We start from the raw sequence: 57,671 nt of genomic DNA on the forward strand, positions 1-57,671 counted from the left end.
TCCATAAATGATGAGCTTGCTTGCTCGTTCAAAAAACTAGCTTGTATATCTTGCTTGACATACTGGTTGTTTTGTTCAGTTTTCAAAGATCAAAAGCCGCCTTAGCGACAGTAATTAAATTCTAACATCATATACACACGATGTCAATTCCAATTTTTAGGTTTTTTACTGCTTGCTTCAATGCGACAGCAATAAACATATTACTACGTATAGAAGAACAAATCAAGAGAAATTTTGATATTTTTATGGTGTTTTAGGATGGTAGGGAGTTAGATATATTACTTTACCCGACTCCCCATCCTTTAAAACATTAAATAATCAATTCTCCATCCCATTTCATCATTCCACCTACAAGGTTACGGACTACGAATCCCTCTTCTTGCATAAATATGGCGGCATTCATACTTCTCATCCCTGAATGGCAAATCAACACATATTCCATTTGCTTGTCTAGAGATTCAACTGCTTCAGGAATCTCCTGTAGAGGAATATGCACAGCACCTTCGATCATCCCGTTGGCTACTTCTTCTTCCTCTCTAACATCTATTAAAGAAATATTTTCACCTTGTTCCAACATTTCTTGCAGTTCAGCCGAAGTTATTTCTTTTATGGAATCCATTATCCTGACTCTCCTTTTATTTAGAACCAAATAGATATAATACATTGACTAAAACACATCTTTATTATAAGAGGATTCTCGTCTGTAAACAACAAAAGCCTCCTATTACTAGGAGGCTTTCCTGTTAGTTAGCGACGATATTAACCAGTTTACCTGGAACAGCAATGACTTTGCGGACTGTTTTGCCCTCAAGCCAGTCTTGGATACTCTCCAATTCCAACGCCTGCTTTTCCAGTTCATCCTTTGAAGCGTCCTTAGAAACCATCATCTTGGCACGGACTTTGCCCATTACCTGTATAGCGACCTCTACTTCATCTTCTACAAGCTTCGCTTCGTCAAAAGCCGGCCAACTTTGGTAAGCAAGTGTTTCACTGTGTCCAAAGCTCTCCCAGATTTCTTCCGCCAGGTGTGGTGCCACAGGGGAAAGAAGCTTTACAAATCCTTCTGCGAAAAGCTGTGGGATTTCTTTTGCTTTATAAGCTTCATTGATAAACACCATCATTTGAGAGATCCCTGTATTGAAACGTAAAGCCTCAAAGTTTTCTGTCACCTTTTTGACCGTTTCGTGATATGCCTTTTCAAGCGACGTATCGCTCGAGTCCGCGACAACTTTTCCAGACATCTTTCCATCCTCTGTCACAAACAAACGCCAAACCCGATCCAAGAAGCGTCTTGCTCCATCCAATCCATTAGTACTCCAAGCTACAGCTGCATCCAATGGTCCCATAAACATTTCATAAAGTCTAAGTGTATCTGCTCCATGAGAAGCAACAATTTCATCAGGATTTACTACATTGCCCTTGGATTTACTCATTTTTTCATTGTTTTCTCCAAGGATCATTCCCTGGTTATATAGCTTCTGGAACGGCTCTTTCGTTGGAACGACTCCGATATCATACAGGAACTTATGCCAGAAACGAGCATAAAGCAAATGGAGAACAGCATGTTCTGCTCCACCAATATACGTATCTGCTGGAAGCCATTTTTCCAATCTCTCGTAATCCGCCAATGCATCTGGATTCTGAGGATCGATATAGCGCAAGAAGTACCAACAGCTTCCCGCCCATTGCGGCATCGTATTCGTTTCTCGCCGACCTTTTTTACCAGTCTCTGGATCAACTACGGAGACCCAGTCTTCTATATTAGCCAGTGGAGACTCGCCGGTTCCGGATGGTTTTATTTCATTTGTTTTTGGAAGTTCAAGCGGTAGGTCCTCTTCCCTTACTGCAGACATTGTTCCATCTTCCCAATGGATAATCGGAATCGGTTCTCCCCAGTAACGCTGACGACTGAACAACCAGTCGCGCAGACGGTAGGTCACCTTGCGTTCCCCTTTTCCATGGGCTTCCAGCCAATCAATTGCTTTTACAATTGCTTCTTGTGTATCCAGTCCGTCAAGAAACGCGGAATTAATATGAGGACCACTTCCGGTAAATGCTTCTTTCTCGGTATTGCCGCCTTCAACCACCGGGATAATCGGAAGCTCGAATTTGACAGCGAACTCATAATCTCTTTCGTCATGAGCCGGAACTGCCATGATGGCACCGGAGCCATAGCTCATTAATACATAGTCAGCAACCCATATCGGCAACTTTTCTCGATTAATCGGGTTAACCGCATAAGCCCCCGTGAAAACACCAGACTTTTCTTTCGCAAGATCGGTACGTTCCAAATCACTTTTCGCCTGCACATCCTTAATATAATCAGCAACTTTCTGTTGTTGTTCTGTGGAGACAATTTTATCAATCAAAGGATGTTCCGGCGCCATGACTGTATAAGTGGCACCAAACAATGTATCCGGACGGGTTGTGAACACCGTGAAGGTATCTTCCAAACCGTCGATGCCGAAATGTACCTCTGCCCCTTCCGAACGGCCGATCCAGTTTCGCTGCATATCCTTGATGCTTTCGGGCCAGTCAAGCTCCTCCAAGTCCTCCAACAGGCGGTCGGCATAGGCAGTTATTTTCAGCATCCATTGTTTCATGGGTCTACGCTCGACCGGATGACCGCCACGCTCACTCTTTCCATCGATCACCTCTTCATTAGCCAAAACAGTGCCAAGAGCGGGGCACCAATTAACAGGTACTTCGTCGATATATGCAAGCCCTTTTTCATATAGCTTAAGAAATATCCATTGCGTCCATTTATAGTAATTTGGATCAGTCGTGTTGATTTCCCTGTCCCAATCATAAGAAAAGCCAAGTTCCTGGATTTGCCTGCGGAAGGTTTCAATGTTTTGTCGAGTGAACTCTTCCGGATCATTCCCTGTATCTAATGCATATTGCTCAGCCGGAAGTCCGAAGGCATCCCACCCCATGGGATGTAATACTTCATAGCCTTGCATGCGTTTCATCCTTGCAATGATGTCGGTTGCTGTATAACCTTCCGGATGACCAACGTGCAAACCTGCACCGGATGGATAAGGAAACATGTCGAGGACATAATACTTATCCTTGTTTGTATCACTGTCTGATTTAAATGTCTTGTTGTCCAACCAATAATTCCGCCATTTTTCTTCTATTCTTTGATGATCAAATGACATTGGCCATTCCTCCTTCAATTGATTCGACCTGCCCTCTACGTCGCAAAAAAAACTGCAAAAAAGCTATAAAAAAATCCCTGCATCCCATAATGGGACGAGAGATTAATCCCGCGGTACCACCCAACTTAGCGCAAAAAGCGCCCGCTTGAAAGCCTTAACGCGGCCGACGGCAAAAGCTACTGGCAGATTCACTTCTGCGACATCAAAGGCGAGTTCATAATGCCCAGGAACAGCTTTCACCGGCCGCTGTCTCTCTGACACCTGTAAGCATTATTACTACTCCTTATCCAAGTCGTTCATTTGTTAATGTAACCGTATTGTAAAGAAACCCCAGGTATTTGTCAAGGTTTGTAACAAGACGGGATTACACGCCTGCTTAACGTTGAAATGTTCCGACCGTTTCGTTCAATTCATCTGTCAGCTTCCTTAACTTGGAAACTTGTTCTACCATATGATTGAAAGCTGTCAATTGTTCCTGTGTAGAAGCGGAAATTTGTTCATTTCCGGCAGCTGATTGTTCCACAACTGCACTGATACTTTCCACGTTTTCCAGTACTTTTTGCCCGGTTCCCTTTGAACGTTGAATCCCTTCTAGCAAAATGGATAATTCCTTACTGAACCCTTCCACTTTCTGTTCAATATTGGCGAAAGCTGCAGTTGTTTTATCCATTGAAGCCTGTTCCTCTTTTACGATGCCTGCACCTCTTTCCACAGATACAGTAATGTCACTGATTCCATTTTCGATTAACTTCACCATTTCAAAAATATGCCCCGTTGCAGTCGAGGAGTCTTCCGCGAGCTTGCGCACCTCTTCTGCAACGACTGCGAAGCCCTTCCCTGCTTCTCCAGCACGTGCCGCCTCTATCGCAGCATTCAGTGCAAGCAAATTTGTCTGTTCAGCTATTTCGGCAACTGATTTTGCCATGTTATTAATTTCCCCGGTATAGTTAGCAAAAGTTTCGGCAGCCTCTTTTATTTCTTGTGATGTCCGCGCATTTTCATCAACCAAATACTGTTGAGAACGAATCGCTTTTTGTCCGGAAACGACTGCATCTCCTGCATCATTACCAAAGGTTACGGCTTGCTTGGTATGTTCCACATTATTTGAAAAATCACGATCCATTTGTTCAATTAAAGTTACGGCGTCCTGCAAGTCTTCCGAAATGGATTGTGTACCAGCGGATAATTCATCTGTGGAGACAGCAACTTGTTTACTCACTTCGGTTAGAGACTTATTCTCTTCATCGATAACAGCTGCAAAACTTTCCACATCTTTACTCACCCCGTCAATCGAGGAAATTAAGTCACGAAGTTGTTCTGCCATCTTACTAAATGAATTATTCAGAGCACCCAATTCGTCCGGCTTGTTGTAATCCAGAGGATTGACTGCCAAATTGCCGGTTGCTATCTCTCTGGCATTATCAGCCAGCTTACGAAGAGTAGTCGAAATAGAATTCGTTACTTTCAAAGTAGAAATTGAAGCTATTACCAGCAATACGATACAGCCGACTATGGAAGAAACGATCGTGAATCGGATTTGGTTTTTCAACTGCTGTTGTATGTCCTGGTAATTCTTTTCAGCTGATTGACTAAGCATGTAAATATCATTCAATATGCCATCTGTTCGGATCGATTGGCGCTTCGCTTCGCCTAAGTCCTTTTCATCAAGGGATGCAGCAACTTTCTTCCTCCATTCGTCAAATTTCGTTTCTGCCTTCTTTAGATAGTCAAGGCTGTTTTGGTCTCTTACTGTCGCCTTTAATTCTTCAAGCAATGCCTGACTGTTTTCCATTTGTCTAGTCGATTCCTGCTTTAGAGCATCCGTTCCTGAAAAGGAAAAATTGCTCAAACTTTGCTTTGTACCATTCATTTCTGATTGAACCTTTTCTATATTCATTAAAATAGAAACTTGGTCAGATGATGAAGACTGAATTTGTAACATATTATAAATAATAAATCCTACGATTAAACAAGCAAGCAATAAAATTCCGAGAGAGTTGAATAAAAGTTTTTTCTTAATCGTCATAATATCCTCCTAGCGTTATTGCAATAACTGCTGCTTTGCATCTTCCAACAACTCATTTTCTTTCTGTGTCAGGTTAACGATCCGCACAGGAGCCAAGCCTACCCCGTTGTCGTCTATCCCGAGGTCCAACTGCCCCTGCTTTATTTCATGGTTTTCCACCAGTTGTGAAGCGAGTTCATAAACCGCGGAATCAATATTCTTCATGACAGACGTAATCACAGCTTTTTCAGCATGGAAATATTGATCCGAGTCTACACCAATCGCATATATCCCAAGATTCTGTGCTTCCTTTAATGCGCCTGTTCCAGTAAATCCGGCAGCAGCAAAAATGACATCTGCTTTTTTGTCTGCCATTTTCCCTGCAAGTTTTGCTCCCAGCTGATCATCACCAAAGTCACCGGCATACTCTACCAATACATTGATATCGCTGGAAACCGACCTGGCTCCTTCCCTGTAGGCGTTCATAAACTGGTTGATCGTATCATTGTTTTCCCCACCAATGAACCCAATTGTATTACTGTCGGAAGCCAAGGCGGCCAGTACCCCTGCCAGATAGCTCCCCTGGTCAGCTTTAAAGGTTACCGATGTTATATTCTCTAAACCTGATACGGCATCGATTAATACAAATTGCTGGTCGGGGTTTTCTTCTGCGACCTTTTCCAGTTCCTCCTGTACCATATATCCAAGTCCGATAATAATATCATTATCCTCTGCGACCAGCTCCTTCAAGCCTGGTTCATAACTCCCCGATTCATCTAACTCCCTGTAGTCGAACACGATACCGAGTTCATCCCTGGCCTTCATCAGTCCGGAGAATGCTGAGTCACTGAACGATTGGTCGCCAAGACCGACATCTGAAAGCATTATCCCAATTTTTATTGGATCTTCCTCTCCTTCGGCAGCTTCCTGTTGACTACAGCCAGCTATAAAAAGAACTGCTATTATCGTAATTAAGACAACTTGAATGATCTTTTTCATATAATATTAAACTCCCCTTTAAAAATAGTCCCAAAGATAATATCGGGAATTGAGTGAAAATTTGAAGGAAACCTCTCCCGATTTCATTTTTAAAAATAAATTTGAAATATTCTTTCGATTTATCGCATACTAAAAAACCGCCCAGTATCAAACTGTGGCGGTTTTCTTTCATTATTCACCTGCTAAATCGTTGTGATCCAGAATCATATCATTCAAACATTGGCTTGCCAACAAGTGCAGTCGATGTAGTTGTTCACGTTGCTGAGCGTTGGAGCTATCCATTAATTTGGCGATCTCCGCCTCCATTTGAGTCAACTTTGCTTGTGCTTCGGAGTAGTCGGCATCAACGGAATAGCCATTTCGATTAGTAATATCGAGTTGTTCCTCTGCTTCAGATATACAGGCAGTTGTTCTGGCAATAAGGTCATCTATCGATTGTCTGGTAGCCATTTTTTCATCACCCCTTTATAAGGTGTGCAATCCTGTTTATATTCATACACAACGGTATTTTCCTAAATAGGAGGTTCATGATAAAATGTAGCTGCTTCATTCACTACGAGGAAGGGAAAGAGAAAATTGTTGAAAAAGGTCATCCCTTACGCTCACGAATTATTACGAGAAACCATACAACCTGGAGAAGTGGCGGTTGACGCAACTTGCGGTAATGGTCATGATACCACTGTATTAAGCAAACTTGTTGGCGACGATGGTATCGTTTATGCATTTGATATCCAACAGCAGGCAATTGATCGGACAATGCTGCTGCTTGAGGAACAAGGAATCGACAATGTTCATCTACTTTTGGCTGACCATCAATATGCGCAAGCATACATACCCAAGGCAGATCATGGGCGGATTGGCGGGGCAATATTCAATTTAGGCTACCTCCCAGGGAGTGACAAGCAGACGATCACTACACCAGAGAGTACGGTAGAGGCGATTCGGGCAATATCTGCTATCTTGAAACCAGGTGGTCTTATTGTTATCGTCGTCTATCATGGTCATCATGGTGGAGAACAGGAGAAACAGGAGCTCCTCGATTATCTTACCAGCTTGGATCAAAAGGAATTTTCCGTATTGCAATATGCGTTTATCAACCAGCAGAACAATCCGCCATTCTTGCTCGCCCTTCAAAAAAGTGTATAAAAAAGCACAAGGCCAATGATTCCGCCTTGTGCTTTTTCTTATCGTTTGAGCCGATTATATACTTTCACATTCAAATGGAAAAAAGTTGAACGGATACCGCCTGCCCGCAGTAAGGTCTTTGTTACCTCCTTTCCTCCTGACAGTTTTGCAACTTTAGGATCTGCCAAATAAAGCCCGACAAGCCCGTTATGAACCATTTCATGAAATTGACGATTTGGCAGCCGTTGTACATTTTTGTTTGTCTGTTCAATGAAAAAAAGCAGCCGCTGCTTCATTTCCTCCGATGTCGTATAATAGTTGCAAAAATTCAAGTCCCCTTCTTCCAAGTCCTCCTGCTGATCGATATAATAGTCCAACAAGATATGCAAACCCTGCATAAAAGGAAAATAGCTTTCAAACAGTTCGTCAGCAAGTGGTTGAGACATTCTGCCCCCCAACGCATAGGAGACAAGACAAAAAATACCGAGCGTGGAACCACTGCATGCTGAAAATTCATACCAGCTTAAGTATGGCCATTTTTTTCTGTATTCTTCGAACCATCCTTCCAGTCGTGGAATACGTTCGTCTTCCTTTACATGCTTATGTACCTGCAAGTCGGCATAAAGCCCCTCCAGTTGTTGAATATGAGCACTTATCAACGAATAACCGTCCAGATTGCGTAAGCAATTTTGACAGGTCCTTACCAAGTCAGATAAATACTCCCCATCGTTCTGTTCATCTCGGTAATAATAGTAAGATTTAATGGATTCAGCTGGTGTAAGCGCGTCCTCCATTGATTGATGAAGCATCCTGAAATCTCGCGGATCAAGCGACGTGCTTCGATCACATAAATTATCAAGGTAATCACTGATCGTTTGATAAGCAACGATGAACCGGACGGCTTCATGCCAACGGGGACCGGCCAAAACACTATAAACAGCCCCGCCTTGACAGTGAAATTTTTTATCTCGTATACTGTCTAACGCTTGTTTACGCAATTCGGGATTCGGGATCGTATGTGCTCTGTTTTTCCAATAAGCCAACTCACGATCAACCTGCGGGAATATTCTCGTGTATACATTTTTCATTAAAATCGGCGAAGTACGCGGGATGCTGTATGGCAAAGTTTCTCCCTCTTTCTGTTTCTAAAACGTTATTGTCAGCTATTAATTGGTCTAAATGTCCGCTTGCATTTATGATACTATTATCTATATCACCATAATTTACAGGGGGATTCAAATGATTTACGAATATAAAGGTAAAAAACCTGTCATCCATGATTCCGCTTATGTTGCCGAAGATGCTGTCATCACTGGAGACGTAACCATTGATGAATCGGCAAGTATCTGGTTTAAAACAGTTATCAGAGGCGATGTCGCTCCAGTCCATATCGGGAAAAGGACAAACATTCAGGATCTCAGTCTCTTACATCAAAGTCCCGGTCTTCCACTTGTCATCGAAAACAATGTTACGATCGGCCATCAGGTTACCCTGCATTCGGCAAAAATCAGGGAAGGCGCATTGATTGGAATGGGTTCCATCATACTCGATGATGCAGAAGTAGGAGAACATGCCTTCATCGGAGCTGGAAGCCTCGTTCCTCCTGGCAAAGTTATCCCGCCAAACACCCTGGCATTCGGGCGTCCTGCCAAAGTAATCCGCAAACTGACCGAAGATGATTTTAAAGAAATGGACAGAATCAGACACTCATATGTGGAAAAAGGACAATACTATAAAAACCAACAGGAAAAATAACGTCAATTTGTCAATATTGTCTCCTGTTTATTTTGTCGAAATGCGTTATTCTATAAACAGGAGGTGCAGTGTATCGTGTTATTATTTATCGGGGCTTTTACATTCCTGATGACACTCCTGCTCACTTATTTTCATCAAAAAGCAGCCAAACAAACCTGGCAGCTTTTTTACAAGTCAAATGCATTGCTGTTTGCCCTATGTACCATTACTGTGTCACTAATCCTTCTCTATAATAATCGGCACACATGGGTACCGGCAGCATCCGAATGGTTAAAAGAACAGGCAAATCCAGTACGAGCAGATGAATTACCCACCGTTGAACTAGAGCCTGTTTTTCCTTTAATAGAACAATTACAGCTTCCTGAGTCGGTTCATTTGGAGGCGCCCCGAATTATGCAGTATCCGGAACTGCCACGTGGATGTGAAGTTACCAGTCTGGCCATGCTTCTCCAATACAACGGTGTAGAGGTATCTAAATTAAAACTGGCTGAACAGGTCGAAAAAGATACGACTCCTTTTCAACAAAACGAAAACGGAATCTACTTTGGCAATCCTTCCAATGGCTTTGTCGGTGACATGTATTCCCTGGATAAGCCCGGCTTCGGGGTTTATCACCAGCCTATTGCAAGACTTGCAGAAAGATATCTGGGTGACCGGGTTCACGATTTCAGCGGAGGACATTTTTACGAGATCTTCAAATACCTCCATAACCAACAGCCAGTTTGGATCATCACCAATACAACCTTTAAAAAACTGCCTGAAAAAGAATTTCAAACATGGAATACTGAACAGGGAACTATCAATGTTACCATGAAGGAGCATTCGGTCTTAGTAACCGGGTATGATGAATCGTACATTTACTTCAACGATCCACTTGCTAAACAACAAAGAAAAGCACCCATCAACGCCTTCAGAGAAGCGTGGGTGCAAATGGGAAAGCAAGCAATTACGGTTACACCGTAAGCTTGCTTTTTGTTTGGTCTTCTTCTTGCAATTCCTCGAAAGAATACTTTCTTTCTACGTAAGTTTGATGCCATAACATAAACATCAGTACCGTCCAAATCTTTCTGCTGTAATCACCTTTGCCTTGGCAGTGATCCTCCAAAAGATTTTCAATATAGTCTTTATGAAGTAAATGATCTGTCTCACTTTCAGCAATCAGATTTTTTGCCCAATCATAAAGTTCATCCTTCAACCAGTGACGAATCGGCACCGGGAAACCAAGTTTTTTTCGATCGAGTACATGATCAGGTACGATTCCACGAGAGGCCTCGCGCAAAATGCTTTTAGTGGTTCCATTAGCGATTTTCAAATCGACTGGAATTTCACTTGCTACACGGAACACTTCTTTATCAAGGAAGGGCACACGCAATTCAAGAGAGTGAGCCATGGTCATTTTATCTGCTTTTAGCAAAATATCCCCTCGCAGCCATGTATGAATGTCGATATATTGCATTTGATTTACCGGATGTTCACCAGCCACGTTGGCATAAAGCGGTTTTGTGATTTGCTGATAATACAAATCAGGGTGATAAGCTTTCAGCAGCTGCTTTTTCTCCTCATCTTCGAACATTTTCGCGTTACCGATATACCGATCCTTCAACGGTGTTGTTCCTCGCTCCAAAAAGCTTTTGCCTCTGACACCTTCCGGCAAAACAGATGCAACTCTGGAAAGCAATCCTTTGGCAGGTGACGGAATCGACTCGAACACCTTTAAAGATTCCGGCTCACGGTAAATATTGTAGCCGCCAAACAGTTCATCAGAGCCTTCACCGGAAAGTACGACAGTTACATGCTTGCTGGCTTCTCTGCCGACAAAATAAAGCGGTACACATGCCGGATCAGCTAACGGATCATCCATGTGCCACATGATTTTCGGTAACTTTTGCACATATTCTTCAGGTGTTATCGTGTAAGAAATGTTTTCAACATTTAGTTTTTCTGCTGTTTCTTTTGCTACATCCACTTCGGAATAACCATCTCTTTCAAAACCAACCGAGAAGGTTTTGAGGTTAGGATTGAATTCTTTGGCAATTGCTACAATCAAAGAAGAATCAATACCGCCGGAAAGAAAAGAACCAACCGGGACATCACTGCGCATATGAACATTGACAGAATCATACATAACATCCTGAATCCGTTTGATCCATTCGTTTTTCTCCATTAAAACCGGCTGGAAACAAGCATGCCAATAGCGTGTGAACTCAATCGATTCCCCAGGCTTTTTGACAAAGAAATGGCCCGGTTCTACTTTTTTAATGCCCTCGGTCAATGTCATCGGCTCTGGAGCGAATTGAAAACTTAGGTAATGCTGCAGTGCTGCGGTGTCAACTTGTTCACTTTCCCTCATCATCGTGATGCTTTTTTTCTCAGATGCGAAGTATGTACCTTCGTTCATTTCACTGTAAAAAAGCGGCTTGATTCCGAAAGGATCTCTGACTCCGTATAGTATTTGCGTCTGCTTATCCCAAATCAATACAGAAAACATGCCTCTTAGTTGTTCAAAAGCAGCTGTCCCATGCTCCTTGAACATAGCAATGATAACCTCCGTATCGGATTCGGTCGTGAAAGTGTACCCTTTTTCAGTCAACCGGTCACGCAGTTCGATATAATTGTATATCTCTCCATTGAAAATCATCCAATAGTGGTCGTCATCATAATTGAATGGCTGCTGACCACTTTCTATATCGATTATGCTTAATCTTCTGAAACCAAGTGAAATATATTCATCATAGAAGTAACCTTCATCATCTGGTCCTCTATGGGTAATAACATTATTTTGCTTTTCAAAGGTATTTTTATTGTTTTGATCTGGTGCTTGAGGTTGGTTGCGGATCATTCCGATAAAACCACACATAATCTTGCCTCTCTTTCTATATGTTGACATCTTGTTAATTATAGCACAATCCAATTTTCAATACTAACTGAAAAAATAAGCAGAAAGTGCAATCAACAAAAAGCCTGCCAAAAGACCCGACAAGCTTCCAATATATCATTCGGAAACCTGAACGAGTTTTCGGCAGTTTCTCCAACACTTTTACCAAAAAATAAAAGGAAGCAAGGTAAGTGCCGCTATAGAAGCGAATGCTATACCGTAGGCAGCTCCGTATCCCCATCCCCATCCAGGTCCATACAAAAACAACCCTGGGCCGCCGGGACCCGGATCTCCAACTCTGTCTTCAATCGGGCGGATGAATACTCGGTCCCTGTGCACTCTATCAATGATTCCCCGGTGAACAGTGCCATCATGGCAGGTAATTTTGACTGCTTCCCCAATATTTCTGTTGCATGTTTCAAAATGGCTCAAAGAATAACCTCCTTTGCCTGGCATCTAGAACATTTAAAAGTTCTTCATACGCCGGTTACAGCCATTGTATGAAATCATCCCCCTGCCCAATCGGGCGGATGAAACAGAATGACAGCGGAAATTGAATTTCAGAGCAGAGACCCATCCTATCTTTTCGTTTCCTGTTTACTCGACCTTTAATATTCGTTTCCAATATGCTGTTTTAGTTTATTGGTTGTTGTTTCTATCGTATCTTGTTTAATCTTGATATAGTAAATACCATTCAAATGAGTTTCTTCTACACCATTTTCCAAGTCAATCACCTCTATTGGGTCCGTATTACTCTCTTCGATTTTGAAATGGGTGAGAACATCGCTCGGAATATTTGTTTCGCTTTCTTCTACAATCTTTTTTAGTTGCGAAAAAGTTAACTGTTCATCCAGTAATTCTCCCAGCTGTATATGATTTATCCTTTTTTCAGGATCCCTTATTCCCAATCCTCCATATATTTCTTCTTCTGAAAAGATGGAATAGTAATCAACAGATATATCGAACAGATTTGAGACTGTGGCTGAGACAGCTTCAGGGGACGAGTAAAAAGCATATGCGTGCATTAATTTATCCTCATGTTTTTTTTCCCCTTCAGCATCATATATTTCCACATAAGTATCTCTAGGAATTGGTACTAACTTTATGGTTTTCTCCGTACTGTTGTATGTTAATAAAATATGAACCGTCGTTCTCACATTATCATTCTCAGTTGAATCCTTCCCCATGAGTAAGGCGGAAAATGAACTGCTTTCTTGCTCTTGCTCAGAGGCATGATTTGAAAGTGGCTGTTTTACCCCGTCATTTTGATAAAATTTTGGTAAAATAATCCCCATCAATAAAAGTACTGCAATGAAAGTACCTAATATTGGACCGACAAAACGTTTGCCAAAGTAGAACAAAGAACCCCTTCGATTATCTTTGTTTTTCCTATGGATTCTTCTAAATGTTTCTATTCTGTCTTCTCTCGTGAACGATAAATCATGATCATCTTCATATCTAGAAATTCGCCTAGTAAATTTCCCCATACACCTCAGCCTCCTCTAGTAATCTTTTCATCCTTTGCTTTCCTCTCCTAAGCCTTGTCTTAACGGTGTTAGGATTCAAGTTAGTTACTTCGGCTATTTCTGGAATGGACAAATCCTTGTAATAATATAAATAAATAACTTCTCTGTAGCTTTCTGGCAAAGAGAACATAAGACTTTTCATCTCTTCAGATTCTGACTTCTTTATAACCTCATTTTCTGTTAGGGATGAAATAGATTTGAGTGCATGCACAAATACGCTTTTGGTTTTGACTTTTCGATAATGCCAACTTCTTAAATAATCCTTGCACTGATTGACAGTGATCCGGTATAACCATGTTTTGATGGTTGAATCATAACGGAATTCATCCAAGTTTTCATAACACTTAATGAAAGAATTTTGCACCATATCTTTAGCAGTTTCTTTATCTTTCACATAATTGAATGCTAATCTTACCAAATCATCCCCATGTTTTAACATTATTTCTTCTAATAAATCCTCTTTTGCTCCTTTTTCCATAACTCCCCTCTTTTCCACCTTTCTTTGCTAACTCCACCTATAGACGATAGCCGAAATCGATTAGTTTCGGAATTAACCATAAATTTCTGCCACTCCTCACCGGCGGAAAGGAGCGGGGGATCAAAAAGCAATAACAACATACCCCCAATAAAAAAACTTGCCGATTGGCAAGCCTTCAAATGATGACACCGGTATACCAAAACGGAAGCCCTGCCCATGGAAAGCAAAGCATCTTACCTGACCGGAATGTTTACCACCTTTGATTTAAAAAAGAAATTGGTCGACAGATTAAAATAAATATTAAAAAAACCGAACGATTCGAATCATCGTTCGGTTTTTACCCTTTTCAACTATGCTATTGACCCTGTTACACTTACTGGTCTAGAAATTTATTCAAACTGTCTACCTTATCGGTCTTTTCCCAAGGAAATTCAATATCAGTTCTGCCGAAGTGGCCGTATGCAGCTGTGTTTTGATAAATAGGGCGTTTCAAATCAAGCATCTTGATAATACCTGCTGGGCGAAGGTCAAATAATTCCCTCACAGCTTTTACTAATTCATTTTCCGTTACTTTCCCTGTACCGAAGGTGTTAATCGATATGGATACTGGTTCTGCCACACCGATGGCGTAAGCAAGCTGGACTTCACAGGACTCGGCTAGTTCCGCCGCCACAATGTTTTTCGCAACATATCGGGCCGCATATGCAGCCGAGCGGTCCACTTTGGTGGCGTCCTTTCCGCTGAATGCACCGCCTCCGTGACGGGCATATCCCCCGTAAGTATCTACAATGATTTTTCTTCCTGTCAAGCCGGCGTCCCCTTGTGGACCACCGATTACAAACCTGCCTGTTGGATTGATGAAGTACTTTGTTTTCTCATCCAGAAACGCTTCCGGCACAATTGGCTTAATGACAAATTCTTTAATGTCCTGTTGAATTTGTTTGAGCTCGATTTCCGGATGATGCTGGGTGGAAATGACGATGGTATCCACCCTTACTGGTTTGTCATTTTCATCATATTCTACCGTCACCTGGGTTTTTCCATCGGGACGGAGGTAAGGCAGGATGTTTTCCTTTCTCACATCTGACAGGCGCTTACTTATTTTATGGGCTAGTGAAATAGGCAGCGGCATTAGCTCTGGCGTTTCATTATTTGCATACCCGAACATTAGACCCTGGTCACCTGCACCGATTGCTTGGATTTCTTCATCGTAGCTTGTATCTTCGCGTGCTTCCAAAGCCTGATCCACGCCCCCTGCTATATCAGGGGACTGTTCATCGATCGCGGTTAGGACAGCGCAAGTCTCCGCATCAAAGCCATACTTCGCTCTCGTGTACCCAATATTTTTCACTGTCTTACGAACAATGCTTGGAATATCAACATAAGTAGTGGTAGTGATTTCCCCCGATACTAAAACCAGACCGGTAGTAACAGTTGTCTCGCATGCCACGCGAGCATCTGGATCACTTGCTAAAATTTCATCTAAAATGGCGTCAGAAATCTGATCACAAATTTTATCAGGGTGTCCTTCTGTAACTGATTCTGAGGTGAATAATCGACGATTTGCAGTCATTCTGCTAAATCCTCCTTCATTTCTTCAATAATACGGAACCGCTCTTTCCTAGGTATGTTATTACAATTTCATTCAGCTGGTGAATTTCCATTCCCGTTAAACTGTTTTTTGTCATCTATACGAATAAAATCATGAGCGCATGGTATTTTACCTCTAATCAAACAAAAAACCTTTCCTTAATAAGGAGAAGGAAAGGAAAAATGGCCTTTCTCATCTTATCGTCCAAGGTAAAACCTTGCATCAGGTTGGCACCTTTTCATCTACATGATGGTTGCCGGGTTTCTTCGGGCCTGTCCCTCCGCCGTCTCTGGATAAGAGAGTATCCGTTCGCACTTTATCGTAACGAAACAAACCGGCAATGTCAATAAATTACCACCTTTTTGGTTGGAATTAAATATAGTTATTGAGGCAGTTTGCAAACACCGTTGGTGCACTTGTTTTTGAAAATGCGATAACGGTTTTTAGCTATCAATCGGTATAGAGGGTCTCCTATCACTTCAGCATATGGCAGGTACATAAGGATTCCCAGCGGAGCAGTTAAAGGGCAACGGGCAAGCATAAATCGAACGGCTTGATAACCTGTACTTATTTTCCCATCAGGCTTCACGAGATGGATTTCTCCCCTTATCGCTTCCCGTTGTTTACTCGTAACGCTTTGCCTTTTTTCATATTCCTGCAGTGATAGCCACCGAAAAGAGCCAAACCAGTCAAGCAGCTTAATTGTTTGTTTTGTCTGCCGGCACAGGTAGCAATCTCCATCGTAAAGTACAATTGATTTACGTTCCATCTTATCCCGCCTTTTTGAACTTTTTGCTGATCCCTTTCCCCTTATTCTAACGAAAATAAAGCAATAGCGGAAATTTTAACTATCACCTTTCATTTTGCAAATCAGTATGTTATATATAAAACATTATGTTATACTTTTCGTTATCAAGGTATCAATTTACACAAAGGAAGTGAGCAAGTGAACCCAACAAATGAAAGCGCTTCTAAAATGGACAAAACAATCCTGCAGAACTGCCAAGTCAATCTTTCAACAGAAGCATTGGTGGAAATCATCGAGAAACGCGGCGAAGGAACCATTACTGCCAATGGGGCAGTCAGTGTCACTACCGGAAAATATACCGGGCGCTCCCCGAAAGACAAGTTCATTGTAAACGAAGGGGAAGCAGCTGAACAAGTTGACTGGGGTTCTATCAACAAGCCGATGGATAAAAATAGCTTTATCGCCTTGTATGAACGCGTCCTCGAGCACCTTCGCGCTCAGGACACGCTATTCCGCTTTACCGGCTGGGCAGGAGCTGATACAGACTACAGGCTTCCGATTGAAGTCATCACCGAATTCGCCTGGCATAATTTGTTTGCCCGACAGCTTTTTATTCGGGAAGATAATGAAACTGCCGGTAAACATAATGCGTTCACTGTCATTTCCGCTCCCACCTTTAAAGCAAATCCCAAAAGGGATAACACAAATTCAGAGGCTTTTATTATTATTTCTTTTGAAGAAAGAATCATTCTGATTGGCGGTACCGAATATGCGGGAGAAATTAAAAAAGCAGTTTTCTCCGTTATGAATTACTTATTACCACAACAAGAAGTGCTCCCTATGCATTGTTCCGCCAATACCGGTGCTTCAGGAGATACCGCCCTGTTTTTCGGATTATCTGGTACAGGAAAAACGACGTTGTCAGCAAATCCTGATCGCCGTCTGATCGGGGATGACGAACATGGGTGGTCACCTAATGGCATTTTCAACATCGAAGGGGGATGTTATGCCAAGTGTGTCGGACTAAGCGAGGAGAAAGAACCTCAGATATACCATGCAATCAAACATGGAGCCGTTCTGGAGAACGTTTTTTGTCATAACGGAATGCCCGATTACTCCAATACGGAACGAACAGAAAACACAAGGGCTGCTTACCCGCTGGCCCATATTGACAATAGTATTTTTCCAAGCAAGGGACCACATCCCAAATCGATTATATTCCTGACTGCTGACGCATTTGGTGTACTACCGCCAATCAGCAAATTGACAAAGGAACAAGCGATGTATCATTTTCTAAGCGGTTATACCAGTAAACTGGCTGGTACGGAGCGGGGGATCACTGCACCGGAAGCGACTTTTTCCGCCTGCTTCGGTTCACCATTCCTGCCGCTTGCCCCGGCGGTATATGCCGATATGCTCGGCGAGAAGATAGATCAATATGATGCAGACGTTTACCTAATCAATACCGGCTGGATAAAGGGACCTTTCGGCATCGGGGAAAGAATTCCGCTTGTTTATACAAGAGCGATGGTGAATACAGTGCTTGAGCAGAGTTTAGAGGGAGTAGACACGGTACCAGATGATTATTTTGGTCTTCATATTCCGGAATCCATTCCTGGTGTGCCAAGCCAATTGCTGAAGCCCTGGGAATCCTGGGAATCATATTCCTCTTATCAAGTAAAAGCAGCACAACTTGCGGCTAAGTTCCATGAAAATTTCCGTACTTTTACAAAAGTAAGCGAGAAAATCAAAAATGCCGGCCCTGTGTACCAGGGATAAATAGTAGTTGTGTCTCCAAGAGTAAGCGCTCGAGCGTTACATTCAAATCCTGTAGAGAATCTTTTTGTTTCTCTACAGGATTTTTCTATCCTCTTCCCATTAAGTCTTCCACACTTCCACAAAGATGATTGCTTCGTTAGATCATGTGTTAGATCGGTTGATTTGTTTTTCGTTTTGATAACAGGCATTTTGCCTGGGTATTTTTGCTTCCACTTAACTAGGCATTTCACACACTTTGGGCTTGCGCATACAATAATCCAACCGAATATATTTTTACGAAAGGTTGACCGACATGAAAAGAAACCAATGGCTTAGCTTATTTACACTTGTATGTGTTCTTGCATTAACAGCATGTAGTTCGGAGGGAGGAAAAACATCGGTAAAAATCGCCGAGGTTACCCGTAGTATTTTTTATGCTCCTCAATATGTCGCATTGGAACAAGGATATTTTGCAGATGAAGGACTGGAAGTCGAGCTGCAGACGACCTGGGGAGGAGATAAAACCATGACAGCGTTGTTATCAGACGATGCAGATGTGGCATTAGTCGGATCCGAAACATCAATTTACGTAGCTGCGCGCGGTGCCAACGATCCGGTTATCAACTTTGCCCAATTGACCCAGACTGACGGCACCTTCCTGGTAGCAAAACAGCCAAATGATAACTTCAAATGGGAAGACCTAATTGGTAGTGATTTTCTTGGACAACGAAAAGGCGGGATGCCGCAAATGGTCGGTGAGTATGTATTGAAACAGCATGGAATCGATCCGCATGAAGATTTGAACTTAATCCAGAATATTGACTTTGCCAATATTCCGGGAGCATTTACTTCTGGTACCGGAGAGTACGTCCAGTTGTTCGAGCCGCAGGCAAGTAAATTTGAGGCAGAAGGAAATGGTTATATCGTTGCTTCCTTCGGCGAAGAGTCCGGCCATGTCCCATATACTGTGTTTATGGCGAAACAAAGCTTTCTCAAAGACAATGAAGATACAGCGAAAAGATTCACAAGTGCCATTTACAAAGCGCAAACATATATACAGGAACAGCCACCCGAAAAAATAGCTGAAATCGTCGCACCATATTTTGAAGATGTAGATAAAGAGCTTCTCAGTTCCTCCATCGAACGTTATAAAAGTCAAGGATCGTTTGCAGAAAATCCGATTTTGGATGAGGAAGAATGGAAAAATCTTAAAGCAATCATGGAGGAAGCCGGGGAACTGCCGGAGGATATTCCATATGAGGAGCTTGTAAACACTACCATAGCCGAAGATGTGATGGCTGAATAGGAGGAGATAACAATGTCTTTCTTGACTCTCAATCACATTTCTCATCAGTATTTCACAGAAAAAAGCTACACAAAGGCATTGGATAATATATCCATGACGGTGGAAGAAGGTTCGTTTATCTCCATCTTGGGCCCGAGTGGCTGTGGTAAGACGACATTGCTTTCTATCATTTCCGGACTGATCAAGCCAACCCGGGGAGAAGTGACACTGGCAGGTGTGAAAGCAGAAGATGCGGAAGCAGAGATTGGCTATATGCTGCAGCAGGATTATTTATTTCCTTGGAAAACGATACTCGATAATGTCCTGGTCGGACCGAAAGTCCAGCGAAAACAGACGGCAGAAGTACAAGAAGAAGGAATAAATTTTTTAAAGGAAATTGGTTTGGGAAATGTCATCAATGCCTATCCTGCCGAACTTTCCGGCGGTATGCGGCAGCGTGCAGCATTGATCCGGACGCTTATCACTGATCCGAAGCTGTTATTGCTGGATGAACCTTTTTCTGCTCTCGACTATCAAACCAAGCTGAAGCTGGAAGATTTAGTCTCCCATCTATTAAAGGAATACCATAAAACCTCTATCCTCGTTACCCACGACATTGGCGAAGCAATTGCAATGAGTGATCAAATCTATTTGATGAAAGCCAATCCAGGAGAAATAGCGGAGATCTTTGAAGTGCCGATAGAACTAAGGGACCTGCCTCCTTTTCAGGCAAGGAAACATTTAAAATATCAATTGTTATTCGATCGTATATGGGAGGAGTTGAATTCCCTTGAAAACAAACACCAAGTCTGACGATCAACTCTTTGAACAATACCGAAAACACCGGAAATCCGAGCGGAAAAGTGTTATGTTTTGGCAGTTCATTATTTTCGTTGTATTCTTTGCCTTTTGGGAGTTGGCGAGCAGACAGGAATGGATTGATCCGTTGATCTTCAGTTCGCCTTCTCAAGTCGGGTTGCTGTTCACAGAAAAACTGCTGGATGGGTCTCTCTGGTTTCATCTCCAAGTGACGCTTATTGAAACGATTATCGGCTTTGCGCTCGGTACAATATTTGGAATTATTCTTGCTGCCATCCTTTGGTGGTCCGAAAAACTTTCCAAGATATTAGATCCTTACTTAGTCGTATTAAATGCCATGCCAAAGGTTGCTTTAGGGCCGATTATCATTGTCGCCCTCGGCCCAGGCTATTTTTCGATCATAGCAATGGGAGCGATCATATGTGTGATCATTACAACTTTAGTGGTCTATTCTGCCTTCCGGGAAGTGGATGAAAACTATGTAAAGGTTTTGAAAAGCTTCGGGGCAAATAGGAGACAATGCTTCACAGCAGCCATCCTTCCTGCTTCTTTTCCGGCAATGATTTCTACGTTGAAAGTGAATGTTGGCCTTTCCTGGGTCGGAGTTATTGTAGGAGAATTCCTTGTTTCTGCCAAAGGGCTTGGATATTTGATTGTTTATGGCTTCCAGGTCTTCGATTTTACACTTGTTCTTTACAGCCTACTGGTTATTGCAATTCTGGCCGCGATTATGTACCAACTCGTTGAAAAACTAGAGAAATGGCTGATAAAAAATACAGAACAATAATTATTTCCCAACGCAAGTATTGTTGCCAAAGAACATACTGCGGCAAACGGATGAAAAGGCTGGCCACAATGGCCAGCCTTTTATCATGTTAGAAATGTTGAATTAGTTTTTCGACAACCGGAAAATCATTTTAAATCAACCGGTCAATGAAACTGAGCCAGCAAATATACACGCTTCAAACTTAGCGGAAGAACCTGGTCCTTCATCATAAAACTATAATCCGGATTGATTTTCATATGCTTTGGAAATTCATCAAGCCATACAGGACCTTCGGTTTCATAGTAAGTGGTTTGTTTGATTACTTGTTCGATTGTAGCAAAATAAACATTTTTTATAATTGTTCCGCCTTTTCCGGCCACGTGGTACTGACCGACATAGACCAAATCTTTGACAATTCCCCCGGTTTCCTCATGTACTTCCCGGACAGCCGCCTCTTCAGCTGTTTCTCCCTCTTCCACTTTTCCCCCCGGAAATTCAATCCCCCGTTCTTTATGCCTGGTCAACAGCCAACGGTTGTCCGACCGGCAAATCACCCAAACATGCTTTGGATTTTTGGAAAAAGGATGGTCATCGAATGAAAGCTTTACTTCGTTATTGTAGTAATCGGTGAATGTAATCATTATTGGTTCAACTGCCTTTTAGAACTTGAATGTCAAGAATGCTTCGTATCAGTGATCTTCCAGCTGTCGTCAAAAGTTAATTCAAGCTCTAACGTATAGCTCCCGTGCAAATCAGTCTGGTTGTCCTGAACGACTTTAACTGTTCCATCTCCTGATTCTATCATCTCATATTCAGCCCCACTTTGAAACCATGGCGGTGTTTCGGCCGGTAAAAGATATAATCCATCCTCTTTTTCCTCATAATAATAATCAATATATTTTTTTGCGACACTTGGTTTGGCTATCTTGGTAAATGTGTCTGTTAATTCATTGATGGAGCTGTATGCCATCACCCGGTAGTTTTCATCGGTCTCTTGTACAAGCAAATCCATAAATTTCTCCGTTAGGGAAACAAGTTGTGCGTGAGAAAGCCTGCTTGCCGCTTCATTCGTGTCAGAAGTCACATTTTCCTGACTGACTTGTTCAGAGTTATCCGCTGTAGCAATCTCTCCATGCCCAGTCTGCCCGGATAAAATAAGTACTGGTATAATCAAAATAAGTACACACATCGCCAGGAGTGCAACTGCTTTGTTTTTCATGTGGTCCTCCCCCCCTTTATGTTCAACATGCTCGATAGTGTTTTATACCTTTATTCCCCTTTTTTTAAACCATTACAGAAATTGAATTTTAGTTGAAACCTTTTGTTTCTCCTAAACGTATGGTAAGTGAACCGATTTAATCACCTGTTGCACACTGTTTTACGTGGAACGGGCCATTATTTTTAAAGACTGTTTTCTAAAGGTTGTTTGTTTTAGGTTCAAGTTATAAACTGTAAACTAACTTAGCAGGAAGTTCATTTACCTGTTTCAAAAGAGAGTTAATCAACGCTTCGATAACACATTCGCTTTCTGCAGGGCTGGACTACACCTTTCCAGCCAAGGACAAAAGAGAGCCTCATGCGCAGTTTATACCCACTGTAAGGACTATTTAGCCAACAACCGATACGAAAAGAGTCTCAAAGAGGAGAGATATTTTTGAAAAAAACCTTTTTTCCTATGTGCAGCTTGCTTTTCTTAGTACTTTTAATGACTGCCTGTAGTGCGGATGAAAAAGCAGAACTCGAAGATATTTACCAGCAGACACTCGCAGCTTCCGAAGAGTTGGAAAATTTTGAAATGGAAGCAAAAGTTAATCAGCAAATGGAAGGTGGAGGAATAGAAATACCACCGATTTCGACCACTATTAACGCTAAAATCCAGTTAGAACCGCTTGCATTTTACCAAACCATGGATGTAATCGGTCAGGAAGTGGAAATGTACTATACCGAAGAAGGAATGTTTTTCAAAGACCCACAACAAGGGCAATGGATGAAAGGACCGAAAGAGCTGATGGATCAATTGAACTTGGCGACAGTTCAGCAACAACAAAACCCATCCGGTCAATTAAAACAATTGGAAAAGTATGCAGAGGATTTCAGCATAGAGGAGACAGACAACCGTTACATCCTCTCATTAAGCGCATCTGGAGAAGGATTTGATCAGCTGCTGAAAGAGCAATTGAACAGCCTGCCGGAAGGTGAGATTACAGCGGAAGTATTCGATAACATGAAAATTAACAAACTGGATTACACCATTACAGTCAGCAAGGATACGTATTATCCGGAAGCGATGACGGTGGATATGGACCTCGATATAGAAGAGAACGGAACAACAACCAATCTCTCTCAGAAAATGGAATCCACCTACCGTAATTTTAATGAATTGGATAAGATTGAAATTCCTAAGGAGGTAACCGACACCGCGGTCGAAATGGAAAATCCCATGTAAGCTGTTAGACCTTGCCCCGCCAACGGGCAAGGTCTTATTTTTCGGATTATCAAATCGATGAAAGCAAGGGTTCCCGCATGAAAAGATAACCCCCCACTTCGACACGGTGGAACTGAATCGGTGCGTTTGAACTGCGTATCCATGGACGCTCAGGCCATTTCTACACGCTTATATGCACAAAAATCTATTCAGGAAGGATGTGCATGCTATTGATATGGCTTTTTGTTTTTTCATCGCCTAAATCATGAAGCATTTGAAAAGCTGACACAATACCTGTGTCATACCGGTCATTGGCCGAATCTTTATGGTAAGGTATTGGCAAATGGGTGCGAAAAAAGGCAGTAATATCGGAATTGTACATCTCATCGAAAATTTCTCTTAACTGGAAAACTTCTTCATCCGTGGCGATAATCGTGAAATCATTGTTATTCCCTGACTGTACCTGCGAAATTTCCAAAGTACCTATGTTGACAAAGTATCTTTTCTTTTCCATCTTTCACCCTCCTACCCTTTAATTTTCGCTATTTGCAGGAATTTATGAACAACTTTTTCATCTTTCTGCATAAGGTAAGTTACAAACAAGCTTAGAAAGGAAAGGTTCACATGAAATTCGCAGACAACCTTTTTGAATTATATTTACGACACTTCGAGGAAAAGGAATTTTTAGAAGTATTTATACACTCTGTCTTGGAACAAATGGATCACGATGATCTACTGGAAGTTTTTGAAGGCTGTCCCAAAGATGAATTGGATGAAATCTTAGGCAGTTATTTAAACAGCAAACTGGAAACAAAAATAACCTCAGTACCCGACGAGACAAATTTTTCATAAAAAAAACCCACTGATAAAATCAGTGAGCCAGTCATTTATACAAGCGATTCTGCTTTACGGGCCTGTCTTGCTTCTTCCACAGCACTTTTAATCAAACAGCGGCCTCTTCCATGCGGAATGCACATAGGCGTTCCGAACATCGGATCATAGGTCACATCACACTTCATATTGAACACGTCATGTACCATGTTGCAGCTGATGATTTCTTCAGGTCTCCCCTGCGCATACACTTGTTTATCTTTGATAGCGACAATATGATGTGCGTAACGGCAAGCCAAGTTCAAATCATGCAATACCATTACGACAGTGCGTCCATCCCGCTCATTCAATTCAAACAATAAATCAAGAATCTCGATTTGATGAGTCATATCCAAATAAGTAGTTGGTTCATCCAATAATATGGTATCTGTCTTTTGGGCTAGCGTCATGGCAATCCAAGCTCTTTGCCTTTGACCGCCGGATAAAGAGTCGACAGATCGATCCTGCAGTTCTTTCATGTTGGTCGCCTGTAACGCTTCCTCAACAGCCTGGTCATCATCTTTTGACCATTTCTTAAACATACCCTTGTATGGATGTCTTCCTTGCTTTACCAGGTCCAGAACCGACAAGCCTTCCGGACTGACAGGGCTTTGCGGTAAGATTGCCAGCTTTCTGGCAACCTCTTTTGTCGGCATCTTGGCAATTTCCTCGCCATGAAGAATAACGCCGCCTTCTTTCGGCTTCAACAACCTTGCCATCGAGCGCAATAGTGTCGATTTTCCGCAGCCATTTCCACCAATAAAGACTGTAATTTCCCCTTTAGGAATGGTTATATTTAAATCATCAATGATTATTTCCTCTCCGTATCCGAGAGTCAAATCCTTTGCTGTCAATGTTTCCATTTCGCAATCTCTCCCTTACGAGCGATGGCTTAAAAGCTATTCAAACGAAAATAGGCGTTCCCTAATCGTTTTTACTCTATTACCAGTTTATTTGCTTTAGGGGCCGGCGTCAATGATTTTGATAATTGTTCTCATTTATTTTTGTGCCAATACCTCAAACAAGAAGATGTAGAAGGTGTTTTTGGATTCTTTTATTAAGGCATAATGTTTAAAATCTATTCCATAAAGATAATTAAATACTTTCGGACGGGCAAGCCTTCAATAAAGACCAAACCGCCATGCGATTTGGTCCAGTTATTGTCCTGCTCTTTTTCTTTCTCCAACCTCACTTAACCGATAATGACCCGTTCTTTCGGATAGTGATAAATATCTTTTGTCACGCGACCTCTCAGTAAGAACAGGAAGGAGAATATTCCTATTCTTCCGATGAACATAAGGAAAATGATGATAATCTTTCCCCCCGTCGATAAATCGGGAGTAATTCCCATCGACAAACCGGTTGTACCAAATGCCGAACACACTTCAAAGGCTATCGAAATTAACGGAAACGGCTCCAGGTATGTCAGTATGATAATGGCGCTTAAGCAAAGCATTGCCGCTGTTGTAATGACAATGAAAGACCGCATTACATCTTCCTGATCAAGTTCTCTTCCGAACACTTTTATACTGGTGTTCCCTTTTCCATAATTGTAAATTGCCAACAGCATGATCGCAAAAGTTGTTGTCCGGATCCCCCCGCCGACACTACTCGGGGAAGCGCCAATGAACATCAGAACACAAATCACTACCAGAGTCGGTGACGTGAAGTCTGCTACATCCATGGTAGCCAGCCCTCCATTTCTCGTAGTGACTGATTGGAAGAGACTGTAGAAAATTTTTTCATGCCAGATCTTATCCGCCAGAAAAGCGTTTCGCTCCAGTACAAAGATCAATAGCCACCCCGCCAAAACCAATGCGAAAAATGTCAACGTCGTCAGCTTGGAAAACAGGGAAAATGTATACTTTTGATTTATCTCCGACTGGTGTCCTCTTATTAATTCTTGTACTTCAATCAATACAGGAAAGCCGATTGCACCCAAAATCAGCAAGACGATATTGACAAACTGAACAAAATAATCATCCGCAAAAGGAATCAGGGATGCTCCGGTAATATCGAATCCTGCATTGGTCGTGGCACTCACCGATGCAAAAAAACCTTGCAGTAACGCTTCCTGCCATGTATCAAAATAGGATAGAAAATAAGTGCTTAATATAATGGTACCAATAACTTCGATGGTCACAATGATTTTCAATATCTTGAGCATTAATTTTACCAAACCGGATAATGTGGTTCTGTTTTGATCAATCTGAATCAGTTGTCTGCCCCGCAGGCCGATTTTTTTCCCCAACAAAATCCAGATAAATGTCCCCAAAGTCATAATCCCGATGCCGCCGAACTGAAGCACCACCGTCAATGCAAGTTTACCTGCAGCATTAAATGTTTCCGCAGTGGAAACAACGGTAAGACCAGTTACACTTACCGCACTTACTGCTGTAAACACTAAATCAATAAAGGATATGCTGAAGCCACCCTGATGAAAAAACGGCATGCCTAACAAAAGGGTCGATATAAGGACAGTCATTAAATAAAATAAAACAATCAAACGGATTGTCGATAGGTGACTTGCTTTAAATAATCGCGAAAATATGTTCATCTTGATTCTCCTTGCCTTTCAATTGCAGCAATGTAAGTTTACCAAAAAATACGGTTTGTTTATATAGTTTTTTCTGTTTACCTGCTTCTTTTATCGTCTCGCTGTGCTAATTGAAAAGGGATTTTCATACCTTCGCCTTTTTCAGCATTGTTCGCACTCTGCCTGTCTTCTATACAAAGACAGACATACTTGAAGCGGTCTGGAATAAATTAACGCTGTTTAAATCCTTTTAGCTGGGTTATATTATACACAAAACGAACGTACGTTCTTTAAAGGGGGGATTACATGCTGCCGACAAACTTAAAGCTTCCTAGAAATAATGTGCTTTGTATCGATATGCGGTCTTTTTATGCCAGCGTAGAATGTATGAAACGCAATTTGGATCCCATGCAGGATATGCTGGCAGTCGTAGGCGACAAAAAGCGATCGGGGAGTATCATCCTCGCAGCCTCCCCTTCCTTGAAGAAAAAACACGGAATTAAAAATGTCAGCCGCTATTTCGAGCTTCCAGATGACCCGGATATCCATGTCGTAGAAGCGAAGATGGGCGATTATTTGCAAGTCTCCATGGAGATCACCAAGCTGGTCAATCAATACGTCCCGAAAGAAGCAATCCATCAATATTCCGTTGATGAACTATGGGTGACAGTGAACGGTCTGGAAAAATTATATGGAGACTGCTGGCAAGTCGCCCGGATGATCAAAACAGAATTGCAGGAGACAATGGGATTGACCTGTTCAATTGGCATTGGAGATAATAAATTTTTGGCGAAGGTTGTCATGGATTTATACGCCAAGGAGGAAGGAATTGCCGAGTGTCGGTATGAAGATGTAGAAAAAAAGCTATGGCCGATACCGATTGAAAAAATTTGGGGGATCGGAAAGCGGATGATGCGTAATTTAAATCGAATGGGCATTGTCACACTTGGTCAACTGGCAGATTTCCCTCTGGAGCGGCTTAAGAAACGATTTGGCATTATGGGAGAGCAATTATATTGGCACGCCTGGGGAGTGGATTTAAGCCCTGTCACCGGCGATTTTCAAAAGCAGGAGCAAAAGGGATTCGGCCACGGAATTACATTGCTGCGAGATTACCGGGGGGACGAAGTTTTCGCCTGCATTCTTGATTTGTGTGAGGAAGTGTGCCGAAGAGCAAGGACTGCAGGCCAGGCCGGCAGAACAGTCCACCTCGGCATCGGTTATTCCCAGGAAAGCGGCGGGGGATTCAGCAGATCCCGCTCTGTTGCACTTCCGACGAACATCACCATAGAAATATACAAAGTATGCATGCAGTTATTCCGTGAATTTTATGATGGTGTCAGCAAAATCCGCCGAGTGTTCGTCACCCTGGATAACTTAGCAAATGATGAGGAAACCCAGCTGGATTTGTTCATGGACAAATCCAAACAAAAAGACCTTGGTTATGTCATGGATCACATCCGGAAAAAATACGGATCCGCTTCCCTGCTGCGGGCCACGAGCTTCACAGATCTAGGTGTGACCCTTGACCGTACACATAAAATCGGCGGTCACAAAGCCTGAGGAGTTTGAGCATATTCAGTGGAAAATCGGATTGGATTCCCATTCCTCCCGAAGCATGCCCATTCGGATAGAATCATAAAACTTTCCATTATAATACCGGCACTTCCTTAGCTTTGCTTCCATTGTCATGCCGAGCTTTTCCCCGACTTTTACCATCCGCTGATTTCCAGACCAGGTAGTATAACCGACACGGACCAGCGGCATGGTTTGAAACAAATGATTGATCCACAGCCGCAGGGCTTCCGTCCCATATCCACCGCTCCAATACTGCGGCTGATAGATGACAATCCCCATTTCCAGCCAAAGCGAGGGCTTATGCTCCCAATAATAGCTGACCATACCGATCAACTTATCATCTACGGTTATAATCCAGCGTTCATCCTGGCTAATCAATTGATCCTTTTTATCCAAGTACTCATCCAGGGAAGTCTGTCGATGGGCAAAATAGGGAGCATCCCACTTTTTCCATTCGGGAGACTTCTCGCTGTACGCTAATTTCCACAACGTTTCCAGGTCTCTTTCCTCAATCTGTCGTATTGAAATACTTTCCTGTCCCATATCCCAACCCCTTCTTAAGATTCATATTCTCCCAACAAATCAACAAGCTTATGCCTGACAAGCTTATTTGATGCATTGCGTGGCAGTTCAGCGATAAAGTAAACATGTTTCGGCACCTTGAATTTTGCCAGGCGTTCCCTACAATAGTCGAAAACTTTCTCCTTGGTTAAATCCGTATGGGATGCAACAATGAAAACAACGGGTACCTGCCCCCATTGATCATCCTCTCTGCCGATGACACCTGCTTCCTTCACCCCGTCCATCCCAGCGAGAACGCTCTCGATTTCAGCTGGGTAAATGTTTTCGCCACCAGAAATAATCAAATCCTTCCGTCTGTCCATCACATAAAGAAAACCATCTTCATCCAATTTCCCCAGGTCACCGGTGGCCAGCCACCCATCATGGAATGATTTATCGTTGGCTGAGTCATTTTTATAATAACCTTTCGTCACCATCGGTCCTTTGACAACTATTTCTCCGACCGTTCCATCAGGAGCGGGATTTCCCTCCAGCATGATTTTCAATTGTGCAGGAACCAGCGGTTTTCCGGCTGAACCGAGCTTGGATAAGGCATAGTCTGGGCTAAGGGTGACAATTTGCGAAGAAGTTTCTGTCATGCCATACGTTTGAAAAACTGGTATCTCATGTAACCTTGCCTTTTCCAACAGTGGCTCCGGTGCCGGACCACCTCCTAAAAGCATACAGCGGAAGGAATCCGGATAGCGACCGCCAGCCAACTTGTTGATTAGCCGTTCAAGCATCACTGCTACCACGGATACAATGGTGACATTTTCTGAAATGATCGCTCGATGAGCAAGGTCGATATCAAATTTTTTCATCAAATAAACGGGCATGCCATACACGACGCTTTTCACTAACAGCGATAGACCTCCGACATGAAACAGCGGCAGGGAAGCCAGCCATTTATCGTTTTTGCTCAATCCGAGATTGAGTGCCGAAGATACCGCACTCCACCAATGATTACCGTAAGTATGCTCCACGCCCTTTGGAAAACCAGTAGTTCCAGAAGTATAAATAATCGTAAACAGCTTATTCAACACTAATTCTTCTTGCAAAGCAACAGTTGTTTCCGTTTGTTCGATGATTTCTCGAAAACTGCGGAAGTCGGGACAATCAGCTTGGTCGACAGCAGAAAGGGCAAGCTCAGTATGGCCATCATCATATAGCAGGCACGAAACCTCTGCATCGTTTAATTGATAAGCCAGTTCCGCAGCAGAAAGACGGACGTTCAATAAAACAGCGACTGCTCCAAGATAGGACAAAGCATGAATGGCAGCCGCCATATCCGAAGAATTCGCAGCCAATAAAGCGACATGATTTCCTTCCTGGACACCGGAAGCAGCCATTTTCTTCGCCAAGGACCTGCTTTTATCACGCAGCTGTTGAAACGTCAGCTCTTCTCCATCCGATGTTTCAATTGCTGTTTTATCTGGTGACAAATCGGCTTGTTTATCGAGCCAATGAGGTATAACTTCTGTCATGATGTTCGAATCCTTTCTTTAAAAACCTGATAACTAGTATGTCACAATTTTATCGAACAACGAAAAAAAAGAAAAGCATGGTCATTCAAAAGTTCGTTGAGCCTCAGACAATAAAGTAATAATTTCAATACGTGCTATTTACCGCCTTATGTTAAAATAAATAGATATTAAACCGGTGGAGAGTAAATGAAATGGTATAACCTACTATTTACTCTCCACTTTCTCATGCTTCTTGATTTTGCCAATTATACACACAGGGGTGGATTTATCTATGAACAAAAAAGATGTCGCTGCTATCCGCAAACAATTTAAAGTAGACAATGATTTACTGAAAGTATCAGATATATTCAATGTTTATATTATGAAGGAATCAAGTGAAATTTATCATCATCAAAGCCAGCCTTTTGAAATGCTGGAACAGGACCAGCAGGAATTATTCATGAACAATTTCAAAAAATTACTTACTGGTCAACTGGACGAAAAACTATTCGAGCTTAAATTCGAACGTGATATAGAAAACAGCAGCCAGCTTATTTTGCATCAGGGCTTGCTAAGCAGCGAAGTAGAAAATTGGAAACAACAAATGCTGCTTATCGTTGAGAAAATGCTGAACAATAAACAATACGAAATGGACATCGTCATTACTTTTATCAAAGCAGAATATTTAAAACCGATGAAGCGCCAGAACGAGGAGTCGGAAGAAAGTGAACGGGATACCGTTTTTTCCAATCCGTTTATTCTTTGCAGCATCAACAGAACCCAGGATCCAAAGAAAGAGCTACTTTTTGATTATGTCGAAAAGGAATTCAAATACAATGTCGTCGTCGATCCGATCATCAACCTGAACGCTCCGATGGCAGGATTCTTGTTTCCTTGTATCACGGATAATGCTGCAGATGTCAACCACATTCTTTATTCAGCAGGCAAAGTGAATGAACCAGACCCTAGCTTTGTAGAAGAAGTGTTGAATGCGCAAGAAACCATCACTGCCAAAGAGGACAAAACCGTCTTCGAGGAAATTGTAAAGGACGTAACGGGTGATCAGCTGAATACGTCCACACTTGCCAATGTCTATGAGGAAATTAACCGCGTAATGGAAGACAATGAAGAAGAAGAAACACCAACGCTAGACTATCGGGATGTTGAACGGGTATTAAAAATGAGCGGAGTCGACGATGTGAATACAGAAAAGGTTGAAGCTGCTTTTCATCATGTTATCGATGATGAGAAATACGAACTGAAAGCGAGTAGTATCCTGCCAAAATATAAATCGAAATCGATAAAAATCAATACGAAAGTGGCAAACATTTCAATCAGCCCGGAAGATTTGCGATACGTTAGACAAGTAAATTTCAATGGCAAGCGCTGTATCATGATCGAAGTAGAAGAAGATACCGTGATTGAAGGATTTAAAATGATACCCGAAGCTTTTTAACATGTTGCCTGCTGCGATAATTGTCGAACTTGATAGAAACCACAACATAATTGGAATCCGTCTTTCTAACTTCCTACGTTTATTGAGTGGGAGTTCGGCGCTGCGGAAATACCCTGCGCTTTCCGCGGGCGGCTGGTGAGCCTCCTCAAGCTAACGCTCTCCGAGGCCTATCCTCCCGCTGGAGTTTTCGGATTTTCCCTTCACTAGGAACAGCTTCCCGTTTATAAACCGAGGGTACTAGACATTTTTAGCCACTTGGTGCTCTATGGACCGTCTTATCAAAAGACATAGCTGGGAAAACAAGCAGAAAGTCCAAGAGAACGTGAAAAGACGGAGTCCCAACTGGCTTTGTATGAAAAGAAGCATACATATCCTGACAACCGTTTTCAAGCTAGCTTGTTGAGTCTAAAAGATAAAGTTTCTAAGTTTACGATTTTCAGCATGTTGCTTAGCGCAGGGAGCATATGCAGACTCCAGTGGGAAAAGCGCGAGCTGAAGATCCACTTGGGAAAGCGGTTTTCTTTACCAAGTTAGCTGAAGCCGTGCCCGCGGAAAGCGAAGTTTGCTGCCGAAGCGTTGGTTAACACGCTTTTTGAATAGGCAATGGAATTTCCCATTACAGTTACTGTGTAGTTTATATTTTTTGTGCATACAAGATTAGTTAAAAAGGGCTGCAACCGCAGCCCTTTTCTCATGGTTAGATTGAAGCAGACTGGCAGCTGCAGCTGCACGCTATAAGGAGCTGATTGCTTCCTTAATCGGAGTAGTACCAGTCACTACTTGAAATTCTTTCCCGATTGTCGAGTCATTCTCCAAGCTGGCAGCGATAACGCTTGCCACGTCCTCTCGTGGAACTTCTCCTCTTTCCACTTCGGTTGCTGCTTTCACATTCCCTGTTCCTTGATCGTTTGTCAATGCACCAGGATGAATAATGGTGTAATCCAGGTCTGTGCGCTTTAACCACTCGTCTGCGTAATGTTTTGCTGCAACATAGGGGGCAAACGAGGAAGGAGCCGCCTGTATAGCCTCTCGCCTAGTATCAAACGAGCTGATCATAATAAATCGTTTCACGCCAGCAGATTTGGCTGCTTCAATGGTTTTAACCGCTCCATCCAAGTCCACCATAATCGTTTTATCTTTTCCAGTGTGTGGTCCTGAACCCGCAGTAAAGACGATAGCATCGATTCCTTCCGCAGCCTTGGCAATCGTCTCTATATCCTGTTCTAAATCCACCACTTCTGTTTCAGCATTAAGGTTTTCAAAGAATGCTGCCTGTTCCTGTTTTCGGATCATGGCCTTTGCTTCCAGGCTCGAGTTATTCTGCATAATCGTAATAAGATGTTTTCCGATTTGTCCGTTTGCTCCGACAACTAGAACTCTCAATTTCTTCATCCTTTCTAAGTAACTGGATTAGACCATCTTTCTTTTGATTCATTTAGATTATGGTCCTTATCCATTATCCTAAAGTGAAAAGAAGTAAAATGTCCAGAAGCAACTATTAGCCGTTAGCTGCAGCCGTGTCCATGGAAAGCGAAGTATCTGCCGGATTGTCGAATTCCATTATTCTTGGAAAAAAGTTAAGTTATCATAATATTAAAAAACCGAACGAGTTCGAATATTTTTTTCGATTCACCGTTCGGTTTTGTCATTATGCGTTTGTCCCAGTTCTAATTAAGGGAAACGCGGAAATTGTTTGAAGTCCGGTTTACGCTTTTCCTTAAAGGCGTCTCTTCCTTCCTTCGCCTCATCTGTTGTGTAATACAGCAATGTCGCATCGCCGCCCATTTGTTGCAATCCAGCCAAGCCATCTGTATCAGCGTTGAAAGAAGCTTTTAAGAAACGCAGAGCAGTCGGTGATTTTTCCAGCATTTCCTGGCACCATTGTACGGTTTCCTCTTCGAGCTTATCCAATGGCACTACAGTGTTGACCAAGCCCATGTCCTCGGCCTCTTTTGCACTGTACTGACGGCACAAGTACCAGATTTCCCTTGCCTTTTTGTGACCGACAATTCTAGCCAGAAGACCAGCGCCATAACCGGCATCGAAACTTCCAACCTTAGGACCTGTTTGTCCGAACACCGCATTATCGGCAGCAATCGTCAAATCACACACAACATGTAGGACATGGCCGCCCCCGATTGCATAACCGGAAACCATTGCTACTACCGGTTTTGGAATAACACGGATCAGGCGCTGTAAATCCAGCACATTCAGGCGGGGAATTTGATCCTCACCAACGTAACCGCCGTGACCGCGGACTTTCTGGTCTCCTCCTGCACAAAAAGCTTCATCACCTGCACCAGCAAGGACAATAACACCAATATTGGAGTTGTCACGTGCCCGGGTAAACGCGTCTATCAATTCATTTGTTGTTTCCGGACGGAATGCATTGCGCACTTCTGGACGGTTAATCGTAATTTTTGCAATTCCATTATAAGATTCGTAAAGAATATCTTCGTATTCCCTTTCTGTAACCCACTCAATTGCCATAGGGATACCCTCCATTCAAAATTGTTTTAGTTCTTGCTGTCGGGAAGCTAAGAGCTCTTCGGGGAGTCTTCATAGAAGCACCATAAAAATAATTCTCGAATTCACCTGACTCATCAGCTTCCTTTAGACATTATTCAACAAGAATTCATGTACTATTGTATCAAATTTTTGTGGTTGCTCCACATGAATTGCATGCCCAGATAACGGAATTATTTTTAACTCGCTGGACAGTATGCTCTGGTGCATCTCTTCCGCAATGTCGACGAACTTCTGATCTATTTCTCCCGCAAGAAGTAAAACCGGCAAGCGAATGTCACCCAGTTCTCCCCACCAGGATGGCTGCGCACCCGTCCCCATCCCGATTAGCGAATCGGCAAGGCCTCGCTGTGTATGACTTAATCTTTCCTGACGGATCCGATTTTTGATTGAATCTGGAAGTTTATTTTGCGACTCAAATAGAGGAAGGTTCTCCCAATAGTCCACAAACCGAGGCACACCTTCTCCCAGGATTCTTTCGGCCAGTGCCTCGTCTTTTGTCTTCCTTGCAAGTTGTTCGTCAGGCGAACCGAGACCAGGAGATGCACTTTCCAGGATCAGTGACTGAACTCGCTCAGGTTTCAATACCGCAAAAGACAATGCCGCCCTTCCACCTAGTGAGTAACCAAGTAAATTAACCTTTGAAATAGAAAGCTGGTTCAGGAGTTGTTCCAAGTCCTCACAGAAATCCTCCATCCGGATAGGGCCTTGTGTTTTCGTCTTTCCGTGCCCAGGCAAATCGAGCAGCAATACCCGAAACCCATCCTTCCACTTTTCAGCAAAATCCTGCCAGCTTTCACTGCTTCCGGTAAAACCGTGCAGCAGTAGCAAAGGGGGACCGCTGCCAACTTCTTCTAACCAATATTGTTTACTGCCGATTGTATAATGCATCTTTATCACCCGCCAAGATAATCTAGCAAACGATGTTCGATTTCCTTCCACTTTTCTCGATGCCATTCCACATTTTCCTGCCGATTCGTTTGTACTTCAATAATAGACAATCCCTCATAGCGGTAACTATCAGTCAAGGCCTGCCGCAAGTCGCTCCAGGTTTCCGGCTTGGTGTACTTCCCTTCATACAGCGAGCTTGCGTGTTTAAAATCAATGTCTAACGGGGTGCCGAAAATGGTCTCGAAGTGGCTGGTCTGCCCTGCCTGTGGCAAGAACGAAAAAATCCCTCCACCGTTGTTGTTGATTAATACCACTGTTAAATTGAGATGATATTGCTTGGCCGCCATCAACCCGTTGAGATCATGGAAAAAGGTTACATCACCTAATAAGAGCGTCACTTTTTCCCCTCGGGACGCTGCACCAAGTGCTGAGGAAGTGGTGCCATCAATACCGTTTGCTCCTCTATTGCCTAGTACCCGGATTGATTTCGGCGTAGACATAAAAAATGTATCCATATCACGGATGGGCATACTGTTGCCTACATAAATCGTACTTTGCTCCGGGGCAGCATCTGCCAGCTGCTTCACCGTATGTCCCTCGGTCAAAGAGAATTGTTCTCTTTTTTCCTCAAGAAGCTGTGCTTTGGCCATTTTGTTCATTTCCCTCCAGGTTTCAAGCCATTGTTGATTGTAGGAGGGGGCTGTTCCATGAAGCGATAAATCCTGACAGAGGTGGATTGGATCGGCATATATGAATTGTGCAGGAGTGCCAGCAGGCTCACGGTAACCTTGATGCGGTTCTACCACAAAATGTTCGATATCCGGGTGTTCTTTGACAAACAGCAAATACGGCTTGGAAACAGGCATGGCACCAAAACGGATAATAAAGTCCGGTTCTATTCGATCCCTGACTTGCTTGCTTTTCAGTATGGCATCATAGCTTTCCATTACATTCACTTTGTCATGCTGACCGGCTCTCAACTGGGACAACGGATCGGCGAGCACGGGAAGCTTCCACTTTTCTGCTAAATCGCAAACAGCTTCCGCCAAATCCGGATCGAATTGAGGACCGCAGACAAGCAAACCCTTTTGGTGCATAGCCAGACGTTCTACCAGCTTGTCAAGTTGGTGTGGCTCCAATCTTTTCTCCCCGGAAAATGTCGGATGATGGGATTTTCCATTGCTGCCCCTCCATAGATTATTCAACGAAAAATCAGGCATTAAAGGTTCACGGAATGGAAAATTCAGATGTACTGGACCGGGATTCCCCTCTGAGGCTGTATGAAAAGCTCTGGCCGCTTTGCTTCGTGCATATTGCAGCATGCCAGGTGCCTCCTCTGGAAGTGCCATTTCCTGAAACCATTTGGCGTATTTTCCAAACATCTCGATTTGCTCAATTGCCTGCGGTGCCCCTACATCCCGAAGTTCGTGTGGACGATCCGCCGTCAGTACGAGCAGGGGAACACGACTGTAGTACGCTTCTACAATCGCAGGAAAATAATTGGCCGCTGCTGTCCCGGATGTACAAACCATAGCAACGGGTTTATTTTGCTGCTTGGCCATACCGAGAGCAAAGTAGGCCGCCGAGCGCTCATCCATGTTCACCCAATGTTTGATATGTGGGTGTTCAGCGAAAGTGACAGCGAGGGGCGTGGAGCGAGATCCGGGTGAAACAACTACATCTCTCAGTCCGCTATGATAAAGTTCATCAACAAAGTTAGCAGTATATCTGGTCAATGCCTCGGTATAACTCATGATTGCCCTCCTAAAACAGACAGGATCGGTGTGAATTTTATATTTGTTTCCTGATATTCCTCTTCAGGGTTTGAATCTTTGACAACACCGCATCCGGCAAATAGAGAAGCATGATCACCCTGAATCAGCGCCGAGCGAATAGCAACGGCGAATTCCCCGTTTTGGAAGGCATCAAGCCAGCCAATCGGTGCACCGTACCAGCCGCGATCCAGATGTTCGTGTTCACGGATGAATGCTACCGACTCTTCGCTTGGCAACCCGCCCAACGCAGGCGTCGGATGGAGCTGTTTCACAATATCGAGTATGGTATAGCCGTCATGGAGAACCGCCTCTACAGGTGTATAGAGATGCTGCAAATTTTTCAACGGATATAAAACTGGCTCATCGGGAACCCGGACCTGTTCACAACATGCGGATACGGCTTTCTTGATCATTTCCACCACAAACTGATGTTCACTGCGGTTTTTTTTATCGGTCAGTAGCTGTTGGCCGATCCGATTATCTTCTGCTTCCGTTATTCCCCGGGGCGCAGTGCCGGCTAGACACGTAGACAGTAACTTTTTATCCTCTATCTTCACCAAGCGTTCCGGTGTAGCACCTAAAAAACAATCGTCGCCGTTTTCAAAGGCAAAAATGTAACTATTCGTCTGGGAGTCTGTTAATGCATTTAAAACCGGCGCCACATTTGCCTTGTCCGAAAATTGAACGCGAAGCTCACGGGCAAGCACGATTTTTTCGGTTCCCCCTTGCTTGATCGTTTCCGTCGCCTGACGTACGAGCTGCTTCCATGCTAAGGGTTCTACTTCACTCTTTGATGAAACAAAAGGACCATCAGGCAATGTAGTAGCAGACAAAAGCAAGCGTCTCTCTTTCTCCAAGCGCTGTTCAATATCAGCTGACCTGTCGTCCTGATTAACAACGATATTGCTCGTTAAATAATGTTTTCCGTTTACCACTGTCAGCAAGTAAGCGGGTATTCGAAGCTTGCTGTCGGGAAAAGACTTCCACAAGGAAGTGACAGGTTTCGCAGGATCAAAAGAGAATCCACCAAAGGCAATTGGCCCTGTCCCCGGTTTACGTTGGGGATTATGGATGATCGCTTCCTGGATTATTTTCTTCCACTTACTTTCCATTTGTTCAAATCGATTATTTCCGGAAGCAGTTAAGGCGCAGGCCTCCCCTGCCCCTGCCAGCATGAGACTACCCGCAGCATTCCCCCAAAAAATACGTCCGCCATCAAAAGAAAAACCGTTGGCAAAAAAAGAAATCGGATCGATTGCAGGCACCGGCTCGGTAAAACTTAATAATTGGGAATCCTGTTTTGACCTGGCGGCAGTCACTGCTTCCTCAACAGCAAGTCCCAATTCTTTCAATTCTGTTTGGATCATGTATGATACCCTCCAATACAATAGGGAGAAAGTATATGATTATTTCTTCCAATAAAAAGATTGATAAGAACAGGAGTGACCACCTGTCCCTCGACAGGATAGTCGTCTCCGGTATCTAGTCGCCCATTACTTAGGCGCACATTAATAAAAAATATAACTTTTAAGCTATAAAAGCAAGTATTCAAGCCTGTAATACAGACTTGCGAACCACTATCTATTTTATTCCCTTTTTGTTCGTTTCTCAACAATTGCCACTAATTCCTATTAAATTATTATAATAGATAATTGACACCGTCCCGTCGTTTCCCTAAACTTAATATGATATACAACGATTTGAAGGCATACGTAAGGAGAGAACCATATGCAATCCCTTGATAAAAACGCAGTCAGCAGTGCGCTCAATGAAAAAGCAGGGTTTCAAGTCTGGTGGCGTCTGTTACGGCCACATACCCTTACCGCTTCGTTTGTACCTGTTTTTGTCGGTACAATGGCAGCACTGCTGGATGCTTCTGTTAATTTTTGGTTATTTGCAGCAATGCTGCTGGCTTCCATGCTTATCCAGGCGGCAACCAATATGTTCAATGAATACTATGATTTTGTCAGAGGGTTGGACAACGAAAAATCCGTCGGAATCGGCGGCACGATTGTTCGGGACGGAGTCGCTCCTCAGACAGTGCTACGCTTGGCGTTAAGTTTCTTCGCCGTAGCCATCCTGCTCGGTGTCTATATTTGCCTGGAATCCAGCTGGTGGATTGCCGCAATCGGAATCCTTTCCATGCTGTGCGGTTATTTATACACAGGCGGACCTTATCCCATCGCATACACCCCTTTTGGGGAATTGATTGCCGGTTTTTTCATGGGTACAGTCATTATCGGTATTAGTTACTTTATTCAAACGATGGAAGTAACCGGCTCCGTTGTATGGATTTCCATTCCTGTAGCCATCTTTATCGGCACGATCATGCTTTCTAATAACATCAGGGATTTGGAAGGTGACAAGGAAAACGGCAGAAAAACAATCGCTATTTTAATCGGCAGAAAAAATGCGGTGATACTGCTTGCTTCCTTATTTATTATCAGTTATTTGTTGATGGCAGTTTATGTATTTACAGGAATTCTGCCTATTTGGTCCTTCATCACCCTGCTTGGAACAAAAAAAGCGGTAAGTGCAGTCAAAGGCTTTAAAGGAAAAACCGTTAATTTGGAAATGATGCCGGCTATGAAGGCAACAGCGCAGACAAACACCTTTTTCGGGTTGCTGCTGGGACTGTCGTTGCTGATTGAATATTTCATTCCATTTCATTTTTAAGCACACCGAAGTAAACGACAAGCTGCCGACTTGTCGTTTTTTTATTCCATAATACGTAATGCCGGGATAGCCAGGAAGAAAATGGACGTTTCAACCTATCGGCCCGGGGAAATATGATAGAAAGGATGTTCTATATGAATCTTGAAAACACTTTAATGGAAGCACTTGGAATGCAGGTAATCACACAGGAGAAGAATTTAGTGGAAATAACCATGCCGGTAAACAAACAAACGCACCAGCCAATGGGTTATTTACATGGAGGGGCCAGCGTTGCATTGGCAGAATCAGCAGCAAGTATCGCTTCTTTTTTGAATATAGATGCAGACAAACAACAGATTTTCGGTATAGAAATCAATGCCAACCATATAAAAAGCAAACGTACCGGAATGGTTACCGGAAGGGCTACCCCCTTTCACCTCGGCAAGACGACCATGGTTTGGGATATTAAGATTGTGGACGAACAAGAGCGGCTAATATCTGTTTCCCGCTGTACTGTGGGAGTCGTACCCTTGAAAAATGAAGAAAAGTGAAGTGTCTGTTTAAAGGAGTACAGGCTAATCCGACACATCTTGGTGCAACTCCTGATTTACATCGTGCGTGCCACCGACATGCTTAACCCAAATTCTCGATGAAGTGGTGTCTTTCTAAGACAGAAAGGTACAACAGAGGAGCACTTATCCTGTCTGAACCTGTAAGAAAGGAGCAGAGTATATGGATCAAGAAAAACTTGCACACTATAAACAATTATTGGAAACGATGAAAAAAGAGGCACAAGAAGAACTCGGCCAAAATGCCGACAGCTATAATCTGGATAAAGAATATCCGGACGACTCGATTGGAGAGTTCACCAACTATGACAATCACCCGGCTGACTTGGGAACAGAGATGTTCGAGCGGGAAAAGGCGGCCACCCTCAACTCACAAGCACGACAACGATTGAGCGAAGTCGAACATGCGCTGGATAAAATCGACAAAGGCACTTACGGATTCAGTGAATCATCAGGAAAACCGATACCGGAAGAGCGTCTTGAGATAGAACCAACTGCACGTTATCTCGTCGAGGAGGTCGAGGGAAACGATTAAAAAGTCAAAAAGAGCATCTGCTTTCTGCAGATGCTCTTTTTTGTGGATGTTAAGACACGGCCAACCTCTTTTTCTCCAACCATGGCTTCAACTTTATAAACAGGGGCACGAAAAGGACTCCGATTACGATTCCTTTGATCACGTTGAAGGGAAGGATACCTCCTGTTACGGTCACCAATTTCACCTGGTCACTCATCGATTCCCAACCCATAAACAAACTATAAGCCGGCAGAAGGACAAAATAATTCAATACCCCCATCCCTACTGCCATAACGATCGTGCCTGTTACTAGTCCGGAAACGAGACTCTTTACCCCTTTGAACTTATGATAGAGCATGGATACGGGAACTATAAACAGGACACCGGCGAGGAAATTAGAAGCAATGCCGATTGGATCACCTGCACCCGTATAAATCAAATAAAGCATATTTTTGACCGCTTCCACTATAATTCCTGCTCCAGGTGAAAAAATCAGAGCGGCAATCAATGCCGGTACTTCACTGAAATCAACCTTCAAATATTGCGGGAGCATCGGAAGAGGAAAATTCAAAAACATCAACATCATCGAAATAGTACCCATTAGTGCCAAAATAATCAATTTTAATAAATGTGAAGATTGCTTGGTTGTTGTAGCCAATATCTTCTCCTCCTTCATCTTTTGCATCGAATCCTATCTGGCGATGAAGGTGAAACAGAATCCCTATGAATCAAGAAAACCATTAAAAAACCCTAAAGCTATTGAAGCTTCAGGGTTTATGTTCAGAGGGAATAAAGGCAGTATTAAACATGCCTTATCTGTTCCGTATCTTCTCCCATCCAGACTGTAACTGTCGGTCCTGGAATTGCACCAGGTCAGCCATCCGGCGTATGCCGAACAGGTCACGGACTTAGAGCATAAGCAAGCTCTTCACCGTCGGTCGGGAATTTCACCCTGCCCCGAAGATAGAATCGATATTTATTTAGTACTCTTATTATACTACCTATCCCCATATTTGCAAATAGAAACGTTCCATTAGTCTTCCAGCGGATTTAAGCTTTCATTGCCGGTCATCTCGGCAATCATCTTGACCAGTAAGTCAATTTCTTCATCCATATCCTTAATGCTGACTGTTTCTACCGGTGAGTGCATGTACCTTAGCGGAAGAGAAACGAGTCCAACTGGAACACCTCGGCCAGTAAGACGCATTTTGTCTGCATCAGTGCCTGTAGCACGTTGTGTCAATTCATACTGCACCCGCATGTTCAGGGAACGGGCTGCTCTCTCCAACAACTGATTGATTTTGATGTTGATCGGTGCTCCTTTTGCCAGGACTGGCCCTTTTTCCAATTGAACGTCCCCATATTTATTTTTGTTCACACCAGGGTAATCGGTCGCGAAAGTTACATCACAGGCAATCGCCATATCGGGTTCAATACCGGCAGCAGCAAAATAAGCACCACCCATATTGGTTTCCTCGTTTACTGTACTAGCTGCATACACCCCTACTTTTACTTGCTGCTCCGCCAGGCGTCGAAGTACTTCTGCCACCATGAAAGCACCTGTCCGATTATCCAGGCCGCGGCCGGATACATATCGATCGAGCAGCACTTCCGGCTCCCTTTTGTAGACGGCCAAATCACCGATTTGAACATACTTTTCCATTTCTTCTTTCGAGCGGGCGCCACAATCGATGAACAAGTCCTCTAAATCGAAATCACCTTTGATACCGCCATGATGTTGGGCATTGACACCGATCACTCCGGTGATTTCCTGTGCATAGCCTAATACCGTCACTTTCATTCCAATGGCCGCTTTGGGATTGATACCGCCCATTTTATCAAAGTGAAGATAACCCTGCTCATCAATCCGGTTGATCACGAGTGCGATTTCATCACAGTGACCCGCCAAGAGGATTTTGAATTCAGCATCCGGATTGAGAACACCGATTGCATTGCCCGCATTGTCGGTTATTACTTTGTCCGCAAAAGGTTTGACATAGTCAATCCATTTTTTTTGAATGTTCATTTCCATACTGGACGGAGATGGCGTCCGCAGCAACTCCATTAAAAATTGTTGTCTATTTTGTTCCATATGTAGTTCCTCCTTTATCACATAGGTTAATGATACCAAAAATTTGGGAAAACACTAAATGTTGTGAAGCTAGAATCCATTTTAATCGAAAAAATTAGGAGTGATCGTAGTGAATTTAGAAAAATGGTATCAAAAAGGTATCGGCCCAGATGAATATATTGAATCCATGCAGCAGCATAAAGAAAATTTGTTGTACGTATATGATCATTTTTCTTTACCTGAAAACGAACCGTTTTTTGACAAGATTGCTAAAGAAAATCTCCGTGTCATCGTCTTAACAGAAGATTGGTGTGGTGATGCCATGATGAATGTACCGATTTTGTTTCATCTCGCCGAACGGTCGGAAATGGACATACGCCTACTTGCTCGAGATCAAAACTTGGAGTTAATGGATCAATATTTAACAAATGGAAAAGCACGGTCCATTCCGATTTTCATTTTTATCGATGGTAAGGGCCAGGAGGTGGCAAAGTGGGGACCGCGGGCTCCCGAGGTTCAGCAGTTTATTGACGAATCCATGGCCAACCTTCCTGAAAAGGATGCAGCAGATTACCAAGAAAAGCGGCAGGAAATGTTCACTTTCGTAACCAAATCATTTCGAGATAACACGGACTTCTGGCAACAAACCTGTCAAAGCATTCTTTCCACTTTAAAACAGGCAATCTAATCCTGTTATCCCCGGCATAGACCGGGGATTTTTATACTATGGAGCAGACCTTTTGGAGATACTTGTAGTAAAAAAACAAAAGGTGAGCTTACACATATGCAAACACTTCTGCAAGTTTATTTCCGCATGCCGATATTTTTCCGTTTACTTTCATCTGTCCTTCTGTTGATGATGTTTTTTGGCATCTCTATCCATATCCTGGAGCCTGAACATTTCCCGACTATATTTGATGGTATTTGGTGGGCATTTGTCACCGGATCTACAGTAGGTTATGGGGACTATGTGCCGCTAAGTTCTTCCGGAAGACTTGTTGCCATCCTTCTGATTCTTGCTGGCGGTGGATTGGTGACATTTTATATGGCCACCATCTCTGCAGGAACCATCAAACATGAACGAGACCTTTCAAAAGGACTGGTAAAATACAGAGGCAAAGACCATATCATTCTGGTAGGCTGGAATGAACGAACAAAACAGCTCATGGAAATGATTGTCGAACGGGACATGCGAAAGCAAATCGTGTTGATAGACCACACCATGAATAATCTGCCTTATCAAAAACATCAGCTGCATTTTGTCCGGGGTTCCGCCTTTGAAGATGAGACGCTGGAAAAAGCAAACTTAAAACAGGCAAAATACGCAGTCGTTACCGCCGATCCTTCAAAAAAAGAACTTCAGGCGGACCAGGCAACAATCCTGACAGCAGTTGCCATTAAAGGGAACAACCCTGAAATTACGCTGATTACAGAAATATTAACGAAAGATCAAATAAAAAACGCCAGTCGGGCTGGCGCAGATTCAATCATTCGATCAAACGACTTTATGAGCACTTTGATATTCCATGAACTATTCCGCCATAAACCGGTCAAACCGTTTGAACTGCTGATACAAGTACTTGCAGACCAGCAGTTTCACCAATTCCCTTTGCCGGAAGAACTTGATGATAAGACTTTCTTACAATGCGCAGATTATTATGCTGTTTCGGAACAATTGTTAATCGGTATCATGCGGGACGAGCAAATGCTCGTCAATCCATCCTTTAGCACTAAACTCCAAAGAGGTGACACGTTAATTGTTCTTTCATCGCTCCATGAGTGACTGTTCCACTTCCTGGAGCAGTTTTTCTCCCTCTTCGACAAACTTATCCTTTACTTGTCCATCAGGATCTACCGGGGTTTGAAACTGGTCCACCGCACCTCTCAGGGCTCCATTGCGGCCGTCTGCATCCACTCCGGACTGGTAAACATGGGAAAGCACGAACGGTTTGCCTAGTTTGACGACGACCCCTGGTGAATCAAGCATGCCTTTTACTGCTTTGAAGGGAATTCGCAAAAACTGATAGCCGTCCTCGACACCCATTTTGTAATCAAACGATCCCTGGTCATAATCCCAGTTGCCGCCGATGGAAAAACCCATCGGTTTTAACGTTTCTTCCAGCGCATGAAGGGAAAAGTCACGATTCTCCAAATCAGATGGTATCGGAATCATCTTAAACTACCTCCTTTGTTATCAGCTTGCCCCGATCCTGTAATTTCATGAGAAATTCAAAGAAGCTTCGACGGCTGGATATGAATGGTAGGGAATGGTTCTCTTTTTCTTGATCAGACGTTTAGGTAGTCCATAGATAGAACGAAATTAATGATGGAGTCAGGAGGAATTCTGTACGTTTTGTGACAGCTTGTGACTAGTGGAAAAATCACGTTTTTGCAGAGAAACAATTGAATAAAAAAAGGGACTGCCAATAAGTTAAAAGCTTACCGACAGTTCCCTTTTTAGTAGCGTCTCATTTATTTTTTTAAACGATTTTCCAAATCCCGTTTTTGTTCCTCAAACCCTGGCTTTCCTAACAAAGCAAACATATTTTTCTTGTATGCTTCCACACCAGGCTGATCAAATGGATTGACACCCAGCAGGTAGCCGCTGACTGCACACGCTTTTTCAAAGAAATAGACGACATAACCGAACGTGTAGGCATCTAATTTTGGCAAGTGTACAATCAGGTTAGGTACTTGTCCGTCTGTATGGGCAAGCATTGTACCCTGGTATGCCTTTTGATTTACTTCATCAATTGTTTTCCCTGCAAGATAATTTAAACCATCCAAGTCTTGAGCATCTTTTTCGATGGTAATGTTCGACTTAGGCTCTTCAACGTGAAGCACCGTTTCAAACAAATCTCTTCTTCCTTCTTGCACATACTGGCCTAATGAGTGAAGGTCGGTAGAAAAGTTGGCAGAAGAAGGATATAACCCCTTAAAATCTTTGCCTTCGCTCTCCCCGAACAACTGCTTCCACCATTCAGCGAAATATTGAAGGGCTGGCTCATAGTTAATCAGCATTTCAATATTTTTACCTTTATTGTAAAAGACGTTACGGACAGCCGCATACTGATAAGCAGGATTTTCGTCCAGATTTTCAGATGATAGCTCCTGCTGGGCTTTGTATGCCCCTTCCATCATGGCATCGATATCAATCCCACTTGCAGCTATCGGAAGCAAACCTACCGCAGTAAGAACGGAATAACGGCCGCCTACATCATCTGGAATGACAAAGCTTTCGTAGCCTTCTTCGTTAGCCAGTGTTTTCAAGGCACCCTTTTGCTTGTCTGTCGTTGCATAAATTCGTTTTCTTGCTTCTTCCACGCCGTACTTATCTTCCAGATATTTGCGGAATAAACGGAATGCAATCGCCGGCTCTGTGGTCGTACCGCTCTTGGAAATAACGTTGATCGAAACATCCTTGCCTTCAAGCATGTCATATAGATCGTTCATATAAGGAGCACTGATACTATTTCCGACAAAGAAAACCTGCGGATTGCCGCGTTGCTCTTTACTCAGTTCATTATAGAAAGAATGATTAAGCATCTCGATAGCTGCCCTTGCTCCTAAGTAAGAACCGCCGATACCAATAACAAGCAAAACATCAGAGTCAGACTTGATTTTTTCAGCAGCCTTTTTTATTCGACTGAACTCCTCTTTGTCATAGTTTTCAGGAAGGTCCAGCCACCCTAAAAAGTCGCTTCCTGCTCCCGTTTGATTATGCAAAGCCTGGTGTGCAAGCATTACAGGTTCTTTTAAATAATCCAGTTCATGCTTACCAAAAAAGGATAGTGCACGATCATATTCAAAACTTATATGTGTCATCATTCTACCTCCAAAATTAGAAAATCAAGCTAACCTAAATGTACCGAAACCTAGTCGGTAAATCAAGCAATGCCCATCATCCATCCCTGTCAACCCACCCGTTCTCTAAAGAAAAGACGGGGTCAGTCCCCGCATTTTTGTCCCGCGTGGATTTATTTGTCCTGCCTGCCAGTGAGTTTTTTTTGTATATTTCTCGGGCTTCTGGGGATTGCTATTACTGGAAGTTAATTTGAAGGAGGGTTGCTGTGTGAATGCATTACAGCGTATTTCATTACTGCTTGTGATCATCGGTGCGGTAAACTGGGGTCTTGTAGGTTTATTCCAATTCGATTTAGTTGCAGCCTTATTCGGCGGCGGAGAACAAAGCGGTGCTTTTGCCAGAATTATTTACACATTGGTCGGCATCAGTGGACTGATTTGTTTATCGATGCTGTTTAAACCGGACGAGCAATTTGCAGATAAACGAGAACCAGAAACAGAAAGATAAAGTATATTGCCGTCTTGTACACCCCATGTACAGGACGGTTCTTTCAAAAAATGCATATATGCTACCGTTTGCCCAACCTATCTAAAGATTGATCTATTTTATCCTCTTACGAACGCAAAGGGACCCACCACGAATAACCTTAAATAATATAAAAAAACTGCCTGATTAGAAGGCAGTTTCAACATCTATTTAGTTTTTGTATGTGTTTTCGCGCTCTTTCGACTGCTCGATCCACTCTTCCAGCTTGTCCTTCAACGTGTTGAAGCCCGCTTGCTGGCTGTCCTGTTGAACGGCAGTGTTAGGCTTTTGACGCTTCGGCTCAGCCTTTTTCGGCGCCTCTTCTGTAGCACGGATGGATAAAGAATACTTATTTTTTTCTTCATCTATTTGAAGAATCTTCACTTTTACTTGATCGCCAACTGAAAGATGATCGTTAATATCCTTCACATAACCATGTGTCACTTCTGAAATATGAACAAGCCCCTGAACCTCATCATCCAATGCTACAAACGCACCGTAAGGCTGGATACCTGTTACTTTTCCTTCAATAATTTGTCCTGTTTCAAACTTCTCTGCCATGCTGAACAACTCCCGATTTTATTTTCATTGATTAATACACAATAAACTATTTTAGCATATAAAGTATATTCCCGCAAAAAATTGCATAAAACGGGAAATGTAAGACGCCGATAATACAAAATCATTCTTTTTTAAATTTTTTTGTTTTTTTATGTTTAAAAAGGGTTCAATACGGTTATACCTATAACTGTAAGACTTTCTCGTATTCCCCCTGTTGAAGACAAAGCAACGTTGCTTTGTCTTTTTTTTGCCTTCTAAATACTTTTCCTCTCGCTCAAATAAATCCTCAATAAATGTGGAATAATAATCGACAACTTCTATAAACCGGGGGATTGACATGGAAATAGCCAAACAGAAAAAAATCATTCGGTATCAGAATGTCGACATTCATTATCGAGTTTATCATTCTACCGGAAAAACCGACAACCCTTGCCTTTTTTTGCTGCACGGCTTTTTATCCAGCCAATTTTGCTTCCGAAAGATGATTCCCCAACTCCGCCGTCATTTCCAAATTATTACCCTGGATTTGCCTCCATTCGGAAAAAGTGAGAAGGCAAAGGCTTTTTGTTATTCTTACCAAAACATGGCCGATTTGGCCATGTATGTACTTGATGCATTGAATATTGAGAAGGTCTGGATAGGCGCTCACTCGATGGGTGGCCAGGTTGCCCTCCGCTGTGCGATGCATTATCCAGAAAGGATCGAAAGACTTATCTTGATGGCCCCGTCTTGTTACATGAAAAAGGCATCCAGAATGCTGAACACCTTCAGCGCATTCCCCCCTTCTCCCAAGCTCTTAAAAGTGGCACTACGTCGGGCCGGTGTCGACGGTATCTTAAAAAAATGTATGCATGATGAGCAGTTGATTACAAAGCGAATGATTGCTGTCTATACGAAACCTTTTCTGGAAAATGACATTTATTCCTGTCTCACCAAGTTGGTTCGGGACAGGGAAGGTGATTTGCCATCCTCCAGCCTACATACCATCGCCCAGCCATGTCTTATATTTTGGGGAAAACAGGATTTGATTTTGCCAGTTTCCACCAGCTATCGACTCTTGCGTGATTTACCCAACGCAGAATTGTGTACAATCAGCAGTGTGGGTCACTTCCTGCCAGAAGAAGCACCAGCACTTATCTGCGATTATATGCTGTCAAAAGTGGACCAAGGGTAGGAGTGAATTCATATCGTTTCCAATCTATTTTCCCTGTTTATATAATAAAGATGAGTAATGGTAGATAAGGCAGAGCTCAAAACGCTTTGCTTTCCACTTACAAGTCTGCGAACCAGGAGCGATTGCCACCGGGGAACGAAGACCTAAAAGATGTCGGCACTAAGCCATACAGCATCGCAGCATATATTACTTGTTAATCGGAGTACTGAAGGAGGACAAAAGGATGATTAATTTCGATCAAGTACCACAACGTACCGGCACAAGATCGGTTAAGTGGGATTTAGTAAAATCTATTTACGGATCTGAAGAAGTTCTTCCAATGTGGGTTGCCGATATGGATATCGCCGTACCGGAATCCGTCAAAAATGCCCTCGTAGACAGGGCTGAACATGGCATCTTCGGCTATACGGTGACGGATAAAGCAATCAGTCAATCTGTTACCAGCTGGCTGGAAAGACGACATGGATGGGAAATAAAACCATCATGGCTGCTGTATAGCCCGGGGGTTATCACCAGTCTTCATATGGCTGTCCAAGTACTGACAGAAGAAAACGACAAAATTATGATTCAAACACCCGTTTATCCGCCATTTTACGATCTTGTCGAGATGCATGACAGACGGCTGATAAAATGCCCGTTAAAACTTAAAAATAACCGCTACGAAATCGACTTTGACGCTTTCGAAACGACCTTAAGCCAAGGCGTTAAAGCTTTTATTTTATGTAATCCGCACAACCCGGTCGGAAGGGTATGGACTGAAGAGGAACTGCGAAAAATCGGTGAACTCTGTTTGAAATACAATGTCTTGATTTTCTCAGATGAAATTCATGCAGACTTGGTTTACCCAAATTACACCCATGTACCAATTGCTTCCCTTTCAGATGAGATAAACCAGATCACAATTACTTGTATGTCCCCTACCAAATCCTTTAACTTGGCAGGTTTGCAAGTGTCTTATTTGATTACACCTGATAAACAAAAGCGCGAAAAGATCGATCACTTTTTCCATAAGCAAGGCATAAAAATGATCAATACAATGGGGATTACAGCTTTGGAAGCAGCTTACAACAATGGAGAAGAATGGCTTGAACAGCTGGTGCGATTATTGGATGAAAACAAGCAGCTTGTTGAGAAAGCCTTTCAAGAGCGAGATGAAATAAATGTCATACCAGCCGAAGGTACTTATCTCATCTGGCTAGACTGCAGGTCGCTGAATATGTCGCAAGATGATCTGAAAAAGTTCATGCAGGAGGATGCAAAAGTAGGCCTTAATGACGGCATCTCCTTCGGTGAAGAAGGGGAAGGGTTCATGCGCATCAATATCGCCTGCCCGCGTGTGATTGTGGAAGAAGGACTGAATCGGATAACCACGGCACTCGATGCTCGAAAAAAATAGCTCAAGAAACATTTTCAAAGCATAAATACACATATAGCAAACAAGGCTGTCGCAACCGCTTGGATAGAAGCAGAGTGGCGACAGCCTATTCTTTTTCTTTCTCCTGATTGTCTTCCGTCGGATCTGTCGGCGACTGCTTAGATGCAGAATCCTGTGCCTGTATCTTTCCACAAGCAATTCTTGCACCAGATTCACCTGCAGGCTGACTTACGCCATCATCCTGGCCTTCATGGAGGACCAGCGATGTGCCGTCTTCTTTAAGCAATGAATTTTTCCCGTCAGTCAAAGTGGCGCCGCTGAGCATCAATTCTGCTTCGGCCACTCCATCTTCCGCCACTTCCACATTGGGAAGATCTCCAAGGTGTGAACCTTCCGGATGCATCAATCCATGTTCATTTCCTTCCGGATTCAAGTGACTCCCAGCAGATGTGAAATCCGGCCCTTCGCATTTAGGGAATTCATGTACATGAATTCCATGAAGGCCAGGCTCCAACCCTTCTAAGGATAGCTTTACCTGAACACCATCTGACTGTTCTGACAGTTCAGCTGTCCCCATGGAATCTCCATCACCATTCAACATATCTACCTTTAACGGGGATCGAATATTCTCCTGACAGCCAACCATGAAAATCAACGGTACACTAAGAGCTGCCTTTATTAACAGCCTAACCAAGAAAATCAACTCCCATCAAAAACTCTCCATGGGAATAGTATAGCCGGGCAGCGGAGGAAATATCCTGTTACAAGCTAAACTGGTAAAAATTCAAAAAGCATCTCATCTGAACAAGTTACGGCTATTAAAAACTCCGTGATAAATATCACGGAGCACCGGGTCACTGTTTGGAATGCTGTTTTTCATTCGAAGCAGGGGAAGAGGAATTAATAGAGTACTTTTCATCAATTCTTCTTTCTTCTTTTTTTGAATGTTTGTATATAAGGTACATGGTCACAGCAGCACCTATAGAAAATATCACCAATGATATCAGAGCGGGTATATATTCTGTTTTATCCTCGGGAAAATATAAAAATTCCATCATGATAAATCACGTCCTTCTTTTCCTATTATAGCAAAATGGGTTAATTCTTGTACATATTTTCTACATCTGGCAGAATTGAATTAACCTACAAAAGGGAGTGATCTAAATGGAGAATGCCACCATAGGCGAAATCGTAAAAGCCCATTATAAATCAGGAACATACATAGGAGAAGTTGTCGAGGATCGTGGTGCAAACTACTTAATAAAAGTGTTGGCAGTCGCAAAACACCCCTTACAAGGAGACTTACACAATTACGGGAAAACAGAAAACGTGTTCTTCCATCAACGGAAAGCGTTAAGTTGGCAGGAAAAAATGAATGTCTCAAAACCGGCAGTCCATCCATATACAGAAGACTCGATCCCTGATTATGAAACATCCCTTCGGCAGTCGGTTGATGAGTTGAAAAGCAAATTAAACAAACAAGACAGCCCATTTAACCAGAAAGCAATCAAAAGCCTTGAAGAACTCGAAAACTCCTACTTCCATTAAGATAAACGGAAGCGACTGTCTCACCTATCGAAAGTGGTTCCGCCTCGGGGGAGAAACATACGAAGTACCATACGATTAGCAGACCAAATCTCATAAGATTTGGTTTCTTCTTTGCCTTCAGATATCCAGCATTAACGTTTTTATATTTTCCAACATTGCTATACTCAACCAAGAAACCGATCTTTTCTATACAACATATCGTACCTGCTGGTAAAGGCTTAGAGGATGGCACGAAGGGATGGAAGTTTCATCCTACATTAAGCCAAAGCATCAAGATGTAATCATTAAAAAACTACTCCTCATGCGGTCTTTTATTCTTCTTAAGATGAGGAGCTTCAAAAGTAAGGGATTGAACATTTAGTCGTTGCTGGAATTGAGACAGAAGCGTGTGTGGATACCAATTGCAGAAGGGCATTCAGTATGACTTTGGCTCAGATTCACATAGCACTTGGAACACACGGGAAAAGACTGCTCCCAAAGATTATTAATCGCCACGGTTTTTTAAGAATGTTATTTCACTTGTTTTTTAAAAAAAATTCCTTCCAAGGATTTTTTCCTGCTTATGTTCCCGGCACCTTTAAGTCCTTCTTTTTCGGCTTGGATTTTCCATAGACTTTATTAGTTATTTTGGGAGCCTGTTCAAACAACAGCATACCTATAAAAGCAGCTACTACGATATAGATACCGGCCATTACCTTGACTGTACCAATGGCTGTCGCAGCAATTACTACGGAAAACTCTCCGCGGGCGCAAAGTGATAAACCAGCACGTAATGAGACTTTCTTCGATAATCCATACCATCTTCCACCGATTGTGCCCAGTAACACTTTGGAAACCATCGACCAAACAAGCAAGGAACCCAGCAGAAAAGGCATCGGAATCCCGTTACCTAATTCAATGGTGGTCCCAAAATAGATAAAGAATGTCGGCAGCATAAGATCTCGAAGTGGAACAACGGTTTGTTCGACACGATGAAGATAACGGATTTCAGCAAGCATCATGCCTGCCAGAAACGCCCCCAACACTTCAGATAAGCCGAGAAATAGTGCTAATCCGCCATAGGCAACTGAAAAACCTACCAGCAATGCCGTTTTAAAATCTTCATCTTCAATTTTCTCCCATAAATGATCGAACTTTTTGAACACTACTTTGCCTAGAAAAATTGCCAACAAAGCCAGTCCTGTTATTTTTGCCAGCAAAAATAACAGGTCATTTGCAGCAAAGCTGCCGCCACTTCCCATACCAATTAAAATGGCCACAACCACTGGGGCAACTAAGTCTTCAAAAATAAGAATAGCCAGAATAAATTCGGTTTCAGAGTTGGCCATCCTGCTGTTATCGTCCAACAGTTTGGCTGTAATAGAAGAACTTGTGGCATAAGCTACACCACCAACAATAAAAGCAGAAAACAGATCCATTCCAAAACCTACCGCAATCATCATCGAGATACCAAAACTCAAAACCACATCCAAAAGCCCTGAAGGCCAGGCACGTTTTGCAATCCCGCCAAGCCTGGAGATACTGAACTCCATACCGAGTAGAAAAAACAGCAGTACAATACCGATCTCGCTGGCTATGTGTAGAATTTCATTGTCATTCAAATGGTCTGCCAGCAAGATCCCGAATAAAATATATAAAATTACACTGGGAAACTTTATTTTCATGCTTAAGAAACCCAGGTAGAATATGCCGAGAAGGATTAGGCCCACGCCTAATAAAGCTGGTAGTTCAGTATGCAATGACGATCATTCCTCCCCTTTGCACAAAGCAGTCAATGTAGCGATTTGATCTTTTTTGCCAACGCACATCAACAGATTGCCCGGTTCCAGTTTTGTCGTTGTATCCGGAATCGCAATCGTTTCTCCCTCTTGAACAATACCGATGATGGTGGCCCCTGTCCTATTTCTCACTCCGGACTCTTCAATTGTTTTATTAGCCAAAGGCGAATTTTCCTTCAACTTCACATAATCAATGACGATTTGGTTTTGAAAAATCTTCAATTTATCCGCATCGACCGGCTGATAGGTAGCACCCAACAGCTGGGCTCCCAGTTCCCTCGTCTCATCAGGAGTAAGATCCATGCCGAAATCCGCCTCATCGCTGTCTGCATCATTAAAAAAATACAACTCCCGCTTGCCCGAATGGTGGACTACCACCACAAGCATGCTGTCCTCACAGGTCTTCAACGTGATTTTTTGTCCAATACCGGGAAGTTGGGAAACCGATACATTCATATTGCACACCTCTTTTATTTCTTTTGCATAATTGTCTGTAAAAAAAAGCTAGAGAGAATCTCTAGCTTTTTTCTTCCTTCTATAAGTGAAATCATTCACCAAGATGTTCTGTAATAACTTCTGCTACTCCTTGAAGCGCTTGTTCTTCGTCGCTTCCGTCGGCTGTAACAGTGATTTCCGCGCCTTTTGGGACACCAAGGGACATAACGCCCATGATTGATTTAAGGTTAACTGTTTTGCCGTTGTAATGCATTTCAATTTCTGATTCATACTGACCTGCTTTATTCACAAGAAGTGTAGCCGGCCGTGCGTGAACTCCAGTGTCATCTGTAATAGTGAATTTTCTTTCTTGCATTGCTATCCATCCTTTCAGTCTTCCCATTATATATATCACTTTTCCATAAGCTATGTGTTTCAAACCCATATGTGAAAAGTTGAACTCCAATTTATTATATACGAAAACCTTTTATTTAGAAACAAAAATCTCCTGTTTTTCTTTTATCAAAACAGCCTCAAGGATTTATTATGCAGTATTTGTATTTAAATTTTGATTGTGATAACTTAAGTTTGTACATAGCTATCAAACAGGAGGTATTGCCATGAGCGTACATATTGGAGCGCAACCAGGGGAAATAGCTGATAAAATTCTGCTTCCCGGAGATCCATTGCGTGCTAAATATATTGCAGAAAATTTTTTGGAGGATGTCCACTGTTATAACGAAGTCAGAGGAATGTATGGTTACACAGGTACATATAAAGGGGAAAAGTTATCTGTACAAGGAACCGGGATGGGCGTCCCTTCTATCTCTATTTATGTCAATGAATTAATTCAAAGTTATGACGTGAAGAAATTGATCCGTGTCGGTACATGCGGTGCTATCCAAGAGGACGTCAAAGTACGGGACGTTATCCTAGCTTCTACTTCCACGACTGACTCTCAAATCAACAGGATGGTGTTTGGAGGGATAGACTTCGCGCCGGCTGCAGACTTTGAACTGCTGAAAAATGCTTATGATGCAGGAAATGAAAAGGGACTCCAGCTTCGTGTTGGCAGTGTATTCACCAGCGACAGCTTTTACCGGGATAATGGATTGGAGCTGTTTAAACAGTTAGCTCAATATAAAGTACTTGGTGTTGAAATGGAAACAACCGCCCTTTATACGCTTGCAGCTAAGTTCGGGCGGCAGGCACTATCCGTGTTGACCGTTTCCGATCACATCCTTACAGGTGAAGAAACAAGTGCGGAAGAAAGACAAACAACCTTCAATGAGATGATCGAGGTTGCTCTGGAGACAGCAATCAAGTAACCAAACAATGCCGGCTTCTCCAAGATGCCGGCATTTGATTAACTATTTCGTTAACCAAAAATATTTTAGGGTTGACAATAAAGACAGTCGCTTCTATCCTTTAATTAAAAGGAGGGGTATAAAATGAAAAAATTTACTGCTGCCGATTTATCAATGGGGGCTGTTTTTGTCGGGTTGATGGCCATTGGCGCCAATATTGCAGTCTGGTTTCCTTTTTTAGCGATACCAATTGGAGGAGTGTCCGTACCACTGTCCTTACAAACGTTTTTTGCCATTCTTGCCGGATTACTGCTCGGTAAAAAATTAGGTCTTTTTACGATGTTTACCTATATCATGATTGGCTTCGCAGGCGTACCAGTTTTTGCCAACATGAAATCGGGGCCTTTTATTCTTTTTGATTACACAGGAGGATTCTTGCTTTCATTTTTAGCTGTTGCTTTTATAACCGGTTGGATTGCAGAAAAAATGGAACGGCCGAAATTGCTTCCGTTAGCTGGAGCTTCTTTTGCAGGTGTGATTGCGAATTACTTGATCGGCGTCAGTTATATGTATGTAGCAATGAACACATGGCTTGGCCTTCAAATATCTTATCAGGCAGCATGGCTCGGTATGGTACCCTTTCTGATAAAAGATACTGGCCTGACAATAGTTTCCGCTGCCTTAATGTTGAAAATCACCAACAGCATGCAGCACCGTTCCACTTCCTTTTCCTCTACTCCGCGGCGATGGACATAAGAAGAAAAGCGATTCTTCCCCTTCCTTTTGATTGGGCAGTTGCCTGAGCTAACGTCCTCCTACGTATAGACAAAAGAAGTATAAAGGAAAGAAAGCTGCCGATTGATTAAGGAAAAAAAATCACCTAGTAGTCATTTTTTTCTGCATGCTGCAGGGCTGTCTCGTAAGTGAAGATACACTTATGGGACAGCCCTTTTCTCTCTGTTACGGTTTCCCTTGCAGTTATGATATAATCGAATTTAATTCAAACGCCTGCTGTACGTATCTACACCTTTTGCGAAACGTACGTTATGTGGACAGGATGTTGGGGAAAACTATATGACGAGATATTGGCCAGGAAAGGATGTAATGGTTGTATGGATTTATTTTTTAATTTTCCCTTGTTGGCTGCTTTGGCAGGCATCGTGATAGCTCAAGGAGTGAAGGTTCCGATTCATATGGTAGCTGAACGGAAATTCAAACCTGGCTTGGCTTTCAGTACGGGAGGCATGCCAAGCAGCCACTCCGCTGCAGTTGCAGCGGTATCAACTGGTATCGGGCTGCAGGAAGGATTTGATTCCGGACTCTTTGCCGTTTCCTGTATCTTCAGTATTATTATCATGTTTGATGCTTCCGGTGTCCGCCGGCAAACCGGTGAACAAGCCATCCTGCTAAATACGCTTGTAAAAGACTTCGGTTCTTTTATGGAAGAAGCGAAAGGATGGGGGAAAAAAGGAGAATATCAGAAACGGGAAGAACTGAAAGAACTGCTCGGACACCAGCCAATTGAAGTGTTTTTCGGAGCTTTATGTGGTATTATCATTGCTTTACTGCTTTATCAATTTACGTAGAAGAGAGTTATCTCCTTCCCCTTCACGCTGAAAAAACTCGCCATTCGGCGAGTTTTTTAGAGCCAGCAGCATACTGGAGCTTTTTCCACTTAAAATATAAAGGCTGACTCAATAAAAACAAAAGCACTTCCTTCTTCATCCGTGCTGCTGTCTAACTGGGTCAGCCTAATTATCTTCAGCTCTTCTTTATTTGCTCACGAAATACTTGTAGTGCCTCTGTTTCGTTCAGTGCCGTCAGTTCTTTCTCGGTTAGTGTGCCGTCACCTTTTTCCACTACGAATACTTCCACTTCTTTTTTACCCCATTTGGAAAAGACATCTTCAACTGTCGGGTAATACAAATCAATCTTGTTTCCCTGGATGGCAGAACCTTTATCTGCAACGACTCCGTAGCCATAGCCAGGAATATAAAGGATCGTTCCGATTGGATAGACAGTCAAATCAGCTGCAATGGTCGAGTATAAGTCTCTCGTAACCTTTACTCCGGAATAAGTGATTCCATATTGTGGATGGTCAGGAGACTTCCCGGTGGATTCCACACCCGCCGTGTAACCAGTGGCCATCACGGTAGCACTTGGGTATTGCTCAAAATCAATTGCTTCCTCCAGGGTTTCTGGTCCTTTTACTTGTTGACTGGATATATAGGTCGTTTCTACTTTTTGATGGTTTAATGACTTCTTGGACAAACTGACTTCTCTTTCAGACTGCAGGCCATATGGTTTTTGGTCTGCAGGGGCGCCGTTCATTTTTTCACTGATGCCGTTTTTTAAATCCATTGCCGATACATTTGTCAGTGC

The 57,671-nt window shown here is 42.8% G+C and carries 58 protein-coding genes, 2 riboswitches and 1 other annotated feature (1 of these 61 running past the window's edge); of the genes, 23 read left to right on the plus strand and 35 right to left on the minus strand.

Annotation, left to right across the window (positions count from 1 at the left end):
• Window positions 1–310: 310 nt before the first annotated feature.
• The 5 genes from BLR82_RS06920 to BLR82_RS06940 form a co-directional block, all read right to left on the minus strand.
• The gene (locus tag BLR82_RS06920) at window positions 311–619 is read right to left on the minus strand and encodes a rhodanese-like domain-containing protein (RefSeq protein ID WP_074598310.1); all 309 of its coding nucleotides are present in this window, start codon (window positions 617–619) and stop codon (window positions 311–313) included.
• 124 nt (window positions 620–743) lie between these two features.
• Window positions 744–3,161, minus strand: coding sequence for a leucine--tRNA ligase (gene leuS / locus BLR82_RS06925; protein WP_074598311.1), 2,418 nt, complete (start codon window positions 3,159–3,161; stop codon window positions 744–746).
• Window positions 3,162–3,248: 87 nt separating this feature from the next.
• Window positions 3,249–3,460: a binding site (T-box leader), on the minus strand.
• Between the two features lie 77 nt (window positions 3,461–3,537).
• A complete protein-coding gene (locus tag BLR82_RS06930) occupies window positions 3,538–5,187 on the minus strand; it encodes a methyl-accepting chemotaxis protein (protein WP_074598312.1) in 1,650 nt (549 codons plus the stop codon).
• A gap of 15 nt (window positions 5,188–5,202) precedes the next feature.
• Window positions 5,203–6,165, minus strand: coding sequence for a BMP family lipoprotein (locus BLR82_RS06935; RefSeq protein ID WP_074598313.1), 963 nt, complete (start codon window positions 6,163–6,165; stop codon window positions 5,203–5,205).
• A 171-nt stretch (window positions 6,166–6,336) separates the two neighbouring features.
• On the minus strand, window positions 6,337–6,615 hold the full coding sequence (locus BLR82_RS06940) for a DUF2524 family protein (RefSeq protein ID WP_074598314.1): 279 nt from the start codon (window positions 6,613–6,615) through the stop codon (window positions 6,337–6,339).
• Window positions 6,616–6,744: 129 nt separating this feature from the next.
• Here BLR82_RS06940 and mnmM point away from each other — a divergent pair, with 129 nt between their 5' ends.
• Window positions 6,745–7,311, plus strand: a complete 567-nt coding sequence (gene mnmM / locus BLR82_RS06945; protein ID WP_342721328.1) for a tRNA 5-(aminomethyl)-2-thiouridylate-methyltransferase MnmM — start codon at window positions 6,745–6,747, stop codon at window positions 7,309–7,311.
• 38 nt (window positions 7,312–7,349) lie between these two features.
• Here mnmM and BLR82_RS06950 read toward each other — a convergent pair whose 3' ends face one another.
• Entirely contained in the window at window positions 7,350–8,414 is a 1,065-nt protein-coding gene (locus BLR82_RS06950) for a tetraprenyl-beta-curcumene synthase family protein (RefSeq protein ID WP_281242164.1), read from the minus strand.
• A 115-nt stretch (window positions 8,415–8,529) separates the two neighbouring features.
• Here BLR82_RS06950 and BLR82_RS06955 point away from each other — a divergent pair, with 115 nt between their 5' ends.
• Both BLR82_RS06955 and BLR82_RS06960 read left to right on the plus strand, forming a co-directional pair.
• Entirely contained in the window at window positions 8,530–9,045 is a 516-nt protein-coding gene (locus BLR82_RS06955; RefSeq protein ID WP_074598316.1) for a gamma carbonic anhydrase, read from the plus strand.
• A 75-nt stretch (window positions 9,046–9,120) separates the two neighbouring features.
• Window positions 9,121–10,008 (plus strand): C39 family peptidase, encoded by an 888-nt coding sequence (locus tag BLR82_RS06960; protein WP_245693696.1) that lies wholly within the window; start codon window positions 9,121–9,123, stop codon window positions 10,006–10,008.
• Here the strand turns inward: BLR82_RS06960 and asnB are convergent.
• The 6 genes from asnB to BLR82_RS06995 all read right to left on the minus strand — a co-directional run bounded on the left by asnB (window position 9,998) and on the right by BLR82_RS06995 (window position 16,284).
• The gene (gene asnB / locus BLR82_RS06965) at window positions 9,998–11,902 is read right to left on the minus strand and encodes an asparagine synthase (glutamine-hydrolyzing) (protein WP_074598317.1); all 1,905 of its coding nucleotides are present in this window, start codon (window positions 11,900–11,902) and stop codon (window positions 9,998–10,000) included. The two genes, BLR82_RS06960 and asnB, sit on opposite strands and share 11 nt — an antisense overlap.
• Before the next feature lie 180 nt (window positions 11,903–12,082).
• Window positions 12,083–12,352, minus strand: a complete 270-nt coding sequence (locus BLR82_RS06970) for a hypothetical protein (RefSeq protein WP_425440891.1) — start codon at window positions 12,350–12,352, stop codon at window positions 12,083–12,085.
• A 176-nt stretch (window positions 12,353–12,528) separates the two neighbouring features.
• Window positions 12,529–13,281, minus strand: a complete 753-nt coding sequence (locus tag BLR82_RS06975) for an LCP family glycopolymer transferase (RefSeq protein ID WP_175486772.1) — start codon at window positions 13,279–13,281, stop codon at window positions 12,529–12,531.
• Window positions 13,282–13,390: 109 nt separating this feature from the next.
• Window positions 13,391–13,924, minus strand: coding sequence for a sigma-70 family RNA polymerase sigma factor (locus tag BLR82_RS06980; RefSeq protein ID WP_074598320.1), 534 nt, complete (start codon window positions 13,922–13,924; stop codon window positions 13,391–13,393).
• A gap of 373 nt (window positions 13,925–14,297) precedes the next feature.
• Complete coding sequence (metK, locus tag BLR82_RS06990) at window positions 14,298–15,497, minus strand: methionine adenosyltransferase (protein WP_074598322.1); 1,200 nt, start codon at window positions 15,495–15,497, stop codon at window positions 14,298–14,300.
• 212 nt (window positions 15,498–15,709) lie between these two features.
• Window positions 15,710–15,815: riboswitch (SAM riboswitch) on the minus strand.
• Between the two features lie 82 nt (window positions 15,816–15,897).
• Window positions 15,898–16,284 carry a thiol-disulfide oxidoreductase DCC family protein gene (locus BLR82_RS06995; RefSeq protein WP_074598323.1) on the minus strand — a complete coding sequence of 129 codons (387 nt, stop codon included), beginning with the start codon at window positions 16,282–16,284 and terminating at the stop codon, window positions 15,898–15,900.
• A gap of 207 nt (window positions 16,285–16,491) precedes the next feature.
• On the opposite strand from BLR82_RS06995, the gene pckA reads away from it, so the two are divergent.
• The 4 genes from pckA to BLR82_RS07015 all read left to right on the plus strand — a co-directional run bounded on the left by pckA (window position 16,492) and on the right by BLR82_RS07015 (window position 20,912).
• Window positions 16,492–18,042 (plus strand): phosphoenolpyruvate carboxykinase (ATP), encoded by a 1,551-nt coding sequence (gene pckA / locus BLR82_RS07000; protein ID WP_074599004.1) that lies wholly within the window; start codon window positions 16,492–16,494, stop codon window positions 18,040–18,042.
• Window positions 18,043–18,334: 292 nt separating this feature from the next.
• On the plus strand, window positions 18,335–19,327 hold the full coding sequence (locus tag BLR82_RS07005; protein WP_074598324.1) for an ABC transporter substrate-binding protein: 993 nt from the start codon (window positions 18,335–18,337) through the stop codon (window positions 19,325–19,327).
• A gap of 12 nt (window positions 19,328–19,339) precedes the next feature.
• Entirely contained in the window at window positions 19,340–20,119 is a 780-nt protein-coding gene (locus BLR82_RS07010; protein WP_074598325.1) for an ABC transporter ATP-binding protein, read from the plus strand.
• Entirely contained in the window at window positions 20,097–20,912 is an 816-nt protein-coding gene (locus BLR82_RS07015) for an ABC transporter permease (RefSeq protein ID WP_074598326.1), read from the plus strand. Before BLR82_RS07010 ends, BLR82_RS07015 begins: the two co-directional genes overlap by 23 nt.
• Window positions 20,913–21,055: 143 nt before the next feature.
• On the opposite strand, the gene ytkD is transcribed toward BLR82_RS07015, so the two are convergent.
• Together ytkD and BLR82_RS07025 are read right to left on the minus strand one after the other, a co-directional pair.
• Window positions 21,056–21,532: an RNA deprotection pyrophosphohydrolase gene (gene ytkD, locus BLR82_RS07020; protein ID WP_074598327.1), complete on the minus strand. Its 477-nt coding sequence runs from the start codon at window positions 21,530–21,532 to the stop codon at window positions 21,056–21,058.
• Between the two features lie 32 nt (window positions 21,533–21,564).
• Window positions 21,565–22,110, minus strand: a complete 546-nt coding sequence (locus tag BLR82_RS07025; RefSeq protein WP_074598328.1) for a hypothetical protein — start codon at window positions 22,108–22,110, stop codon at window positions 21,565–21,567.
• 435 nt (window positions 22,111–22,545) lie between these two features.
• Between BLR82_RS07025 and BLR82_RS07030 the strand changes: the two genes are divergently transcribed.
• Window positions 22,546–23,337, plus strand: coding sequence for a DUF6612 family protein (locus BLR82_RS07030; protein ID WP_074598329.1), 792 nt, complete (start codon window positions 22,546–22,548; stop codon window positions 23,335–23,337).
• Between the two features lie 184 nt (window positions 23,338–23,521).
• Here BLR82_RS07030 and BLR82_RS07035 read toward each other — a convergent pair whose 3' ends face one another.
• Window positions 23,522–23,830: a hydrolase gene (locus tag BLR82_RS07035; protein WP_074598330.1), complete on the minus strand. Its 309-nt coding sequence runs from the start codon at window positions 23,828–23,830 to the stop codon at window positions 23,522–23,524.
• 110 nt (window positions 23,831–23,940) lie between these two features.
• Here BLR82_RS07035 and BLR82_RS07040 point away from each other — a divergent pair, with 110 nt between their 5' ends.
• A complete protein-coding gene (locus BLR82_RS07040) occupies window positions 23,941–24,168 on the plus strand; it encodes a DUF6154 family protein (protein WP_074598331.1) in 228 nt (75 codons plus the stop codon).
• 35 nt (window positions 24,169–24,203) lie between these two features.
• Here the strand turns inward: BLR82_RS07040 and BLR82_RS07045 are convergent, their stop codons facing one another.
• Window positions 24,204–25,049, minus strand: coding sequence for an ABC transporter ATP-binding protein (locus tag BLR82_RS07045; protein ID WP_074598332.1), 846 nt, complete (start codon window positions 25,047–25,049; stop codon window positions 24,204–24,206).
• A 329-nt stretch (window positions 25,050–25,378) separates the two neighbouring features.
• Window positions 25,379–26,743, minus strand: a complete 1,365-nt coding sequence (locus tag BLR82_RS07050; RefSeq protein WP_074598333.1) for a TrkH family potassium uptake protein — start codon at window positions 26,741–26,743, stop codon at window positions 25,379–25,381.
• Window positions 26,744–27,028: 285 nt separating this feature from the next.
• Between BLR82_RS07050 and BLR82_RS07055 the strand changes: the two genes are divergently transcribed.
• A complete protein-coding gene (locus BLR82_RS07055) occupies window positions 27,029–28,285 on the plus strand; it encodes a DNA polymerase IV (RefSeq protein WP_074598334.1) in 1,257 nt (418 codons plus the stop codon).
• Window positions 28,286–28,300: 15 nt separating this feature from the next.
• Here BLR82_RS07055 and BLR82_RS07060 read toward each other — a convergent pair whose 3' ends face one another.
• The gene (locus tag BLR82_RS07060; protein WP_074598335.1) at window positions 28,301–28,843 is read right to left on the minus strand and encodes a GNAT family N-acetyltransferase; all 543 of its coding nucleotides are present in this window, start codon (window positions 28,841–28,843) and stop codon (window positions 28,301–28,303) included.
• Between the two features lie 14 nt (window positions 28,844–28,857).
• The gene (locus tag BLR82_RS07065) at window positions 28,858–30,345 is read right to left on the minus strand and encodes an o-succinylbenzoate--CoA ligase (protein WP_074598336.1); all 1,488 of its coding nucleotides are present in this window, start codon (window positions 30,343–30,345) and stop codon (window positions 28,858–28,860) included.
• 271 nt (window positions 30,346–30,616) lie between these two features.
• Here BLR82_RS07065 and BLR82_RS07070 point away from each other — a divergent pair, with 271 nt between their 5' ends.
• Complete coding sequence (locus BLR82_RS07070; RefSeq protein ID WP_074598337.1) at window positions 30,617–31,780, plus strand: DUF4317 domain-containing protein; 1,164 nt, start codon at window positions 30,617–30,619, stop codon at window positions 31,778–31,780.
• A 732-nt stretch (window positions 31,781–32,512) separates the two neighbouring features.
• On the opposite strand, the gene BLR82_RS07075 is transcribed toward BLR82_RS07070, so the two are convergent.
• The 5 genes from BLR82_RS07075 to BLR82_RS07095 form a co-directional block, all read right to left on the minus strand.
• Window positions 32,513–33,172, minus strand: a complete 660-nt coding sequence (locus tag BLR82_RS07075) for an SDR family oxidoreductase (RefSeq protein ID WP_074598338.1) — start codon at window positions 33,170–33,172, stop codon at window positions 32,513–32,515.
• 279 nt (window positions 33,173–33,451) lie between these two features.
• Window positions 33,452–34,270, minus strand: a complete 819-nt coding sequence (menB, locus tag BLR82_RS07080) for a 1,4-dihydroxy-2-naphthoyl-CoA synthase (RefSeq protein ID WP_074598339.1) — start codon at window positions 34,268–34,270, stop codon at window positions 33,452–33,454.
• Window positions 34,271–34,393: 123 nt separating this feature from the next.
• Complete coding sequence (gene menH, locus BLR82_RS07085) at window positions 34,394–35,263, minus strand: 2-succinyl-6-hydroxy-2,4-cyclohexadiene-1-carboxylate synthase (RefSeq protein WP_342721338.1); 870 nt, start codon at window positions 35,261–35,263, stop codon at window positions 34,394–34,396.
• Entirely contained in the window at window positions 35,203–36,951 is a 1,749-nt protein-coding gene (menD, locus tag BLR82_RS07090) for a 2-succinyl-5-enolpyruvyl-6-hydroxy-3-cyclohexene-1-carboxylic-acid synthase (RefSeq protein ID WP_074598341.1), read from the minus strand. Before menD ends, menH begins: the two co-directional genes overlap by 61 nt.
• Window positions 36,948–38,339 (minus strand): isochorismate synthase, encoded by a 1,392-nt coding sequence (locus BLR82_RS07095; protein ID WP_074598342.1) that lies wholly within the window; start codon window positions 38,337–38,339, stop codon window positions 36,948–36,950. The genes menD and BLR82_RS07095 overlap by 4 nt, the downstream gene beginning before the upstream one ends.
• A 361-nt stretch (window positions 38,340–38,700) precedes the next feature.
• Between BLR82_RS07095 and BLR82_RS07100 the strand changes: the two genes are divergently transcribed.
• The 3 genes from BLR82_RS07100 (at window position 38,701) to BLR82_RS07110 (ending at window position 40,731) form a co-directional block, all read left to right on the plus strand.
• The gene (locus BLR82_RS07100) at window positions 38,701–39,648 is read left to right on the plus strand and encodes a 1,4-dihydroxy-2-naphthoate polyprenyltransferase (RefSeq protein ID WP_074598343.1); all 948 of its coding nucleotides are present in this window, start codon (window positions 38,701–38,703) and stop codon (window positions 39,646–39,648) included.
• A 134-nt stretch (window positions 39,649–39,782) separates the two neighbouring features.
• Entirely contained in the window at window positions 39,783–40,178 is a 396-nt protein-coding gene (locus BLR82_RS07105) for a hotdog fold thioesterase (RefSeq protein ID WP_074598344.1), read from the plus strand.
• Window positions 40,179–40,359: 181 nt separating this feature from the next.
• Entirely contained in the window at window positions 40,360–40,731 is a 372-nt protein-coding gene (locus BLR82_RS07110) for a TraR/DksA C4-type zinc finger protein (protein WP_074598345.1), read from the plus strand.
• Window positions 40,732–40,780: 49 nt separating this feature from the next.
• On the opposite strand, the gene BLR82_RS07115 is transcribed toward BLR82_RS07110, so the two are convergent.
• A complete protein-coding gene (locus BLR82_RS07115; RefSeq protein ID WP_281242165.1) occupies window positions 40,781–41,368 on the minus strand; it encodes an ECF transporter S component in 588 nt (195 codons plus the stop codon).
• Between the two features lie 163 nt (window positions 41,369–41,531).
• Window positions 41,532–41,679: riboswitch (FMN riboswitch) on the minus strand.
• A 64-nt stretch (window positions 41,680–41,743) separates the two neighbouring features.
• Complete coding sequence (locus tag BLR82_RS07120) at window positions 41,744–42,802, minus strand: M20/M25/M40 family metallo-hydrolase (protein WP_074598347.1); 1,059 nt, start codon at window positions 42,800–42,802, stop codon at window positions 41,744–41,746.
• A 109-nt stretch (window positions 42,803–42,911) separates the two neighbouring features.
• Here BLR82_RS07120 and BLR82_RS07125 point away from each other — a divergent pair, with 109 nt between their 5' ends.
• Together BLR82_RS07125 and BLR82_RS07130 are read left to right on the plus strand one after the other, a co-directional pair.
• Window positions 42,912–43,469 (plus strand): thioredoxin family protein, encoded by a 558-nt coding sequence (locus BLR82_RS07125; RefSeq protein ID WP_074598348.1) that lies wholly within the window; start codon window positions 42,912–42,914, stop codon window positions 43,467–43,469.
• Window positions 43,470–43,565: 96 nt separating this feature from the next.
• Window positions 43,566–44,564 (plus strand): potassium channel family protein, encoded by a 999-nt coding sequence (locus tag BLR82_RS07130; protein ID WP_074598349.1) that lies wholly within the window; start codon window positions 43,566–43,568, stop codon window positions 44,562–44,564.
• On the opposite strand, the gene BLR82_RS07135 is transcribed toward BLR82_RS07130, so the two are convergent.
• Together BLR82_RS07135 and BLR82_RS07140 are read right to left on the minus strand one after the other, a co-directional pair.
• Entirely contained in the window at window positions 44,547–44,954 is a 408-nt protein-coding gene (locus tag BLR82_RS07135) for a YugN-like family protein (RefSeq protein WP_074598350.1), read from the minus strand. The genes BLR82_RS07130 and BLR82_RS07135 overlap by 18 nt on opposite strands.
• 299 nt (window positions 44,955–45,253) lie before the next feature.
• Window positions 45,254–46,606 carry a glucose-6-phosphate isomerase gene (locus BLR82_RS07140; RefSeq protein ID WP_074598351.1) on the minus strand — a complete coding sequence of 451 codons (1,353 nt, stop codon included), beginning with the start codon at window positions 46,604–46,606 and terminating at the stop codon, window positions 45,254–45,256.
• Window positions 46,607–46,853: 247 nt separating this feature from the next.
• Here BLR82_RS07140 and BLR82_RS07145 point away from each other — a divergent pair, with 247 nt between their 5' ends.
• A complete protein-coding gene (locus BLR82_RS07145) occupies window positions 46,854–47,093 on the plus strand; it encodes a DUF378 domain-containing protein (protein ID WP_026569605.1) in 240 nt (79 codons plus the stop codon).
• Between the two features lie 189 nt (window positions 47,094–47,282).
• Here the strand turns inward: BLR82_RS07145 and yugI are convergent, their stop codons facing one another.
• Window positions 47,283–47,672, minus strand: a complete 390-nt coding sequence (gene yugI / locus BLR82_RS07150; RefSeq protein ID WP_074598352.1) for a S1 domain-containing post-transcriptional regulator GSP13 — start codon at window positions 47,670–47,672, stop codon at window positions 47,283–47,285.
• A 337-nt stretch (window positions 47,673–48,009) separates the two neighbouring features.
• Here yugI and BLR82_RS07155 point away from each other — a divergent pair, with 337 nt between their 5' ends.
• On the plus strand, window positions 48,010–48,846 hold the full coding sequence (locus tag BLR82_RS07155; protein WP_074598353.1) for an alpha/beta fold hydrolase: 837 nt from the start codon (window positions 48,010–48,012) through the stop codon (window positions 48,844–48,846).
• Between the two features lie 223 nt (window positions 48,847–49,069).
• Window positions 49,070–50,242 (plus strand): MalY/PatB family protein, encoded by a 1,173-nt coding sequence (locus tag BLR82_RS07160; RefSeq protein ID WP_074598354.1) that lies wholly within the window; start codon window positions 49,070–49,072, stop codon window positions 50,240–50,242.
• Window positions 50,243–50,327: 85 nt separating this feature from the next.
• Here the strand turns inward: BLR82_RS07160 and BLR82_RS07165 are convergent, their stop codons facing one another.
• Window positions 50,328–50,915: a superoxide dismutase family protein gene (locus BLR82_RS07165; protein ID WP_425440892.1), complete on the minus strand. Its 588-nt coding sequence runs from the start codon at window positions 50,913–50,915 to the stop codon at window positions 50,328–50,330.
• A 160-nt stretch (window positions 50,916–51,075) separates the two neighbouring features.
• Entirely contained in the window at window positions 51,076–51,279 is a 204-nt protein-coding gene (locus BLR82_RS07170; protein WP_074598355.1) for a hypothetical protein, read from the minus strand.
• 106 nt (window positions 51,280–51,385) lie between these two features.
• Between BLR82_RS07170 and kapB the strand changes: the two genes are divergently transcribed.
• The gene (kapB, locus tag BLR82_RS07175; RefSeq protein ID WP_074598356.1) at window positions 51,386–51,769 is read left to right on the plus strand and encodes a kinase-associated lipoprotein KapB; all 384 of its coding nucleotides are present in this window, start codon (window positions 51,386–51,388) and stop codon (window positions 51,767–51,769) included.
• A 560-nt stretch (window positions 51,770–52,329) separates the two neighbouring features.
• On the opposite strand, the gene BLR82_RS07180 is transcribed toward kapB, so the two are convergent.
• The 3 genes from BLR82_RS07180 to BLR82_RS07190 all read right to left on the minus strand — a co-directional run bounded on the left by BLR82_RS07180 (window position 52,330) and on the right by BLR82_RS07190 (window position 54,358).
• Entirely contained in the window at window positions 52,330–53,478 is a 1,149-nt protein-coding gene (locus BLR82_RS07180) for a cation:proton antiporter (RefSeq protein ID WP_281242183.1), read from the minus strand.
• Window positions 53,479–53,514: 36 nt separating this feature from the next.
• Window positions 53,515–54,003, minus strand: coding sequence for a cation:proton antiporter regulatory subunit (locus tag BLR82_RS07185; RefSeq protein ID WP_074598358.1), 489 nt, complete (start codon window positions 54,001–54,003; stop codon window positions 53,515–53,517).
• Window positions 54,004–54,094: 91 nt separating this feature from the next.
• Window positions 54,095–54,358, minus strand: a complete 264-nt coding sequence (locus BLR82_RS07190) for a phosphocarrier protein HPr (RefSeq protein WP_026569596.1) — start codon at window positions 54,356–54,358, stop codon at window positions 54,095–54,097.
• A 244-nt stretch (window positions 54,359–54,602) separates the two neighbouring features.
• Between BLR82_RS07190 and deoD the strand changes: the two genes are divergently transcribed.
• The 3 genes from deoD (at window position 54,603) to BLR82_RS07205 (ending at window position 56,875) form a co-directional block, all read left to right on the plus strand.
• Window positions 54,603–55,310, plus strand: a complete 708-nt coding sequence (gene deoD, locus BLR82_RS07195) for a purine-nucleoside phosphorylase (protein ID WP_074598359.1) — start codon at window positions 54,603–54,605, stop codon at window positions 55,308–55,310.
• A gap of 123 nt (window positions 55,311–55,433) precedes the next feature.
• A complete protein-coding gene (locus BLR82_RS07200; protein WP_074598360.1) occupies window positions 55,434–56,045 on the plus strand; it encodes a biotin transporter BioY in 612 nt (203 codons plus the stop codon).
• Window positions 56,046–56,401: 356 nt separating this feature from the next.
• Window positions 56,402–56,875, plus strand: a complete 474-nt coding sequence (locus BLR82_RS07205; RefSeq protein ID WP_074598361.1) for a divergent PAP2 family protein — start codon at window positions 56,402–56,404, stop codon at window positions 56,873–56,875.
• Window positions 56,876–57,050: 175 nt separating this feature from the next.
• On the opposite strand, the gene BLR82_RS07210 is transcribed toward BLR82_RS07205, so the two are convergent.
• Window positions 57,051–57,671, minus strand: partial view of a 3D domain-containing protein gene (locus tag BLR82_RS07210; RefSeq protein WP_074598362.1) — the 3' portion only. Its footprint extends 75 nt past the window's final position; only the last 621 of its 696 coding nucleotides appear in the window; its start codon lies beyond the right edge, outside the window — the gene reads right to left on this strand; its stop codon occupies window positions 57,051–57,053.

The organism is Sediminibacillus halophilus (assembly GCF_900103695.1).
GTDB classification, from domain to species: domain Bacteria; phylum Bacillota; class Bacilli; order Bacillales; family Amphibacillaceae; genus Sediminibacillus; species Sediminibacillus halophilus.

Excerpts from the sequence above, each read along its gene's own strand:
- BLR82_RS06920 (WP_074598310.1), bottom strand. The coding sequence starts at position 619 with ATGGATTCCATAAAAGAAATAACTTCGGCTGAACTGCAAGAAATGTTG.
- leuS (WP_074598311.1), bottom strand. The coding sequence starts at position 3,161 with ATGTCATTTGATCATCAAAGAATAGAAGAAAAATGGCGGAATTATTGG.
- BLR82_RS06930 (WP_074598312.1), bottom strand. The coding sequence starts at position 5,187 with ATGACGATTAAGAAAAAACTTTTATTCAACTCTCTCGGAATTTTATTG.
- BLR82_RS06935 (WP_074598313.1), bottom strand. The coding sequence starts at position 6,165 with ATGAAAAAGATCATTCAAGTTGTCTTAATTACGATAATAGCAGTTCTT.
- BLR82_RS06940 (WP_074598314.1), bottom strand. The coding sequence starts at position 6,615 with ATGGCTACCAGACAATCGATAGATGACCTTATTGCCAGAACAACTGCC.
- BLR82_RS06955 (WP_074598316.1), top strand. The coding sequence starts at position 8,530 with ATGATTTACGAATATAAAGGTAAAAAACCTGTCATCCATGATTCCGCT.
- asnB (WP_074598317.1), bottom strand. The coding sequence starts at position 11,902 with ATGTGTGGTTTTATCGGAATGATCCGCAACCAACCTCAAGCACCAGAT.
- BLR82_RS06980 (WP_074598320.1), bottom strand. The coding sequence starts at position 13,924 with ATGGAAAAAGGAGCAAAAGAGGATTTATTAGAAGAAATAATGTTAAAA.
- metK (WP_074598322.1), bottom strand. The coding sequence starts at position 15,497 with ATGACTGCAAATCGTCGATTATTCACCTCAGAATCAGTTACAGAAGGA.
- BLR82_RS06995 (WP_074598323.1), bottom strand. The coding sequence starts at position 16,284 with ATGGAACGTAAATCAATTGTACTTTACGATGGAGATTGCTACCTGTGC.
- pckA (WP_074599004.1), top strand. The coding sequence starts at position 16,492 with ATGGACAAAACAATCCTGCAGAACTGCCAAGTCAATCTTTCAACAGAA.
- BLR82_RS07005 (WP_074598324.1), top strand. The coding sequence starts at position 18,335 with ATGAAAAGAAACCAATGGCTTAGCTTATTTACACTTGTATGTGTTCTT.
- BLR82_RS07010 (WP_074598325.1), top strand. The coding sequence starts at position 19,340 with ATGTCTTTCTTGACTCTCAATCACATTTCTCATCAGTATTTCACAGAA.
- ytkD (WP_074598327.1), bottom strand. The coding sequence starts at position 21,532 with ATGATTACATTCACCGATTACTACAATAACGAAGTAAAGCTTTCATTC.
- BLR82_RS07025 (WP_074598328.1), bottom strand. The coding sequence starts at position 22,110 with ATGAAAAACAAAGCAGTTGCACTCCTGGCGATGTGTGTACTTATTTTG.
- BLR82_RS07035 (WP_074598330.1), bottom strand. The coding sequence starts at position 23,830 with ATGGAAAAGAAAAGATACTTTGTCAACATAGGTACTTTGGAAATTTCG.
- BLR82_RS07040 (WP_074598331.1), top strand. The coding sequence starts at position 23,941 with ATGAAATTCGCAGACAACCTTTTTGAATTATATTTACGACACTTCGAG.
- BLR82_RS07045 (WP_074598332.1), bottom strand. The coding sequence starts at position 25,049 with ATGGAAACATTGACAGCAAAGGATTTGACTCTCGGATACGGAGAGGAA.
- BLR82_RS07050 (WP_074598333.1), bottom strand. The coding sequence starts at position 26,743 with ATGAACATATTTTCGCGATTATTTAAAGCAAGTCACCTATCGACAATC.
- BLR82_RS07055 (WP_074598334.1), top strand. The coding sequence starts at position 27,029 with ATGCTGCCGACAAACTTAAAGCTTCCTAGAAATAATGTGCTTTGTATC.
- BLR82_RS07060 (WP_074598335.1), bottom strand. The coding sequence starts at position 28,843 with ATGGGACAGGAAAGTATTTCAATACGACAGATTGAGGAAAGAGACCTG.
- BLR82_RS07065 (WP_074598336.1), bottom strand. The coding sequence starts at position 30,345 with ATGACAGAAGTTATACCTCATTGGCTCGATAAACAAGCCGATTTGTCA.
- BLR82_RS07070 (WP_074598337.1), top strand. The coding sequence starts at position 30,617 with ATGAACAAAAAAGATGTCGCTGCTATCCGCAAACAATTTAAAGTAGAC.
- BLR82_RS07075 (WP_074598338.1), bottom strand. The coding sequence starts at position 33,172 with ATGAAGAAATTGAGAGTTCTAGTTGTCGGAGCAAACGGACAAATCGGA.
- menB (WP_074598339.1), bottom strand. The coding sequence starts at position 34,270 with ATGGCAATTGAGTGGGTTACAGAAAGGGAATACGAAGATATTCTTTAC.
- menH (WP_342721338.1), bottom strand. The coding sequence starts at position 35,263 with ATGGCATCGAGAAAAGTGGAAGGAAATCGAACATCGTTTGCTAGATTA.
- menD (WP_074598341.1), bottom strand. The coding sequence starts at position 36,951 with ATGAGTTATACCGAGGCATTGACCAGATATACTGCTAACTTTGTTGAT.
- BLR82_RS07095 (WP_074598342.1), bottom strand. The coding sequence starts at position 38,339 with ATGATCCAAACAGAATTGAAAGAATTGGGACTTGCTGTTGAGGAAGCA.
- BLR82_RS07100 (WP_074598343.1), top strand. The coding sequence starts at position 38,701 with ATGCAATCCCTTGATAAAAACGCAGTCAGCAGTGCGCTCAATGAAAAA.
- BLR82_RS07105 (WP_074598344.1), top strand. The coding sequence starts at position 39,783 with ATGAATCTTGAAAACACTTTAATGGAAGCACTTGGAATGCAGGTAATC.
- BLR82_RS07110 (WP_074598345.1), top strand. The coding sequence starts at position 40,360 with ATGGATCAAGAAAAACTTGCACACTATAAACAATTATTGGAAACGATG.
- BLR82_RS07120 (WP_074598347.1), bottom strand. The coding sequence starts at position 42,802 with ATGGAACAAAATAGACAACAATTTTTAATGGAGTTGCTGCGGACGCCA.
- BLR82_RS07130 (WP_074598349.1), top strand. The coding sequence starts at position 43,566 with ATGCAAACACTTCTGCAAGTTTATTTCCGCATGCCGATATTTTTCCGT.
- BLR82_RS07135 (WP_074598350.1), bottom strand. The coding sequence starts at position 44,954 with ATGATTCCGATACCATCTGATTTGGAGAATCGTGACTTTTCCCTTCAT.
- BLR82_RS07140 (WP_074598351.1), bottom strand. The coding sequence starts at position 46,606 with ATGACACATATAAGTTTTGAATATGATCGTGCACTATCCTTTTTTGGT.
- yugI (WP_074598352.1), bottom strand. The coding sequence starts at position 47,672 with ATGGCAGAGAAGTTTGAAACAGGACAAATTATTGAAGGAAAAGTAACA.
- BLR82_RS07155 (WP_074598353.1), top strand. The coding sequence starts at position 48,010 with ATGGAAATAGCCAAACAGAAAAAAATCATTCGGTATCAGAATGTCGAC.
- BLR82_RS07160 (WP_074598354.1), top strand. The coding sequence starts at position 49,070 with ATGATTAATTTCGATCAAGTACCACAACGTACCGGCACAAGATCGGTT.
- BLR82_RS07170 (WP_074598355.1), bottom strand. The coding sequence starts at position 51,279 with ATGATGGAATTTTTATATTTTCCCGAGGATAAAACAGAATATATACCC.
- kapB (WP_074598356.1), top strand. The coding sequence starts at position 51,386 with ATGGAGAATGCCACCATAGGCGAAATCGTAAAAGCCCATTATAAATCA.
- BLR82_RS07185 (WP_074598358.1), bottom strand. The coding sequence starts at position 54,003 with ATGAATGTATCGGTTTCCCAACTTCCCGGTATTGGACAAAAAATCACG.
- BLR82_RS07190 (WP_026569596.1), bottom strand. The coding sequence starts at position 54,358 with ATGCAAGAAAGAAAATTCACTATTACAGATGACACTGGAGTTCACGCA.
- deoD (WP_074598359.1), top strand. The coding sequence starts at position 54,603 with ATGAGCGTACATATTGGAGCGCAACCAGGGGAAATAGCTGATAAAATT.
- BLR82_RS07200 (WP_074598360.1), top strand. The coding sequence starts at position 55,434 with ATGAAAAAATTTACTGCTGCCGATTTATCAATGGGGGCTGTTTTTGTC.
- BLR82_RS07205 (WP_074598361.1), top strand. The coding sequence starts at position 56,402 with ATGGATTTATTTTTTAATTTTCCCTTGTTGGCTGCTTTGGCAGGCATC.